Annotated in this window: 48 protein-coding genes and 1 tRNA gene; 41 read left to right on the top strand and 8 right to left on the bottom strand. The window is 70.3% G+C overall.

Annotation, left to right across the window (positions count from 1 at the left end; genetic code table 11):
* The first annotated feature begins 78 nt into the window (after nt 1-78).
* From A33M_RS14915 to hypB, 3 genes are all read left to right on the top strand, one after another.
* Nucleotides 79-984 carry a TorF family putative porin gene (locus A33M_RS14915; RefSeq protein WP_008388631.1) on the top strand — a complete coding sequence of 302 codons (906 nt, stop codon included), beginning with the start codon at nt 79-81 and terminating at the stop codon, nt 982-984.
* A 340-nt stretch (nt 985-1,324) separates the two neighbouring features.
* Nucleotides 1,325-1,990, top strand: a complete 666-nt coding sequence (locus A33M_RS14910; protein WP_157223497.1) for a Crp/Fnr family transcriptional regulator — start codon at nt 1,325-1,327, stop codon at nt 1,988-1,990.
* Nucleotides 1,991-2,023: 33 nt separating this feature from the next.
* Complete coding sequence (hypB, locus tag A33M_RS14905) at nt 2,024-2,776, top strand: hydrogenase nickel incorporation protein HypB (protein ID WP_008388628.1); 753 nt, start codon at nt 2,024-2,026, stop codon at nt 2,774-2,776.
* An 84-nt stretch (nt 2,777-2,860) separates the two neighbouring features.
* Here the strand turns inward: hypB and hypA are convergent, their stop codons facing one another.
* Nucleotides 2,861-3,295, bottom strand: coding sequence for a hydrogenase maturation nickel metallochaperone HypA (hypA, locus tag A33M_RS14900; RefSeq protein WP_008388626.1), 435 nt, complete (start codon nt 3,293-3,295; stop codon nt 2,861-2,863).
* 287 nt (nt 3,296-3,582) lie between these two features.
* Here hypA and A33M_RS14895 point away from each other — a divergent pair, with 287 nt between their 5' ends.
* From A33M_RS14895 to moaA, 18 genes are all read left to right on the top strand, one after another.
* Nucleotides 3,583-7,383, top strand: coding sequence for a proton-conducting transporter transmembrane domain-containing protein (locus A33M_RS14895; protein WP_008388624.1), 3,801 nt, complete (start codon nt 3,583-3,585; stop codon nt 7,381-7,383).
* Entirely contained in the window at nt 7,383-8,339 is a 957-nt protein-coding gene (locus A33M_RS14890) for a respiratory chain complex I subunit 1 family protein (protein WP_157223496.1), read from the top strand. The genes A33M_RS14895 and A33M_RS14890 overlap by 1 nt, the downstream gene beginning before the upstream one ends.
* 11 nt (nt 8,340-8,350) lie before the next feature.
* Entirely contained in the window at nt 8,351-8,788 is a 438-nt protein-coding gene (locus tag A33M_RS14885) for an NADH-quinone oxidoreductase subunit B family protein (protein WP_008388618.1), read from the top strand.
* Nucleotides 8,789-8,798: 10 nt separating this feature from the next.
* Nucleotides 8,799-9,302, top strand: a complete 504-nt coding sequence (locus A33M_RS14880) for a 4Fe-4S dicluster domain-containing protein (RefSeq protein WP_008388616.1) — start codon at nt 8,799-8,801, stop codon at nt 9,300-9,302.
* Entirely contained in the window at nt 9,299-9,946 is a 648-nt protein-coding gene (locus tag A33M_RS23080) for an NADH-quinone oxidoreductase subunit C (protein ID WP_008388615.1), read from the top strand. The genes A33M_RS14880 and A33M_RS23080 overlap by 4 nt, the downstream gene beginning before the upstream one ends.
* Nucleotides 9,943-11,040 carry a hydrogenase large subunit gene (locus A33M_RS14870; RefSeq protein WP_040620777.1) on the top strand — a complete coding sequence of 366 codons (1,098 nt, stop codon included), beginning with the start codon at nt 9,943-9,945 and terminating at the stop codon, nt 11,038-11,040. The genes A33M_RS23080 and A33M_RS14870 overlap by 4 nt, the downstream gene beginning before the upstream one ends.
* Nucleotides 11,041-11,108: 68 nt before the next feature.
* Nucleotides 11,109-11,306, top strand: a complete 198-nt coding sequence (locus tag A33M_RS14865; protein ID WP_008388611.1) for a 4Fe-4S binding protein — start codon at nt 11,109-11,111, stop codon at nt 11,304-11,306.
* Between the two features lie 87 nt (nt 11,307-11,393).
* Nucleotides 11,394-12,263, top strand: a complete 870-nt coding sequence (locus tag A33M_RS14860; protein WP_008388609.1) for an XdhC family protein — start codon at nt 11,394-11,396, stop codon at nt 12,261-12,263.
* Nucleotides 12,264-12,331: 68 nt separating this feature from the next.
* Nucleotides 12,332-15,094 (top strand): molybdopterin-dependent aldehyde oxidoreductase, encoded by a 2,763-nt coding sequence (locus tag A33M_RS14855; RefSeq protein WP_040620775.1) that lies wholly within the window; start codon nt 12,332-12,334, stop codon nt 15,092-15,094.
* A gap of 151 nt (nt 15,095-15,245) precedes the next feature.
* On the top strand, nt 15,246-17,597 hold the full coding sequence (locus tag A33M_RS14850; RefSeq protein ID WP_008388605.1) for a pyridine nucleotide-disulfide oxidoreductase/dicluster-binding protein: 2,352 nt from the start codon (nt 15,246-15,248) through the stop codon (nt 17,595-17,597).
* Nucleotides 17,594-17,794: a DVU_1557 family redox protein gene (locus A33M_RS14845; protein WP_008388601.1), complete on the top strand. Its 201-nt coding sequence runs from the start codon at nt 17,594-17,596 to the stop codon at nt 17,792-17,794. Before A33M_RS14850 ends, A33M_RS14845 begins: the two co-directional genes overlap by 4 nt.
* Nucleotides 17,794-18,534: a DVU_1556 family methyltransferase gene (trsM, locus tag A33M_RS22485; protein ID WP_008388599.1), complete on the top strand. Its 741-nt coding sequence runs from the start codon at nt 17,794-17,796 to the stop codon at nt 18,532-18,534. The genes A33M_RS14845 and trsM overlap by 1 nt, the downstream gene beginning before the upstream one ends.
* A 2-nt stretch (nt 18,535-18,536) precedes the next feature.
* The gene (locus A33M_RS24065; RefSeq protein ID WP_008388597.1) at nt 18,537-19,025 is read left to right on the top strand and encodes a DVU_1555 family C-GCAxxG-C-C protein; all 489 of its coding nucleotides are present in this window, start codon (nt 18,537-18,539) and stop codon (nt 19,023-19,025) included.
* Between the two features lie 10 nt (nt 19,026-19,035).
* Entirely contained in the window at nt 19,036-20,232 is a 1,197-nt protein-coding gene (locus A33M_RS14830; protein ID WP_052027073.1) for a DVU_1551 family NTP transferase, read from the top strand.
* Nucleotides 20,229-21,662: a radical SAM (seleno)protein TrsS gene (gene trsS, locus A33M_RS14825; RefSeq protein ID WP_008388593.1), complete on the top strand. Its 1,434-nt coding sequence runs from the start codon at nt 20,229-20,231 to the stop codon at nt 21,660-21,662. Before A33M_RS14830 ends, trsS begins: the two co-directional genes overlap by 4 nt.
* Before the next feature lie 2 nt (nt 21,663-21,664).
* Entirely contained in the window at nt 21,665-22,993 is a 1,329-nt protein-coding gene (locus A33M_RS14820; protein WP_008388591.1) for a DVU_1553 family AMP-dependent CoA ligase, read from the top strand.
* A complete protein-coding gene (locus A33M_RS14815) occupies nt 22,990-23,733 on the top strand; it encodes a histidine phosphatase family protein (RefSeq protein ID WP_008388589.1) in 744 nt (247 codons plus the stop codon). Before A33M_RS14820 ends, A33M_RS14815 begins: the two co-directional genes overlap by 4 nt.
* Nucleotides 23,685-24,686, top strand: coding sequence for a GTP 3',8-cyclase MoaA (gene moaA / locus A33M_RS14810; protein WP_008388587.1), 1,002 nt, complete (start codon nt 23,685-23,687; stop codon nt 24,684-24,686). Before A33M_RS14815 ends, moaA begins: the two co-directional genes overlap by 49 nt.
* A gap of 55 nt (nt 24,687-24,741) precedes the next feature.
* On the opposite strand, the gene A33M_RS14805 is transcribed toward moaA, so the two are convergent.
* Both A33M_RS14805 and cpdR read right to left on the bottom strand, forming a co-directional pair.
* Nucleotides 24,742-24,816 (bottom strand) — tRNA-Val (locus A33M_RS14805).
* 242 nt (nt 24,817-25,058) lie between these two features.
* Nucleotides 25,059-25,418, bottom strand: coding sequence for a cell cycle two-component system response regulator CpdR (gene cpdR / locus A33M_RS14800; protein WP_008388584.1), 360 nt, complete (start codon nt 25,416-25,418; stop codon nt 25,059-25,061).
* A gap of 231 nt (nt 25,419-25,649) precedes the next feature.
* Between cpdR and A33M_RS14795 the strand changes: the two genes are divergently transcribed.
* Together A33M_RS14795 and hisN are read left to right on the top strand one after the other, a co-directional pair.
* Nucleotides 25,650-26,573 carry an N-formylglutamate amidohydrolase gene (locus A33M_RS14795; RefSeq protein WP_008388581.1) on the top strand — a complete coding sequence of 308 codons (924 nt, stop codon included), beginning with the start codon at nt 25,650-25,652 and terminating at the stop codon, nt 26,571-26,573.
* Between the two features lie 924 nt (nt 26,574-27,497).
* On the top strand, nt 27,498-28,283 hold the full coding sequence (gene hisN, locus A33M_RS14790; RefSeq protein WP_008388579.1) for a histidinol-phosphatase: 786 nt from the start codon (nt 27,498-27,500) through the stop codon (nt 28,281-28,283).
* Between the two features lie 62 nt (nt 28,284-28,345).
* Here the strand turns inward: hisN and A33M_RS14785 are convergent, their stop codons facing one another.
* Nucleotides 28,346-29,293 carry an alpha/beta hydrolase gene (locus A33M_RS14785; RefSeq protein ID WP_008388577.1) on the bottom strand — a complete coding sequence of 316 codons (948 nt, stop codon included), beginning with the start codon at nt 29,291-29,293 and terminating at the stop codon, nt 28,346-28,348.
* 295 nt (nt 29,294-29,588) lie between these two features.
* Between A33M_RS14785 and A33M_RS14780 the strand changes: the two genes are divergently transcribed.
* From A33M_RS14780 to A33M_RS14770, 3 genes are all read left to right on the top strand, one after another.
* Nucleotides 29,589-30,074 (top strand): Hsp20 family protein, encoded by a 486-nt coding sequence (locus A33M_RS14780; RefSeq protein WP_008388575.1) that lies wholly within the window; start codon nt 29,589-29,591, stop codon nt 30,072-30,074.
* 617 nt (nt 30,075-30,691) lie between these two features.
* Nucleotides 30,692-35,413 carry a glutamate synthase large subunit gene (gene gltB, locus A33M_RS14775; protein ID WP_008388571.1) on the top strand — a complete coding sequence of 1,574 codons (4,722 nt, stop codon included), beginning with the start codon at nt 30,692-30,694 and terminating at the stop codon, nt 35,411-35,413.
* 164 nt (nt 35,414-35,577) lie between these two features.
* A complete protein-coding gene (locus A33M_RS14770) occupies nt 35,578-36,993 on the top strand; it encodes a glutamate synthase subunit beta (protein ID WP_040620772.1) in 1,416 nt (471 codons plus the stop codon).
* A 133-nt stretch (nt 36,994-37,126) separates the two neighbouring features.
* Here the strand turns inward: A33M_RS14770 and apaG are convergent, their stop codons facing one another.
* Nucleotides 37,127-37,516: a Co2+/Mg2+ efflux protein ApaG gene (apaG, locus tag A33M_RS14765; protein ID WP_008388566.1), complete on the bottom strand. Its 390-nt coding sequence runs from the start codon at nt 37,514-37,516 to the stop codon at nt 37,127-37,129.
* 265 nt (nt 37,517-37,781) lie between these two features.
* On the opposite strand from apaG, the gene A33M_RS14760 reads away from it, so the two are divergent.
* The 5 genes from A33M_RS14760 (at nt 37,782) to A33M_RS14740 (ending at nt 41,612) form a co-directional block, all read left to right on the top strand.
* Nucleotides 37,782-38,942, top strand: coding sequence for an OpgC domain-containing protein (locus tag A33M_RS14760; protein ID WP_202801903.1), 1,161 nt, complete (start codon nt 37,782-37,784; stop codon nt 38,940-38,942).
* On the top strand, nt 38,939-39,787 hold the full coding sequence (locus A33M_RS14755; RefSeq protein ID WP_008388561.1) for an SGNH/GDSL hydrolase family protein: 849 nt from the start codon (nt 38,939-38,941) through the stop codon (nt 39,785-39,787). Before A33M_RS14760 ends, A33M_RS14755 begins: the two co-directional genes overlap by 4 nt.
* The gene (locus A33M_RS14750) at nt 39,784-40,611 is read left to right on the top strand and encodes an SGNH/GDSL hydrolase family protein (protein ID WP_008388559.1); all 828 of its coding nucleotides are present in this window, start codon (nt 39,784-39,786) and stop codon (nt 40,609-40,611) included. Before A33M_RS14755 ends, A33M_RS14750 begins: the two co-directional genes overlap by 4 nt.
* 173 nt (nt 40,612-40,784) lie before the next feature.
* Complete coding sequence (locus A33M_RS14745) at nt 40,785-40,964, top strand: hypothetical protein (protein WP_008388556.1); 180 nt, start codon at nt 40,785-40,787, stop codon at nt 40,962-40,964.
* 48 nt (nt 40,965-41,012) lie between these two features.
* Nucleotides 41,013-41,612 carry an SCO family protein gene (locus A33M_RS14740; protein WP_008388554.1) on the top strand — a complete coding sequence of 200 codons (600 nt, stop codon included), beginning with the start codon at nt 41,013-41,015 and terminating at the stop codon, nt 41,610-41,612.
* A gap of 178 nt (nt 41,613-41,790) precedes the next feature.
* On the opposite strand, the gene A33M_RS14735 is transcribed toward A33M_RS14740, so the two are convergent.
* Together A33M_RS14735 and A33M_RS14730 are read right to left on the bottom strand one after the other, a co-directional pair.
* The gene (locus A33M_RS14735) at nt 41,791-43,299 is read right to left on the bottom strand and encodes an NAD(P)/FAD-dependent oxidoreductase (RefSeq protein WP_008388553.1); all 1,509 of its coding nucleotides are present in this window, start codon (nt 43,297-43,299) and stop codon (nt 41,791-41,793) included.
* Entirely contained in the window at nt 43,296-43,847 is a 552-nt protein-coding gene (locus A33M_RS14730; RefSeq protein WP_008388551.1) for a GtrA family protein, read from the bottom strand. The genes A33M_RS14735 and A33M_RS14730 overlap by 4 nt, the downstream gene beginning before the upstream one ends.
* A gap of 179 nt (nt 43,848-44,026) precedes the next feature.
* Between A33M_RS14730 and A33M_RS24060 the strand changes: the two genes are divergently transcribed.
* From A33M_RS24060 to A33M_RS14680, 10 genes are all read left to right on the top strand, one after another.
* Nucleotides 44,027-45,937 carry a hypothetical protein gene (locus A33M_RS24060; protein ID WP_008388549.1) on the top strand — a complete coding sequence of 637 codons (1,911 nt, stop codon included), beginning with the start codon at nt 44,027-44,029 and terminating at the stop codon, nt 45,935-45,937.
* Nucleotides 45,938-46,056: 119 nt separating this feature from the next.
* On the top strand, nt 46,057-47,295 hold the full coding sequence (locus A33M_RS24055; RefSeq protein WP_052027071.1) for a glycosyltransferase family 87 protein: 1,239 nt from the start codon (nt 46,057-46,059) through the stop codon (nt 47,293-47,295).
* Nucleotides 47,296-47,455: 160 nt separating this feature from the next.
* Complete coding sequence (gene dnaK, locus A33M_RS14715; protein WP_008388541.1) at nt 47,456-49,375, top strand: molecular chaperone DnaK; 1,920 nt, start codon at nt 47,456-47,458, stop codon at nt 49,373-49,375.
* Between the two features lie 206 nt (nt 49,376-49,581).
* Nucleotides 49,582-50,712 (top strand): molecular chaperone DnaJ, encoded by a 1,131-nt coding sequence (dnaJ, locus tag A33M_RS14710; RefSeq protein WP_008388539.1) that lies wholly within the window; start codon nt 49,582-49,584, stop codon nt 50,710-50,712.
* A 225-nt stretch (nt 50,713-50,937) separates the two neighbouring features.
* The gene (locus tag A33M_RS14705) at nt 50,938-51,483 is read left to right on the top strand and encodes a class I SAM-dependent methyltransferase (RefSeq protein WP_202801902.1); all 546 of its coding nucleotides are present in this window, start codon (nt 50,938-50,940) and stop codon (nt 51,481-51,483) included.
* Between the two features lie 184 nt (nt 51,484-51,667).
* The gene (locus A33M_RS14700; protein WP_008388536.1) at nt 51,668-52,249 is read left to right on the top strand and encodes an NADPH-dependent FMN reductase; all 582 of its coding nucleotides are present in this window, start codon (nt 51,668-51,670) and stop codon (nt 52,247-52,249) included.
* A 282-nt stretch (nt 52,250-52,531) separates the two neighbouring features.
* Complete coding sequence (pyrF, locus tag A33M_RS14695; RefSeq protein WP_008388534.1) at nt 52,532-53,239, top strand: orotidine-5'-phosphate decarboxylase; 708 nt, start codon at nt 52,532-52,534, stop codon at nt 53,237-53,239.
* A 17-nt stretch (nt 53,240-53,256) separates the two neighbouring features.
* A complete protein-coding gene (locus A33M_RS14690; RefSeq protein ID WP_008388532.1) occupies nt 53,257-53,559 on the top strand; it encodes a DUF1330 domain-containing protein in 303 nt (100 codons plus the stop codon).
* Nucleotides 53,560-53,664: 105 nt separating this feature from the next.
* Nucleotides 53,665-53,925: a hypothetical protein gene (locus A33M_RS14685; protein ID WP_008388531.1), complete on the top strand. Its 261-nt coding sequence runs from the start codon at nt 53,665-53,667 to the stop codon at nt 53,923-53,925.
* A 662-nt stretch (nt 53,926-54,587) separates the two neighbouring features.
* On the top strand, nt 54,588-55,718 hold the full coding sequence (locus A33M_RS14680; protein ID WP_008388529.1) for a type III PLP-dependent enzyme: 1,131 nt from the start codon (nt 54,588-54,590) through the stop codon (nt 55,716-55,718).
* Nucleotides 55,719-55,838: 120 nt separating this feature from the next.
* On the opposite strand, the gene A33M_RS14675 is transcribed toward A33M_RS14680, so the two are convergent.
* Nucleotides 55,839-57,233 (bottom strand): nucleobase:cation symporter-2 family protein, encoded by a 1,395-nt coding sequence (locus A33M_RS14675; protein WP_008388528.1) that lies wholly within the window; start codon nt 57,231-57,233, stop codon nt 55,839-55,841.
* Nucleotides 57,234-57,671 lie beyond the last annotated feature (438 nt).

Genomic DNA, 57,671 nt, shown 5'->3' with positions numbered 1-57,671 from the left:
GGAGTGGGCGGCACTCTCCGCGTGGGGGCTCGGCCGGCGCCGTCGCGGCGCCCCGGGTCGGGGACTGGGGAGAGAAGAATGAAGATCGTCACGCTCGTCACGGCGGCGGCCGCAAGCCTCGCCACATCGGCCTACGGCGCCGACCTCGCATACAAGGCGCCGCCGCTGGCGCCGCCCGTGCAGGTGAGCCCGTGGGACGTCGCGTTCGGCGCCGGCATCGCAACCGACTATCTGTTCCGCGGTCTCACGCAGACCTCGCACGATCCGTCGGCCTCGGCGTTCGTCTCGCCGACCTACACCGTGAGCCCGAACCTGCAGCTCTATGCCGGCGTCAGCGCCGAGAGCATCAAGCTGCCCAACGACGCCGCCGCCGAGGTGGATTTCTGGGGCGGCATCCGGCCGAGCATCGGCCCGCTCGCGTTCGATTTCGGCGTCTGGTACTACGCCTATCCGGGCGGCGACGGCTGGTACGTCGCGAGCTGGAAGTCGCCCTATCCGGGCATCGTCGCGACCAACAAGGATCTCGGCTTCTACGAGGTCTACGGCAAGGTGACCTGGACCGTCGCGCCGCTGCTGGCGGTCGGCGCCAACGTGAACTACAGCCCGGACTTCCTCCACACCAGTGCCGACGGCACCTATTATTCCGGCGTCGTCAAGATCACCGCGCCGGCCGAGATCTTGCCGAGCGGCATCGGCGCGTACCTCTCGGGCGAGGTCGGTCATCAGGTGCTCGGCACGATGGACAACGGCTTCGACCTGCCGGACTGGACCACCTGGAACGTCGGCGTCGGCTTCACCTGGAAGGCGTTCACGCTCGATCTGCGCTACACCGACACCGACCTCTCCGATACCGACTGCTTCACCCTGACGGGCGATCCCGGCGCGACGCTGCTCGCGAGCGGCGCGATCGAATCGAACTGGTGCGGCGCGACCTTCACCGCCAAGCTCTCGGCGGCGACCACCGTGTTCTCGATGATGAAGTGAGAGAGCGCGAAAAGACGCTCCGAGCCCTCCTTCGCCTCGGCGGCGCGCTCTCTCGGGCCGCCGCCGCATTTTTCTGCGAGCCATCGTGCGACGCCCCTCCCGCTGTCGCAGCCTGCCGCACCTGTCGCAATTCGCGACAGTCGCCACCGCCGAAAAATCCCGTCGCACGCGGCCGCTACGTACTCGAGGATATGTCTCGGTCCGGCGCGGTTCTTATAATTCCTCTCGACAGCGGCGAAGACTTGTCCGGAGCGACGCGATGATCCCGTTCTGCGATGCGCGAAGATCCTTCGAAAGCGCCGCCCCGAGCGAACGCGCGCACGGCACGGCGAGCCGAGCCATGCCGCCGGAGCGCCGGCTCGGTGGAATCGTCGAGCGCATGCTGCAGGGGCCGATGGCCCGTCATCTCGTCGTCCGTCACCTCGCCGCCGGTCAGCTGATCGACGGCGCGACCGAGGAGGAGGAAGCCGGCGAGGGCAGCCTGCTGGTGCTGCGGCGCGGCCGTCTGCGCCACTTCGTCTCCTTCGAGGGCAAGGAGCTGACGCTGTTCATGCTGGAGCCGGGCGATGCCGTCTATCTGCACGCCGGCTCCACGCTCGAGGTGAAGAAGGACGCCGAGGCGATCGTCGTCGTCTCCGCGACGCTGCACACGCTCGCCCGCACCGATCCGGAGCTCGCGCTCGCGGTGGCGCCGCTGATCGACCGCCTGTTGCAGAAGTCGATCCGCATGATCGAGGACATGGCGTTCCACGGCGTCAAGCACCGGCTGATCCGCGTGCTGTGCGAGGCGGCCGACCGCGACGGGCGCCCGCTCGCGCACGGCGTCGTGCTCGACGCCGCGCCGCGTGCGGAAGACTTTGGCATGCAGATCGGCGCGACCCGCCAATCCGTCTCCACGGTGATCGCCGAGCTCGGCCGCAGCGGGCTTCTCCACCGCCTCGGCGCCGGCTCGCTGGTGATCTCCGATCTCGGGCGGCTGCGGGAGCAACTCGCCACCGAGCGGTGACGCCGGCGGCACGAAACGAGAAGGACGACCCCGATGTGCGAGGCCTGCGGCTGCGGAACGCGGCACGACCGTTCCCACGACCATTCCCCCGTTCGTGCCGATCACGACGCCACCGTCGTCGCCGTCCACGAGAACCTGCTGTCCGAAAACGATCACGTCGCGGCGCACGTGCGCGAGCACCTCGAGGCGCACGGCATTCTCGCCGTCAATCTGATGTCGTCGCCCGGCGCCGGCAAGACGAGCCTGCTCGAGGCGACCATCGCGGCGCTGCCGAAGGAGGTGCGGATCGCGGTGATCGAGGGCGACCTCGAGACCGAGAACGACGCCGAGCGCATTCGCCGTCACGGCGTGCCGGCGGTGCAGATCTCGACCGGGGTCGTCTGTCATCTCGACGCGGCGATGGTGCACGATGCGCTCGGCGGCCTGTCGCTGCGCGACGTCGACATCCTGTTCATCGAGAATGTCGGCAATCTGGTCTGCCCCGCCGATTTTGCGGTCGGTCAGCATCGCGACGTGGTGCTGCTGTCGGTCACCGAGGGCGACGACAAGCCGGACAAGTATCCGGTCGCCTTCCGCCATGCCGACCTCGTGCTGGTGACCAAGACCGATCTGATGCCGCACCTCGACGACTTCGACATCGCGCGCGCGGAATCGGCGGTCGAGCGGGTGCGCGGCCCCGGTGCGACCGCCGCGCTGTCGGCGCGTACCGGCGACGGTCTTGCCGCCTGGACGGCGTGGCTCGAGGCCGAGCTCACCGCGCATCGCGCTGCGCTGCGCGCGGCTTGACACGGCGCTTCGTCGTCGGCGCCCCCGCCGGACGACGAGGGGGCGGCTCGGCCCGACGGTCTCGGGCCGGGCCGCGACCGCTTTTCAGCGCCGCTCGGCAGCGCCTCGGGACGCCGAATGCGCGGCGTGCGCAGCCGTGCCGGCGGCCACCGTATCACGCGCGGGGGCGCGCGCGCCCTGCCGCCCCTCGAACGACTCCACGTGCAGCTCGCGTCCGGCGGTCACGTCGGCATCGCTGCCGCCGCACGATGGGCACGCGAAGCGGAAGCGCGGAACCACATAATCGGCGCCGCAGCCGCGACAGCGCGCCCGCGTCTCGATGTCGACGATCTCGAGCGCGGCGCCCTCCGCGACGGTGCCTTCCGAAAAGATCTCGAAGCAGCCGCGGATCTGACGCAGGTCGAGGCCGCGCAAGCGCCCGATCACGACCTTCACCGCCACGATCGAGGTGATCTCGCTCGCCGCGGCGCGAGCGATCAGAATGCGAATCAAGCCGTCGACGACGGTCGCCTCGTGCATCGTCAGCCTCCGGGCCGTCTGCGTCCCATGGACGACGTGATCAGGATCATACGCCGGTTCGCTGCCAGCGGCGAGATGCGCATTCTGCGTCGATGCACGCCCGCTCGTCGCTTCATTGTCGCGTTCTGCACGAGCCCGCTGTCGCAATCTGCGACGCCCCGTCGGCCGACGGCGGAGATCCGAGCAAATCGTCTGCGAGCAAATGCTTACCTGTCGCCGAGGCGACAGACACCCGCGCATTCCGAGGCCTAGCGTCGCGACCGGTGAAGCTCTCGAGGAGTGGCGGAATGCTCTCTCTCACGACGATCGATCCGCTGGCGGTTGCTTGGATCGGCGCGATCTTCCTGTTCTTCGGCGAGGTGGGTGCGCTGCTCAGCCTGCCGCGGCTCACGCGCACGATCCTGGTGTCGACCGTCGCCGAGATCGGCTACGTGCTGATCGGCTTCGGCCTCGGCGGTCCGGCCGGCGAGGCGGGTGCCTGGATGCACATCGGCAATCAGCTGGTGATGCGCGGCCTGGTCGTCGTGGTCGGCTGGTATCTGATCCGGCGCACGCGCTCGTCGAGTCTCGATGATCTGCGCGGCTCCGGCTACCGCATGCCGGCGATGGCGACGCTGTTCGCCTTCGGCATCTTCTCGGTGATGGGCCTGTCGCCGTTCAAGGGCTCGTTCTCGAAGTTCCTGATTCTCTACGCTGCGATCGAGCAGGGCCACTGGATGCTGGCGGCGGTCGGCACCCTCGCCACCATGGTAGCCGCCACCTATTACATGCTGGTGGTGCAACGCGTCTGCCTGGAGCGCCCGCTTCGTCAGGTGGTGCTCGCCGATCCGCCGCGCATCGCGGTGCCGCTCGCGGTCGTGCTCGCCGCGATTACCGTCGTGATCAGCCTGTGGCCGGCGCCGTTCCTGGAGGCTGCCGAGGCGCTCGCTCGTGTCGGCGAGGGCGTCGCCGTGCCGTCGTTCGAGAGCCCGTGGTCGACGCTCGTTCTGGTGCCCTATATCGGCGGCTTCGTGGTGTGGGGCATCGGCCGGTTTTCGACACGAGCGCGTGACGTCGCGGCGGTCGCGATCGCCGCGGCGACGGTCGTGCTGGCGGCGATCGACGGCGATCTCGATCCGGCCTCGCGCCTGTTCGCCCTTCTGTTCGCCGGCATTGCGCTGATGATGCTGATCTACTCGGTCGGCTACATGGCGCGCGCCGAGTGGAGCAACCGTTACTACTTCTTCGCCCTCCTGATGACCGGCTCGCTGCTCGGCGTCGCCACCTCGCACGAGCTCGGCAACTTTTATCTGTTCTGGGAGCTGATGACCTGGACGTCCTACTTCCTGGTCGTCCACGAGCAGACGCCGAAGGCGCTGCGCGCCGGCTTCGTCTATTTTCTCATGTGCGCATCCGGCGCCTATGTGATGCATTTCGGTTTGCTGCTGGTGCATGCGCAGATCGGCTCGTTCGCCTTCGCCGATCTCGCCGCGCGGGCGGGCACGATGGCGCCGGCGGCGGGGTTTGCGGCGGCCGCCTGCTTCTTCGTCGCCTTCGCGGTCAAGGCCGGCCTCGTTCCGCTGCATGCGTGGCTGCCGCTCGCGCACCCGCAAGCGCCTTCGTCGATCTCCGGGCCGCTGTCGGGCCTTCTCACCAAGGCCGGCCTGTTCGGCATGCTGAAGGTGCTGTGGCTGGTGTTCGGCGCGGCAGCGCTGTCGCGCGTGAGCACCGTCGGCCTCGACGTCGTGCTGATGGTGCTCGGCTGCGTCACGCTCGCTTATGGCGAGATCAGGGCGCTGTTCGAGACCGAGCTGAAGCGCATGCTCGCCTACTCGACCCTCGCTCAGGTCGGCGAGATCGCCGCGGTGCTCGGCATCGGCACGGCGCTGTCGACCGACGCGGCGCTCCTCCACGTCACCAACCACGCGGTGATGAAGACGCTGCTGTTCTATGCCGCCGGCGCCTTCCTGCTGCGCACGGGGCTGCGCCGCATCTCCGATCTCGCCGGGCTCGGCCGCAAATTGCCGTTCACCGCCGGTGCCTATGCGCTCGCCTCGTTCGCGATCATCGGCCTGCCGCCGTTCTCCGGCTTCACCTCGAAGTTTCTGATGATCTACGCCGCGGTGAGCGCCGGCCGGACCGAGATCGCCGTCCTGATGCTGCTCGGCGGCATCGCCGGTCTCGTCTATTATCTGCGGGTCGTTCGCGTGCTGTTCTTCGAGCCCTATACCGGCGACGCGACGGTGCGCGAGGCGCCGCTCTCGATGCTGGTGGCGATCGGCGTGCTCGCGCTCGCCATCGTGCTCGGCGGCCTCGTGCCCGGGCTCCAGCTCTCGCTGGTCGGCGCGGTCGGCGCCGAGTTCGCGGCGCGCAACGGCTTGGCGCCGGCGGTGCTGCCCGACCTCGTGATCGCCTGGCCGGTGGCCGCGGTGATCGCGGTGGTCGGCGCCGGCGCCGTCTGGCTGGTCGGCCGTCGCTCGGTCGCGTGGGCCGGCGGTCTCGCGGTGGCGGTGCTGGTCGCGGCGCTGGTCGGCGTGATGATCGAGCCGGGACGTTACGACCTGCTGTCGTTCTGCTTCGCCATCCTGATCACTGCGGTCGGCGCGCTCAACATGCTGCACGCCACCGCCTATCTCGCGCACGGTCATGCCCAGGCGCGGTTCTATGCCGCGATGCTGGTGATGATCGGCGGTTTGCTCGGCATGACGGCGGCGAGCGACGCCTACGGCTTCTTCGGCTTCTGGGAGCTGATGAGCAGCTGGGCCCTGTGGGCGGCGATCGTCCACGAGGAGACGCCCGAGGCGCGCCACGAAGGCTTCAAGTACGTGCTGTTCAACACGGTCGGCGCGAGCTTCATGTTCCTCGGCTTCGCGCTGATCACGTCGCGCACCGGCACGTTCGATCTCGCCGCGCTCGGCCGCGCGCTGGTCGACCTTCCGGCGTCGGCCTTCGGCCCGGCGGTGGCGCTGATCCTGCTCGGCATGGTGATGAAGGCGGCGCAGCTTCCGCTTCGCATCGACTGGCAGATGCATCCGGCGCTCGCGCCGACCCCGGTCAGCGGCTACATCTCCGCCGTGCTGCTCAAGAGCGGCCCGTGGGGCGTTCTCAAGCTCACGGCGCTGTTCGGCGGCGCGGCGATGCTCGGCCGGATCGGCGGCGTGATCGGCGGCGAGCCGGTGGTGATGCAGGCGATCGCGATCGTCGCCACGATCACCATCGTCTATGCCGGCGCCATGACGATGGTGCAGAACGGCATCAAGCTCCTCCTGATCTATTCCACCGTCTGTCAGCTCGGCTATGTGCTGCTCGGCATCTCGCTCGGCACACCGCTCGGCGTCGCCGGCGGACTGATGCATTTCGTCAATCACATGCTGCTCAAGGACACGCTGTTTCTCGCCGCCGGCGCGGTGATGGTGGCGAGCCACGCGACCATGCTCGACGAGCTCGGCGGGCTCGGCCGTCGCATGCCGCTCACCTTCGCGATGTTCCTGATCGCTGGGCTGTCGCTGTCCGGCATTCCGCCGCTCGCCGGCTTCTCGTCGAAGTGGGTGATCTTCCAGGCGTGCTTCGAGTCGGGGCACTGGCTGCTCGGCGCCGCCGCGATGGTGTCGAGCCTGTTCACGCTCGCCGCGGTGCTGAAGTTCGCGCACGCCGCCTTCATGGGCGCGCCGACCGCAAAGGCGCTGCAGGCGCACGAGGCGCCCGCCGCGATGCTGATCCCGATGGCCGTCCTCACCGGCGCGAGCCTGGTGGTCGGCATCGTTCCCGGCCTCTTGCTGGTGCCGATCGCAGCCATCGAATCCTCGCTCGGCATCGCGCCGATCGCCGCGAGTCTCACGGGTCCGCTGCCGGGTGCCGAGGCGTGGAGCCCGAGCCTCGTCTCGGTCCTGGTGCTCGTCCTCGCCGCGGTGCTGGTGCCGTGGCTGCGGCTCGGCCACCGGGCCGGCGTGGTGCACACCGAGATTCACGAATGCGGCGTCGGCGACCTTCTGCCGGAGGCGACGCGAGTGGGCGCCGCCAGCCTGTTCGAGACGCCGGATGCGGCGGTGCGGGCGCTGTTCGCGCCGCGCCGAGCGCATGGCGACGACCGCGCGCGAGGAGCCGAATGATGCCGACCGACCTTCTGATCCTCGTCTCCGTCCTGATCTTTCCCGGTGGCCTGTTCGCCTTCTCGCTCGGGCTGATGCTGAAGGGCGTCGACCGCCGGGTGGCGGCGCGGCTGCAGGGCCGGGTCGGGCCGCCGCTGCTGCAGCCGGCGTTCGATCTGATAAAGCTCGGCTTCAAGCGCACGATGGTGCCGGACAGCGCCGCGCCGGGCGTCTTCCTGGCGGCGCCGCTGATCGGGACGGTGGCGATGCTGCTCGCGGTCGCGCTGGTGCCGATCGCCGGCGTCTACACGCCCGATCCGCGGCTCGGCAACCTGCTGGTGCTGCTCTATCTGTTGTCGGTGCCGGGGGTCGCGCTGATGCTCGCCGGCTCCGCCTCGGGCTCGCCGTTCGGCGCGGTCGGCTTCTCGCGCGAGATGGCGCTGATGCTCGCCTACGAGGCGACCATCGTCCTGGTGGTGGCAGCGGTCGGCCTGCGCACCGGGCTCGCCGAGGGCGGGGTCGTCACCTTCTCGCTCGCCGAGATCGTGCGCCATCAGCAGGAGCACGGCGCTTATCTGCTCGATCCGCTGATGTGGCCGGCGCTCGGCGCCTTCCTGTTCTTCTATCCGGCCAATCTCGGCATCGTGCCGTTCGACATCCCGGAGGCCGAGACCGAGATTCTCGAAGGCCCGCTGCTCGAATATTCCGGGCCGGCGCTGGCGCTGTTCAAGGTGATGTCGGCACTCAAGACGGTGGTGGTGCTGTCGCTCGGCATCGCGCTGTTCTGCCCGATCGCGCCGCACGGGATCGCCGGCCTCGCGGTGTGGCTCGCCTCGATGGTCGTCCTGCTCGCGGTCGGCATCAGCGCGGTGCGCGTCTCGATCGGCCGCATGCGGATCGACCAAGCCTTCTCCTTCTTTCTGAAATGGCCGCTGCTGCTCGCCGCCGCGAGCCTCACGGTCGTCGTGGTGGTGTGAGGAGGACGGAGATGCTGCTCGCCCGAAACCTCAAGCAGATCGCCGCGCGATCACCGTGGCTCTACCGGATCAACAGCGGCTCGTGCAACGGCTGCGACGTCGAGCTCGCCACCACCGCCTGCATCCCCCGTTACGACGTCGAGCGGCTCGGCTGCCAGTACTGCGGCTCGCCGCGGCACGCGGACATCGTGCTGATCACCGGGCCGCTGAACCGCCGGGTGAAGAACGCCGTGCTGCGGCTGTGGGAGGAGATCCCGGACCCCAAGGTCACGGTCGCGGTTGGCGTCTGCCCGATCTCGGGCGGCATCTTCCGCGAGAGCTACGCCGTCTGCGCGCCGGTCGATCAGTATCTGCCGATCGACGTCAACGTGCCGGGCTGCCCGCCGCGGCCGCAGGCGATCATCGAAGGGGTCGCCCAGGCGATCGAGATCTGGCGCACGCGGCTGTGAGGAGAAAGTCATGAACGTCCTGTCGCTGCTCGGCCGCAACCTGCGCCACGGACCCTACACGGAGCCGTTCCCGTTCGGTCCGGCGCCGACCGCCGAGCGATTTCGCGGGCGCGTCGTCTTCGATGCGACGACCTGCGAGGGCTGCAAGATCTGCGAGCGCGTGTGCCCGGCCGGCGCCATCAAGTTCAGCAAGACGAAAGACGGGCTCGCCTTCGCGCTGTGGCACAACAGCTGCGTGTTCTGCGGCAATTGCGAGTTCCACTGCCCGACCGGCTCGGTCCATCAGACCACCGACTGGCACTTGGCGCACGCGCAGGCACGCAAATACGCGCTGGTCGAGCTGGGGCTCCTACCAAATCAGATCTGCAGCGCGTGCGGCGCCACCGCGCTCGCCACCGCCCCGTCGCTGCGCGGCGTCACGCCGCCGCTCTCTCCGGAAGAAACCGTGACGCTGAAGTCGATGTGCCCCAAATGCCGCGCCAAGTTCCTCAAGGCCCGGAGGGCGAAGCCGTGACCGACATTCCGCAGACCCGCATTCCGGCCGCGATCGAGAGGCTGCTTCGCGAGGCGGCGCCGCGCGGCATCGACTACAGCGCGAGCACGGATGCGCACGGTGTCACCGTCGCCTGGGCGAAGCTCGCCGACCGCGAGGAGCTGCTGTCGGTCGCGCAGCTCCTGCACGGGCTCGGCGCGCGGCTTTCGATGATCTCCGCCTCGCAGCCGCCGGCACCGGAGGACGAGGAGGAGGACGACGACGAGGAGGAAGCGGAGGAGGGCGCCGAGACCGCGGCCGAGAAGGAGCCGGCGCCGGTGCCGGAATCGTTCGGCGGCACGCCGCTCGACGGCACATCCTACGAGCTCGCTTATCACTTCGATCTCGGCGGCGACACGCTGACGGTGATCGCCTTCCTGCCGGCCGGCGGCTCGGTCGCCTCGCTGACGCCGCTGTTTCGCACCGCCGACTGGAACGAGCGCGAGCTGATGGAGTGCTACGCCATCACCGTGCGCAACCATCCCGATCCGCGCCGCCTGTTTCTCGATCCCGCGACCGATCCCGCCGTGCTCGAGCGGCTGATCCCGTTCTCGACCCTGGTCAACGCTGCCTCCACCAAGGGGCTGTGGGAGAAGATCATGAGCGCCAATACGGGGGCCGCATGACCACCGCCGTCACCGAGACCTACACCATCCCCGTCGGCCCGCTGCACGTCGCGCTCGAGGAGCCGATGTATTTCCGTATCGACGTGCACGGCGAGACGGTGGCTCGGGTCGACATCAATGCCGGGCACGTGCATCGCGGCATCGAGTATCTCACCACCAAGCGGACGATGCTGCAGAACGTTGTGCTGACGGAGCGCATCTGCTCGCTGTGCTCGAACAGCCACCCGGAAACCTTCGCGATGGCGGCCGAGCGGATCGCCGGCATCGAGATCCCGGAGCGCGCCGCGCTCCTGCGGGTGGTCGCCGCCGAGGTGAAGCGGATCGCCTCCAATCTGTTCAACGTCGCACTGCTCGCCCATCTGGTCGGCTACGAGACGCTGTTCATGCACGTGATGCAGGTGCGCGAGATCGCCCAGGACATCAAGGAGACGGTGTTCGGCAATCGGATGGATCTCGGCGCCATCTGCATCGGCGGCGTGCGCTACGATCTCGACGAGAAGACCACCGGCTTCCTGGTCGGCTCGCTCGACCGGCTGGTGCCCGAGATCGAGGCGATCGTCCAGACCTACCGCACCAACGGGTCGATCCTCGGCCGCACCCGCGACGTCGGCGTGCTGACGCGCGAGCAGGCGATCGCCTGCGGCGTGGTCGGCCCGGTCGCTCGCGCCTCCGGCGTCGCCTACGACGTGCGGGCGGTCGCGCCCTACGCCGCCTACGACCGGCTGCCGCTCGAGGTGCACGTGCTGACCGACGGCGACGTCTGGTCGCGCGCGATGATCCGGCTCGCCGAGGCGCTGACCGCGATCGATCTCGTCCGCGCCTGCCTGCGCGATCTGCCCGACGGGCCGACCCGTCTGGCGGAGACGCCGGACATCCCGCCCGGCCAGGCGATCGCCAAGAGCGAGGCGCCGCGCGGCGAGCTGATCTACTACCTGAAAACCAATGACGAGCCGCGGCCCGAGCGGGTCAAGTGGCGCGTGCCGACCTTCATGAACTGGGACGCGCTGCGCTTCATGCTGGCCGGCGCCAAGCTCGCCGACATCGCCATCATCGTGAACAGCATCGATCCCTGCGTGTCCTGCACGGAGCGCTGACGATCCCGTCGCCGCCGCATGCCAGGTCGGGCGGCGCCGGAGCAAAGACAGAAAGAAGGAGACCGGACATGGCTCACATGATCATCACCGACACCTGCACCGCCTGCGGCTCGTGCGAGGACGTCTGCCCCAACAAGGCGATCGGCCACAAGGGCAAGGTGTTCTCGATCAATCCGAAGAAGTGCAAGGACTGCGTCGGCTCGTTCGACGAGCCGCAATGCGTCGACGTCTGCCCGTCCGGCTCCTGCGTCCCGGTCGCCGCCTGACCGGTCGTGCCGTCGCGCCCTCGCGGGGCGCGCGACCCGCGGCCGGGCGGCATCCGGTGCGATCTTCTCATACCAGGAGAGCAGACGGTGGACATCTACGAGGAGCTGATCCGCGAGCGTGAGGACGGCCGGCCGTGCGCGATCGCCACGATCGTCAACGTGGTCGGCTCGATCCCGTCCTACGCCTCCGCCAAGATGCTGGTCCGCGAGAACGGCACGATCGTCGGCACGGTCGGCGGCGGTCCGGCCGAGGCGGAGGTGATCCGCGAGGCGGCCGAGGTGATCGCCACCGGGCATCCGAAGATGCTGTCGTTCGGGCTGCACGACAACCCGGAGATGGACAGCGGCATGGTGTGCGGCGGCAGCCTCGACGTGTTCGTCGAGGCGATCCGTCCGGCGCCGGTCCTCTATCTGTTCGGCGCCGGCCATGTCGGCGTCGTCACCGCGCGGGCGGCGCGGCTCGCCGGCCTCGAGGTGGTGGTGATCGACGACCGCGCCGAGTTCGCCTGCGCCGAGCGGTTCCCCAACGTGCAGGCGATCCATGTCGGCGAGTTCGAGGCGGTGATGGAGCGGCTCTCGCCGAACCGGCGGGCGCTGATCTTCATCGCCACCCGCTGTCACGAGATCGACGGGCGGGTGCTGCGCTGGGCGGTCGGCACGCCGGCCGGCTACGTCGGCATGATCGGCTCCAAGCGCAAGGTGGTGACGGTGTTCGAGCGGCTGGTCGCCGAGGGGCTGCCGCCCGAGGCGTTCGCGCGGGTGCACGCCCCGGTCGGGCTCGATATCGGCGCCGACACCCCCGAGGAGATCGCCATCTCGGTCGCCGCCGAGATGGTCGCGCACGTTCGCGGTGCGGCTGCCGTCCGCCCGCTGGTGCGCACCATGACCGCGTTCGTCGACCGGATCGCCCGCAAGGCGCCGGCGGCCGAGCCGGCCGAAGACCGCACGGCCGCCTGAGGGGGCCCCGTGCACACCATCGTCCCAGGAAAGGCAGAGATGCTGCCGATCTCGATAGGAGTGGAGACGTGAAGAGACGAACGCTGAACGTGAACGGCGTCGAACGCTGGCTCGTCGTCGACGACGACGCCACGCTGGCCGACGTCTTGCGCGAGAAGATGCTTCTCACCGGCTGCAAGGTGTGCTGCGAGGACGGGCAGTGCGGCGCCTGCACGGTCGTGATCGACGGCAAGCCGATCCGCGCCTGCATGACGCCGATGCACAAGGTCGCGCCGACCGCCAGGATCACCACGATCGAGGGCATCGGCACGCCCGGCGCCCTGCATCCGTTGCAGGTCGCCTGGATGGCGCACGGCGGCGCCCAGTGCGGCGTCTGCACGCCGGGCTTCATCATGTCGGCCAAGGTTCTGCTCGACACCAACACGAGCCCGACCCGCGAGCAGGTGCGCGCCTGGTTCAACCGCAATCGCAACGTCTGCCGCTGCACCGGCTACAAGCCGCTGATCGACGCGGTGATGGACGCCGCCGCGATCATGCGCGGCGAGAAGCGCCCGGAGGACCTGCTCGACGGGCCCAAGCCGGACGGCTCGATCCTCGGCACCAAATACGTCCGCCCGTCGGCGGTCGCCAAGGTCACCGGCACCTGGGACTTCGGCGCCGACCTCGCGCTGCGCATGCCGGAGGGCACGCTGCGCCTCGCGCTCGTGCAGGCCAAGGTGTCGCACGCGCTGATCAAGGGCATCGACACCGCCGAGGCGGAAGCCATGCCGGGCGTCGAGAAGGTGATCACCTGGAAAGACGTGTCCGGCAAGAACGCGATCACCGGCCTGATCACCTTCCCGACCAACAAGGGCGACGGCTGGGACCGCCCGATCCTGTGCAAGGAGAAGGTCTTCCAGTTCGGTGACGCGATCGCCATCGTCGCCGCCGACACGGTCGAGCACGCCCGTGCGGCGGCCGACAAGGTGAAGGTCGATCTCGAGGTGCTGCCGGCCTACATGTCGGGCTTCGCGGCGCTCGAGCCGGACGCGCTGGAGATCCACCCCGGCGTGCCCAACGCCTATTACGAGCAGGGCGTCGTCAAGGGGCTGGACACCAAGCCGTTCTTCGAGAGCGCGGCGGCCACCGTCGACATCACCACCTATTGCAGCCGCCAGCCGCACCTGCATCTCGAGCCCGACTGCGGCGAGGCGTTCGTCGACGACGACGGCGTGCTCACCATCCTGTCGAAGTCGATCGGCGTGCATCTGCATCACGCGATGATCTGCCCCGGCCTCGGCATCCCGCCCGAGAAGCTGCGGCTGATCCAGAACCCGACCGGCGGCACCTTCGGCTACAAGTTCTCGCCGACCATGGAGGCGCTGCTCGGCGTCGCCGCGCTCGCCACCGGCAAGCCGGTCTCGCTGGTGTACGATCAGTTCCAGAACATCACCTACACCGGCAAGCGCTCGCCGGCCAACATCAACATCCGGCTCGCCTGCGACGGCAACGGCAAGCTCACCGCGATGGAGACCGACTGGTGGCTCGACCACGGTCCTTATTCGGAGTTCGGTGATCTCGTCACGCTGCGGCAGGGCCAGTTCACCGGCGCCGGCTATCATCTCGAGAACATCCGCGGCCACGGCCGCACGGTCGCCACCAATCATGCCTGGGGCTCGGCGTTCCGCGCCTACGGCTCGCCGCAGGCCTTTCTCGCCTCCGAGATCGCCATCGACATGCTGGCGGAGAAGATGGGCGAGGATCCGTTCGAGTTCCGCTACAAGAACCTCTACGACGAGACCTCGACCACCCCGACCGGGCAGAAACCCGAGGTGCTGGTGCTGCCCCAGCTGTTCGACATGCTGCGGCCGAAATACCGGGAGGCGAAGGCCCGCTGCGCCGCCTTCAACGCCGAGAGCACCGAGGCGAAGCGGGGCGTCGGCATCGCGCTCGGCATCTATGGCTGCGGCCTCGACGGGCCGGACAGCTCGGAGGCGCGGGTGGAGATGACGCCGCGCGGCTTCGTCGTCCATTCCGGCTGGGAGGACCACGGGCAGGGCGCCGATCTCGCCGCCCAGACGATCGCCCACGAGGTTCTCCGCGCCGCCGGCGTGACGCCCGGCGAGATCACGCTGGTGATGGCCGACACCTTCGGCCCGAACTCGGGGCCGGCCGGCGGCAGCCGCTCCAACGTCTTCTGCGGCAACGCCATCCGGGTCGCCGCCGAGATGATGCTGAACGCCCTGAAGAAGCCGGACGGCACCTACCGGACCTACCAGGAGATGGTCGCCGACAACGTCCCGCTCTCCTACGACGGCAAGTGGGTGGCGGCGGCCTGCACCGACTGCAGCCCGGACACCGCGCAGGGCAATCCGTTCCCGATCTACATGTACTCGGTGTTCATGCCGGAGGTCGAGGTCGACCTCGAGAGCGGCCAGGCCAAGGTGGTGAAGTTCACCGTCGCCACCGACGTCGGCACGATCATCAACAAGGCGACCGTCGACGGCCAGATGTATGGCGGCCTCGCCCAGGGCATCGGCCTCGCGCTGACCGAGGACTTCGAGGATCTGGAGCTGCACACCACGCTGCGCGACTGCGGCATCCCGTATCCGAAGGACGTCCCCGACGACATGGAGGTGCTCTATCTCGAGACGCCGCGCGGCGACGGTCCGTTCGGGGCCGCCGGCGTCGGCGAGGCGCCGCTCACGGCGCCCCATCCGGCGATCCTCAACGCCGTCTACGACGCGTGCGGCGTGCGGATCTTCCGCGTGCCGGCGTTGCCCGAGGCGATCAAGGCCGGCCTCGATGCGCTGGCCGGCGGCGCCGCGAGCAAGAGCTTGGAGCCGGCCTGACGTCGCCCGGCTCCACGGCGTCCCTCGCCCGCCCGCTCGCGGGCGGGGGACGCGGTTCCGGGGGATCGGAGATCGCCCTCCGCTGCCGATCCCCCGCTTCTTCTCCGCACGCCATCGGGTCCGCCCGCCGCGGACCGCCGGGACAGCCGCCATGGACGCCGCGCAGGTCAAGGCCTGGGAAGCCCGCTGCACCGAGGAGCAACCACCCGCCTGCCGGGCCGCCTGTCCGCTGCGGGTCGACGCCCGCGCGATGGCCGAGGCGACGGCGGCCGGCGACCTCGCCGGAGCCTTTGCGATCTACACCACCGTCGTGCCGTTTCCGGCGATCCTGAGCCGGGTGTGCGACCACCCCTGCGAGACGGCGTGCCGGCGCGCCGAGGCGGGCGGCGCGGTCCGCATCCGCGCGCTCGAGCGAGCCTGCGTCGAGGAAGCCTACGGCACGCGGCGCCGCACCGTCCGCAAGGCCTACAAGGCGAAGCGGATCGCGATCGTCGGCGCCGGGCTCGCCGGCCTCACCGCCGCCTCCGATCTCGCGACGAAGGGGCACACGGTCACCGTTCACGAGGCGGACGCGCAAGCACTCGAGACGCTGCGCCACGACCACGACGAGGCGACCCTGCCGCACGCGGTGCTCGACGCCGAGATCGCCGGCCTCCTCGCGCTCGGCGTGACGTTGCGGTGCCGCTCGCGGATCGCCGCGGGCGACGGGCCGCTCGGGCTCGAGACGCTGATCGCCGAGAACGATGCGGTGCTGCTGTCGATCGGGCCCGGCCCGGCGAAGGCGTTCGCCGGCGCGCTCGCGCTCGGCCCCTCCGGCCGCCTCGTCGTCGATGCCGAGACCCGCGCCACCGGCCGGCCAAAGGTGTTCGCCTCCGGCCTGCACGACGGCGGCGAGGAGAACCGCTCGGCGATCGCGGCGACGAGCGACGGCCGGCGCGCCGCCGCCTCGATCGAGCGCTTTCTGCAGGGCGCCTCGCTGACCGCCGCGCGCGACGACACGGCCGGCACCTGCCTCTATGTGAACGTCGCCGCACAGGCGCCGCGGCCGCCGGTCGTGGCGAGTTTTCCGGACGGCGTCTACAGCCGGGCCGAGGCGGTGGCGGAGGCCGCGCGCTGCTTCCCGTGCCGCTGCCTCGAATGCGTGAAGGCGTGCGCCTATCTCGCCCGCTACGGCGGCTATCCGAAGCGCTACGTGCGGGAGATCTACAACAACGACTCGATCGTGATGGGCAACCGCAAGGCCAACCGAATGATCGACTCGTGCACGCTGTGCGGCCTGTGCGAGACGCTGTGCCCGAACGACCTCGCGATGGGCGACGTCTGCCTCGAGGCGCGCCGCAGCATGGTGCGGCGGGGCAAGATGCCGCCTTCGCACCACGACTTCGCGCTGCGCGACATGGCGTTCGCGCGCTCGGCGGAGGTGACGCTGGCGCGCCACCAGCCGGGGCACGCGGAAAGCGCGGTGGCGTTCTTCCCCGGCTGCCAGCTCGCCGGGTCGTCGCCCGATCACGTCGCCCGCGTCTATTCCCATCTGTGCGACCGTTTGCCGGGCGGCGTCGGCCTGATGCTCGACTGCTGCGGCGCGCCGGCCCATTGGGCGGGGCGCGAGACGCTCGATGCCGAGGTGCGCGACGGCTTGGTCGCGACCTGGGAGCGGCTCGGCCGCCCGGAGCTGATCACCGCCTGCGCGACCTGCCTGGTGCGGCTTCGCGAGGTGCATCCCGAGATGCGGGTGCGCTCGCTGTGGCCGCTGCTCGCCGAGCTCGGCTGGCCCGAGGGACCGCGCGTCGCGTCCGGCCGGCCGCTCGCGATCCACGATCCCTGCCCGGCGCGCCACGACGTCGTGGCGCAGCGCGCGGTGCGCGACCTCGCCGCCCGCCTCGGCCTCGCGGTGCACGAGCTGGGCGGCGCCGAGCACACCACCTGCTGCGGCTTCGGCGGGCTCGTCACCTTCGCCAATCGCGAGGTCGCCGACGCCATCGTCGATCGCCGGATCGGCGAGAGCGACGACGACTATCTGGTGTGGTGCGCGATGTGCCGCGACAGCTTCGCCCGCCGCGGCAAGCGCGCCGTCCATCTGCTCGACCTCGCCTTCCCACCGCCCGACGCCGGCGGCGACGCCGATCCGGCGGCGCGACCCGACCCCGGCTTCTCCGGACGGCGCGACAACCGGCGCCGGCTGCGCATCCGGCTGGCGCGCGAGCTTTGGGGGGAGGAGCCCGCCGCGACGACCGACGATCCGGCACCGGCATGCACGCTGATCATCGAGCCCGCGGTGCGCGCCGACATGGAGCGCAAGCTGATCCTCGAGGAGGACGTCGCCCGTGTTGTCGCGCAGGCGGAGGCGAGCGGGGCGAAGCTGAAGGACCGCACGACCGGCCGCACCGTCGCCTCGGCGCGGCTCGGCAGCCTCACCTGCTGGGTCGAGTACGACGTGGTGCCGGCCGGCGTCGTGGTCCACCGCGCCTACGGGCACCGCATGACCGTGGAGGCGAAATCGTGAGCGCGCCCGCCCTCGGCGATCTCGTCTGCGTCGCCTGCGACCGGCCGCTCGAGGTCGGGCGGGTGGTCGGCTCCTATCTCGGCCAGCGCTTCGAGGTCGACCTGCCGCGCTGTCCGGGCTGCGGCTTCGTCTACGTCTCCGAGGAGCTCGCCTCCGGCAAGATGCTGAAGGTCGAGCAGGCGCTGGAGGACAAGTGATGCCCGAGACGGCGCTCTGTCGCGGCCTGTTCGGCAGCGGTCTCGTCCACGACAGCGACGGCACGCCGCTGCGGCCGGGCGGCGTCGCGCTCACCGAGCTTTTGATCGCGCGGGGCCGCTTCGGCCCCGGCGACGTGGTGCTCGACATCGGCTGCGGGCAGGGCGCCGGCACCGGCCGGCTGCTGTCGCGCGGGGTGCGGGCGATCGGCCTCGACACCTCGGCCGCCGCGCTGTGGGTCGCCCGCGAGCGCGCCCCGGACGCCCGCTTCGTCGCCGGCTCCGGCGCGCTGCTGCCGCTGCGGGCGAGCAGCGTCGACGGCGTGATCGCCGAGTGCAGCCTGTCGGTGGTCGGCGAGCGGTGCCGCGCGCTCGCCGAATGGAGCCGGGTGCTGAAGCCGGGCGGCCGCCTCGCGGTGAGCGACGTCTATCGCCGCACGGCTCCCGGCGAGCCGGGCGAGGAGCGCGGCGACGGCGTCGCCTGCTGGCGCACGATCGACCGCGAGGTCTGCGCCGCCGGTTTCACGGTGCTGCAGTTCGAGGATCGCTCGGAGGTCCTCAAGGAGTGGGTCGCGCGCTTCATCTTCGCCTACGGCTCGCTCGACCCGCTGTGGGGCGAGGCGTGCGGGCGCGGCCGCTTCACCGGCCGGCGCGCCGCCCTCGGCTACTACCTGATGCTGGCCGGCAAGCCGGTCGCCGGCAAGCCGGTCGCCGGCGAGCCGGTCCGCCGCAAGAGGAGTTGACGATGGACACCGACGTGTCGTTCCGCGTCGCCGAGCTGCTGCTCGCCGGCTTCAAGTGCAGCCATGTCCTGGCGATGCTGGCGCTCGAGGCGCAGGGCCGCGACGACCCCGATCTGGTGCGGGCGATGTCCGGCCTCGCGGTCGGCATGGGGCAGGGCTTCAATTGCGGCGCGCTCGCCGCCGGCTGCTGCGTGATCGGCCTCCATGCCGGCCGCGGGCCGGGCGACGCCGCCGAGGATCCGCGCTTCGCCGACGCGCTCGACGCGTTCTCGGGCTGGTTCCAGGCGATGGCGAAGGAACGCTACGGCGGCATCGACTGCGCCGACATCATGAAGTTCGACCCCGTCTTGAAGGCGGAGCGCTGCCCCGGCCTGATCCTCGACACCTGGGCCCGGGTCGCCGCGATCCTGACCGAGCACGGCTTCGATCTCGCCGCGCCGCGTCCCGCGGCGGGCGATCCCGTCGATCCGTCTGCCGATCCGGCGCACTGAGGGCACGGGCATGGCATTCCGCTCGCGAGAGAAATCGGGCCGCCCCGAGATCGCCGCCGTGGTGCTCGCCGCCGGCCGCTCGACCCGCATGGGGGCGTTCAAGCCGCTGCTGCCGTTCGGCGCCGCCACCGTGCTCGACCACGTGGTCGGCCGTCTGCGGATCGCCGGCATCACGCAGATCCGCGTGGTGGTCGGCCACAATGCCGAGGACATGCGGGCGGCGGTGGCGCGGCTCGGCGTTGCCGCCGTGCTCAACCCGGACCTCGACCGCGGCATGTTCTCGAGCGTTCAGGTCGGCATCGCCGCGCTGCCGCACGAGGTCGCCGGCTGCCTGATGCTGCCGGTCGACGTTCCGCTTCTGCGCGCCGCGACGCTCGGCCGGGTGCTCGACGCGGCGGCCGCCACCGGCGCGGCGATCGTCCATCCGACCTTTCGCGGCGTGCGCGGCCATCCGCCGTTTCTCTGCGCGAGCCTGTTCGAGACGATCGGCCGCTGTGATCCGTGCGGCAGCCTGCGCGATCTCCTGGAGGCGCACGAGGCGGCGCGCCCGGCGGCGGTGCGCGAGGTCGCGGTGTTCGACCGCGGCTGCCTGCGCGACATGGACTACCCGGCCGATTATCGCCGCCTCGTCGCCGCGCTCGCCCGCCACCGCGCGCCCGACCCGGAGGAGTGCGACGCGATGCTCGACGCGGCCGCCGCCGGCGACACCGTGCGGGCGCACGGCCGGGCGGTCGCGGCGCTCGCGGAAACCCTCGCCGAGCGGCTCGCCGCGGCCGGCGTGCGGATCGACGTCGATCTGGTGCGGGCGGGCGCGCTCCTCCACGACATCGCCAAGGGCCGCCGCCGCCACGCCGAGGTGGGCGCCGCGATGGTGCGCGCGTTCGGTTTTCCCGAGGTGGCGCGGGTGGTCGCCCGGCACATGGAGATCGCCTTCGACGGCGAGACGCTGGACGAGGCGGCGGTGGTCCATCTCGCCGACAAGCTGGTCACCGGCGAGCGGCGGGTCGGCCTCGCCGAGCGGTTCGCGCCGGCGCTCGCCCGCTTCCGCGACGACCCCGAGGCGCTCGCCGCCGCCCGCCGGCGGCTCGCCACCGCCGAGGCGATTCTCGATGCCGTCGTGCTGCGGCTCGGCGGCGGGCGTCGCGGTTTTCCCGCGAGCGCGCCGGTCTCGTTCGTCCACCGGCCGAGCCACGGGAGCGCGCGATGACCTGCTCGTGTCCCGGGTTTCCCGACGAGCCGACCGAGAGCGTTTGCCCGGTCTGCCTCGCCACCATTCCGGCGGTCCGCCGCGCGATCGGCGACGCCGTTCACCTCGTCAAGACCTGCCCGACGCACGGCACCTTCTCGGTGCCGGTGTGGCGGGGGCTGGCGAGCCGGGTGCGCTGGGGCGCCGGGGCGCGCACTTTTGCGCAGCCGCCGGTGTGCGCCACGCCGGTGTCGAAGGGGTGTCCGCACGATTGCGGTCTCTGCCCCGATCACCGCCAGCAGAGCTGCTGCGTGCTGCTCGAGGTGACCTCGCGCTGCGACCTCGCCTGCCCGGTCTGCTTCGCCTCGGCGGGACGGCACGGGCGCGACGCGAGCCTCGCCGAGATCGACCGCTCGCTCGACACGCTGCTTGAAGCGACCGGCGGCCGCGTCCATGTGCAGCTCTCGGGCGGCGAGCCGACCGTGCGCGACGATCTCCCCGAGATCGTGCGGCGCGTGCACGCGCGCGGCTTCGAGTTCGTCCAGCTCAACACCAACGGCATCCGGCTCGCCCGCGACCCGGCCTATGTCGAGGCCTTGGCCGCGGCCGGTCTCGACTGCGTGTTTCTCCAGTTCGACGGCGTGACCGACGCCGTGCACCGCGCGCTGCGCGGGGCGCGCCTCGCCGCGCTGAAGGAGCATGCGGTGGCGAGCTGCGGCAATGCCGGGATCGGCGTCGTGCTGGTGCCGACCGTGGTGCCCGGCGTCAACGACGGCGAGATCGGCGCGATCGTCGACTTCGCGGTGGCGCATCTGCCGGAGGTGCGGGCGGTGCATTTCCAGCCGATCGCCTATTTCGGCCGCTGTCCGGAGCCGTCGGCGGACGCCCGCATCACGCTGCCCGAGATCGTCGAGCGGCTGGTGGCGTACGGCGCCGGCACCATCCGGTTCGACGACTTCCGGCCCGGCTCGGTCGAGAACCCGTACTGCTCGTTCTCCGGCCGCTTCCGGGTCGACGCGTCGGGCCGCCTGCGCGCCGAGCGCGACGCGCCCGCCGCCTGCTGCGGGGTCTCCGTGGAGCCGGTGGCGAAGGCGGCAAAGAGTGCCTGCTGCGGCTCCTCGACGCCGAGCCCCGACGTCGCCCGCGCGCGCCGCTACGTCGCCGGCCAATGGCGGGCGGCACCGTCGCCGTCCGTCGACACGCCGGCCGCCGGGCTCGACGCGTTCGACGCGATCCTGGCCGCGCGGTCGCACACGCTGAGCCTGTCCGGCATGGCGTTCCAGGACGCCTGGACGCTCGACCTCGACCGCGTCCGCCAGTGCCACATCCACGTGGTCGCGCCCGACACCCGGCTCGTGCCGTTCTGCGCCTTCAATCTCACCGCGATCGACGGCCGCTCGCTCTATCGGGATCAGGCCGCCGCGCCGGCCCCGGCTCCGGCGGAGGCGTGACGATGGCCGCGACGCTCGATGCGCCCCTCGATGCGACGCTCGATGGCTGGGTCGCCCGGCGGATGGGCCTCGCTCTGCCGCTCTCCCGGCCGGCGGTCGACGCCTGGCAGCGCGCGCGCCTTGCCGAGCGGGTCGCCGAGGCGCGGCGCACGAGCCCGTTCTACCGCACCCGGCCGGGCTGGCCGGACGGGCCGATCGACACCTTCGACGATCTCGCGCGGCTGCCCTTCACCCGGCCGGCCGATCTCGTGCGCAACGATCCGCCGCTGGTCGCCCTGTCTCAGAGCGCGGTCGCCCGCGTCGTCACCCTGCAGACGTCCGGCACCAGCGGGCCGCCCAAGCGGCTGCACTTTTCCGCCGACGAGCTGGAGGCGACGCTCGACTTCTTCCACCACGGCATGGGCACGTTCACCCGCCCCGGCGACCGGGTGGCGATCCTGTTTCCCGGCGAGCGGCCGGGCAGCGTCGGCGATGCGCTGGTCGGCGCGCTCGGCCGGCTCGGGGCGGTGTCGTTGCTGGTGCCGGCCGATGCGACCGCCGCCGAGGCCGCCGAGCATCTCCGGCTCGCCCGGCCGGCGGTGGTCGTCGGCCCGCCGGTGCGGCTTCTGGCGGTCGCCCGCGAGCAGGCCGCCGACGGCGGCGTGCCGATCCGGCTGCGGGCGGCGCTCGCCAGCTCCGAGCGCCTGTCGCCGGCCGTCGCGCGGGCGCTGGCAAGCATCTGGGGCTGCGCGGTGCACGACCACTGGGGCATGACCGAGACCGGCTATGGCGGCGCGGTCGACTGTGCGGCGCATGCCGGTTGCCACCTGCGCGAGGCCGATCTCCTGGTCGAGATCGTCGACCCGGCGAATGGGGCACGGCTGCCGCCCGGCGCGTGCGGCGAGGTGGTGGTCACCACGCTGCAGCCGCGCGCAGTGCCGCTGCTGCGCTACCGCACCGGCGACCTCGCCCGGCTCGACGACACCCCGTGCGCCTGCGGCTCGGTGCTGCGGCGGCTGACCGGCTTTGCCGGCCGCATCGGTGCGGCGGTGCCGCTGCCGGGCGGCGGCGAGATCTCGCTCGAAACGCTCGACGACGCGCTGTTCGCGCTGCCGTCGGTGGCGGACTTCTCCGCGACCCTGGTCGGCGGCGATCCGGCGGTGCTCGAGCTTCTCGTCGCCACCCCGGCCGGCGGGCGGACCGCCGCGACGCGCGCCGCGGTGTGGGCCGCAGCCGACGAGATCCCGGCGGTGCGGGCGGCCGCCGCCCGCGGCCGGCTCGGCCTGCGCGTCGCGCTGGTCGATGCGGTCCGCCACGACGGCAAGCGGCGATTGTTGCGGAGGGCGGCATGACCGAGCGCGTCCTGCTGATCCGCCACGGCGAGGTGGAGGGCGACGCCGGCAGCCGCTTTCTCGGCCGCACCGACGTGGCGATGAGCGCGGCCGGCGAGGCGCGGCTCGCGCGGCTCGCGCAAATGCTGGCCGTCTGGCCACTCGAGGCCGTGTGGTGCAGCCCGCTCCGCCGCTCGCGGCGCACCGCGGCGCTGATCGCCGCCGGCCGCGGCGTCCCGGTGCGGGTCGCCCCGGCGCTCGCCGAGATCGACATGGGTGATTGGGAAAATCTGTCCCGCCGCGAGGTCGCCCGGTCGCAGCCGGCCGTTTTCGCCGCGCGCGGAAAGGCGATCGACACCTTTCGCCCGCCGGGCGGCGAGAGCTTCGCCGACCTCGCGGCGCGCGTCCTGCCGTGCTGGCGCGCCATCCTGGCCTCGCCCGAGAAGACGGTCGCGGTCGCCGGCCATGCCGGGGTCGACCGGGTGATCCTGTGCGACCTGCTCGGCATGCCGCTCGCCAACCTGTTTCGCCTCGCCCAGCCGCCGGGCTGCGTCGACCTGATCGAGATCGGCCGGGCCGGGCCGGTGGTGGCGATGCTCGGTGCCACGGCTCCCGCCCTTTTGCCCGCCCTTTTGCCGGCCGGCCCGCCGGCCTCCCCGCCCGGGTCGCCGGCCACCGGGCGGAGCCCTCACGACCTTCCGGAGACACCCCGATGCTGGACGCCTGCGGCCGCGACATCACCTATCTGCGGGTCTCGGTGACCGATCGCTGCGACTTCCGCTGCCGCTACTGCATGGCCGAGCACATGCGCTTCGCGCCGCGGGCCGAGGTGCTCGGGCTCGAGGAGCTCGACCGACTGTGCGCGGTGTTCGTGCGGCTCGGCGTGCGCAAGCTGCGGCTCACCGGCGGCGAGCCGCTGGTCCGCCGCGGCGTCGGCGACTTGATTCGCTCGCTCGGCGGCCACCTCGCGAGCGGTGCGCTCGACGAGCTGACCCTCACCACCAACGGCGCCAACCTCGCCCGTCACGCCGCCGCGCTCGCCGCGTGCGGCGTCCGCCGGGTCAATGTCTCGCTCGACACGCTGCGACCCGAGGTGTTTCGCAGCGTCACCCGGCGCGGCGAGCTGTCCGACGTGCTGGCCGGCATCGCCGCCGCCCGGCGCGCCGGGCTCACGGTGAAGATCAACACGGTGGTGCTCGCCGGCATCAACGAGGACGAGATCGCCGATCTCCTCGGCTGGGCACACGGGCAGGGGATGGACCTCGTGCTGATCGAGGTGATGCCGCTCGGCGAGGTCGACCCGTGGGGCGGCGACCGGTTGGTGCCGCTCTCGCTGGTGCGGGCACGGCTCGCAGCGCGCTTCGGCCTGACCGACATCCCCTACACCACCGGCGGGCCGGCGCGCTGGGTGCGGGTCGCCGAGACCGGCGGCCGGCTCGGCTTCATCGCGCCGCGCTCGCACGATTTCTGCAGAACCTGCAATCGCGTGCGGCTGACCTGCACGGGCCGGCTCTATCTGTGCCTCGGGCGGGAGAGCGCGGTCGAGCTGGCGCCGCTGCTGCGCGGCTCCGAGAGTGACGAGGCGCTGTGCGGGGCGATTCGCGCGGCGGTGCTGCGCAAGCCGACCGGCCACGATTTCGCGCTGGGCACTGCGGGCGCGGGGTCTGCCGGTCATCCGGCGCTCGCCCGCCACATGAGCGTCACCGGCGGCTGACCGGCCCGGCCGATCCGCTCCGTAAAACTCACGTATTTTCGAAGACTTGCCGGGATGGTGGGCGCGACAGGGATCGAACCTGTGACCCCTACCATGTCAAGGTAGTGCTCTTCCGCTGAGCTACGCGCCCGTCCGTCTCGTGCCGGCTCGCTTGCGCGACGACACGACGGTGACGGTTCCTATATCGGGTCGCTCGGGCCGGGGCAAGCGGGTGCGAGCGGGTAATTTCCGGATGATGTCCAAGCCGTGTTCGAGCCGTGTCCGAGCCGGGTCCGGCCCGTGCTCCGGCGGCCGCACGAGTGCCGTCCGCGGGCGGACGGCCGCAGGGAAAACGAGACGACGCAAGGAGATGCGAGGACGTTGCCGATCCGCTCAGGCGGCCAGCATCTTCTGCACCTCGCTCACCAGCTCGCGCAGGTGGAACGGCTTCGACAGGACCTTGGCGTGCTTGGGCGCCTGCGAATCGGGATTGAGGGCGACCGCGGCGAACCCCGTGATGAACATGATCTTGATGTCGGGATCGAGCTCGGAGGCCCGGCGGGCCAGCTCGATGCCGTCCATCTCCGGCATCACGATGTCGGTCAGCAGGAGCTGGAACGGCTCCTCCCGCAGACGGTGATAGGCCGACAGGCCGTTGTCGTAGGAGATGACGTCGTAGCCCGCCGTCTGCAGCGCCTTCACCAGAAAGCGCCGCATGTCGTTGTCGTCTTCTGCCAAGAGGATTCTGAACATAGCCGCCCACCCGGGCCATCGCCCGTTTCGGAATCGTCCCGTGCCACATGCTCACGGGTCAGGATTCCATAAGCCGGAGTCTTGGTAAACACGAAGTGAAGCCGCCGACGATCTTGGCAGACGGCCGGACATGTCCGACTATGACGACGGACCGACGCTCGCGGGCGCGGCCGACCCCCTCGCGGCGTGCCGCGCCGCCACCGCTCGCCGCCGGCGAGAGCCTGGAGTCCCATGTCCGATCCGCTGTCCGACACGCCGTTCGACCCGCTGCCCGCGCCGCGCGACGAGTTCGACCCGCCGTTCGACGTCCTGGAGCCGCCGGTGCTGCGTGCGCCGGTGCTGTTCAGCTCGCCGCACAGCGGCGCCGTCTATCCCAAAACCTTCCTCGACGCGACCCGGCTCGACCTCGCCACCCTGCGGCGCTCGGAGGATGCGTTCGTCGACGAGCTGTTCGCCGGCGTGGTCGAGCGCGGCCATCCGTTGGTCCGGGCGCATTTTCCGCGCTGCTACGTCGACGTCAACCGCGAGCCCTACGAGCTCGACCCGCGGATGTTCGAGGGGCGGCTACCGTCGTTCGCCAATACCCGCTCGATGCGGGTCGCCGGCGGGCTCGGCACCATCGCCCGGGTGGTCGGCGACGCGCAGGAGATCTACGAGCACCGCATCCCGGTCGACGAGGCGATGACCCGGATCGAGACGCTCTACAAGCCCTATCACCGGGCGCTGCGCCGCCTGCTCGCCGGCCTGCACTCCGATTACGGTCATGCGGTGCTGGTCGACTGCCACTCGATGCCGTCGAGCGCCGGCCCACGCGACGACCGGCCGCGCGCCGACGCGGTGCTGGGCGACCGCTACGGCACCAGCTGCTTCCCGGTCGTCACCGAGGTGGTGGAGCAGACCCTGCGCGGGCTCGGCTGGAGCGTCACCCGCAACAAGCCCTATGCCGGCGGCTTCATCACCGAGCACTACGGCAATCCGGCGAACGGCCTGCACGCCCTTCAGCTCGAGCTCAACCGCGCCCTCTACATGGACGAGCGGCGCCAGGTGCGCGGACCGAATTTCCAGAGGGTGGCGGCCGACCTCGGCGTGTTGGCCGATCGGCTGGCGGCGATCCCCGACGAAGATTTGCGTCCCTATCGCATGGCGGCGGAATGAGCCGGAGTCGGGGGAAATTCTGGTCAAGAATGCGGCAGTCTAGGTCGATGCCACGTCTTCGGGCAGGCAGGACCACCGTCGTATATGATGCCAGGGCCCGGTATATTTATGACTTGGGGCTCATCTAATAATTGCCACTCGTGATGGATGTGGTAGAACTTGATCAATCATAACGCTCTTTGCTCGTCCATCCGAAAATACCGCTTCGGCCCCCGCCCCCGAGACCCAAGCAATCGGCACGATCGAGGAAAGACCAGGCACAAAAAAAGAGGCCGCCAGCGGATGCTAGCGGCCCAAGTCTAGGGAGGAAACGCCCAAGGAGGGCGGCGGTAACACGCGACAACGCGTTACCGCACTGCCGAAATATGTCATCGCAGCGCACCGAATGCAAGCCGGGTGGAAACATGGCTGGCCTGCTGCCGGCGGTTTCCGCAGCCGGCGTTGCTTCCCGGACATAGACGTTCGTAGGGGGTGCGCTTGGCCAGCGGGACGGGTTCTGCCGCGTAGCGCCTGCCGATTGTTCAGCGAAAACCACGCTGTATGCAGACTTTTGCGGGCGTTGCGAGAGTCGGCTGTGCGACTTTGCACAATTTGCGGTCTGCGACAGAACGCCGCTCCCTCGATGGGCATTTCGTTCCTGGACAGCCGCGTGCGGTGCCGCACGGCCTACCGCAGGCACGCCGAATCGAGCGCACCGACCCGTCGCGACCCGGCGGCGCATCCCTCCGCATCGCCGGCCGCCTTGCCCGGCCGCCCGCCGTCTCATATGCCAGGGGGCCGGCACCGGCGGCGGGTCGCCGTCCCGGCCGGCGGCGCACCGGCGCGCCGGTGCGCGACCCGCCGACGACACCGTTCATGTTCGACCACGAAGCCCATTTCATGCCGGCGGCCGGAACGCCCCGGTCCCGTGCAGGATCCTCAATCATGACTGCGATCGATTTCGCGGCCTTCATCGACCGGCTGGCGACCGTGTCGGGGGACGCCATTCTGCCGTTCTTCCGCACCGCGCTGTCGGTCGACGACAAGGGCGGCAGCGGCGGCTTCGACCCGGTGACGGCGGCCGACCGCGCCGCCGAGCTGGCCATGCGCGCGCTGATCCGCGACACCTTTCCCGGCCACGGCATCGTCGGCGAGGAGTTCGGCTCCGACCGTCCCGATGCCGAGTACGTCTGGGTGCTCGATCCGATCGACGGCACGAAGTCGTTCATCGCCGGCATGCCGGCCTGGGGCACGTTGATCGCGCTCACCCGCGGCGGCCGGCCGGTGTTCGGGCTGATGCATCAGCCGTTCTTCGCCGAGCGCTTCTCCGGCGACGGCAAGGCGGCGCGCTACCGCGGCCCGCGCGGCGACCGGGCGATGATGGTGCGGCCGTGCCCCTCGCTCGACCGGGCGGTGATGTTCACCACCAATCCGCGGCTGATGAACGAGGCCGACCGGGCGGCGTTCGGCCGGGTCGAGGAGAAGGTCAAGCTGTCGCGCTACGGCGGCGACTGCTACGCCTACTGCATGCTGGCCTCGGGCCACATCGATCTGGTCGTCGAGACCGAGCTGAAGCCCTACGACATCTCGGCGCTGGTGCCGATCGTCACCGGGGCCGGCGGCATCGTCACCACCTGGGAGGGCGAGAGCCCGGAGAAGGGCGGCCGCATCGTCGCCGCCGGCGACCGCCGCGTCCACGCCGCCGCCCGCGAGATGCTTTTGGCGGGCTGACGGGCTCGCCCGCCGCCGACCAGTCGGCGCGACCGACTCGTCGGCCCGTCCGGGCCAAAAACTCACTTGTAGAGCGGCGTGCCCGGCACGAAGGCGTCGAAGGCGGCGAGAAACAGCTCGCGAAAACGGTCCTGCTCCATCGGCAGGTCGTGGCGGGCCCCCGGCACGATCAGATGCGAGCCGGCCCGCAGGCCGATGCCGAAGGTTTCGATCGCCGCGGTCGAGGCGATCGTGTCGGCGCCGGCGGCGATCAACAGCATCGGCTGGCGCAGCCGCGCGGCGTAGGAGGGCGCGCGCATCGCCGCCATCGTGCGAAACGCGCTGTCGGCCCAGGCCACCGTCGGCGCGCCGACCCCGAGCGCCGGCTCCTCCGCCAGCACCGCGGCGGTGCGGGCGAACCGCACCGCGTCCGAGGTCAGCGGGTTGTCGGCGAACGGCGCGGCGGCGAGCGGTTCTCCGCCACCGCCCGGCACGTAACGCCCGCCGAGCCCGGCGAGCCGCATCGCCCGCAGGATCGTGCCGCCGGCGCCGCGCAGCGGCCGGTGGGCGAGGTCGATCAGCGGCGCCGTCGCCACCACCCGGTCGAACCAGCGATGGCCGCGCGCGGCCGACTCGATCAGCACCGTGCCGCCCATGCCGAGGCCGAGCGCGAAATAGGGCGGCGGGCAGTCCGGCAGCAGAACCTCCTTCACGAAGGTTTCCAGGTCGGTCAGGTAGTCCGAGAAGCGCCGCACATGGCCCTTGCGCGGGTCGCGCAGGCGCCGCTGCGACAGCCCCTGGCCGCGAAAATCGATGGTGGCGACGGCGAAGCCGCGGCGGCGCAGGTCGGCCACCAGCTCGAAATGTTTTTCGATGAAGTCGCCGCGGTCCTGGAACAGGCACACCGTGCCCTTGCGGCCGGGCGGCGGCGCCCAGCGCGCCACGCGCAGCGTCACCCCGTCGGGCGTCTTCAGCGCGCCGCACGACGCCTCGGGAGGCGCCGGATTGGCGGGAATCGACACGAGCTTCATCGGAGGGCCTTCGCGCCGCGGGAGGATGGCGGCTTATAGCAGCCCGGCCGCCCCGCTCAACCGGATCGATCGGTTCTCGGGCGATTCCGAGGGTTTGGCGGGGCGTCGCGCGACCGTCTCGAAAGGCTCTCGAAACGCCCCCGGAGAGGACCCCGAGAGGGTCTTGAAGTGGCGCGCGCCCCTCCCATATCGAACGGTGCGCCGGCCAGTCGGCGGCGCACGAACGGTCCGGCCCGAGGCGGGCGGATCGGCTTCGGAACACAGCTCAGTCGCTCATCGCTTTACGGAGGATGTCATGCGCACCACGTTCGATCTCACCCCCCTCTATCGCTCCACCGTCGGCTTCGACCGGCTCTTTTCGATGCTCGACCAGGTCGGCGGCTTCGACGGCGCCCAGGGCTCGTCCTACCCGCCCTACAATATCGAGCGGACCGGCGAGAACGCCTACCGCATCACCCTGGCCGTCGCGGGCTTCGCGGCCGACGATCTGTCGATCGAGGCCAAGGAGAACACGCTGACCGTGCGGGGCGACAAGCAGGCGCCCAAGGCCGAGGACGAGAAGCGGGGCGAGGTGCTCTATCAGGGCATCGCCGCGCGCGCCTTCGAGCGCGTCTTCCAGCTCGCCGACTTCGTCGAGGTGCGGGGCGCCAGCCTGGAGAACGGCCTGCTCCACATCGATCTCGTGCGCGAAATCCCCGAGAAGATGAAGCCGCGCCAGATCGCCATCAACGGCGTGGGCGGCGCGGCCGGCCCGAAGGTGTTGGACACCAAGGCGGCGTGACGCCGCCCCGCGGGATGCGGCGCGCCACCGGGCGCGCCGACCCGGCGACCGAACCACGAGGCCGGGTCCCGGACCACCGGGACCACGCGACCGGCAGAGAAACCGGCAGGAGACGACGATACGGAAGCGCCCCACGGGGCGCTTTCTTCGTGTCGAGAGGCGGTCGTCCGCACCGAGCTCCGTCGATCGGACAGGGCAGGGGTGCGGCCGGCGCCGGCGCCGGGACCGCACCGAGGCGCCGCGACACGGAAAACCGAGCCGGTTCCTCGGCCCGGCGCACCCTCCCGGGGTCGCGCACAACTGGCAATTTGCGAGGATTTCGGGCAAACTCGGCGAATCCGAGTGCCGGTGCCTTGAATGGATGGCAAGAGTTTGGCATTCTAAATTTAGGACAGCAATACTGTCCCAGTTTGCAGAATTGGTTCTGACGTCATCGGCCGAGATCGTGGCCGGCGCGCCGGAGGCCCAGGGGGGTCCCGGAGCCGGCGGGAAAAGCTCCACACGACCCGGCACGGCGCCTGGCCGGCGATAACGAGCCCGTTCGTGCCGTAGCCTTTTTCCGGGGCTGCGAGCGCAACGGGCACGCCCGCGTCTGCGGGCAGACGAAAGGTTTGCACATGAGCGCGAACGGATCCGGCTTCAGCCACGATCACCTTCGGGCCGCCCGGCCGGCCACGGCCGAGGTCGCGACCCCGGTGACGACGGATGCGGCGGCGCGTGCGCGTGGGCTCTACGATCCCGCGCTGGAGAAAGATTCCTGCGGCGTCGGCTTCATCGCCGACATCAAGGGGCGCAAGTCGCACAAGATCGTCGAGGACGCGCTGGCGATCCTGTGCAACCTCGAGCACCGCGGCGCGGTCGGCGCCGATCCGCGCGCCGGCGACGGCGCCGGCATTCTGGTGCAGATGCCGCACGCGTTCTTCGCCAAGAAGACGGAGGAGCTCGGCTTCCGCCTGCCGGCGCCCGGCCGCTACGCCGTCGCCCAGGTCTTCCTGCCGCACGACGAGGAGCGGCGTGCGGAGATCATGGAGCTGTTCCGCGCCAACGCCGCGCGCGAAAGCATGGTGGTGCTCGGCTTCCGCGACGTGCCGACCGACGACGCGAGCCTCGGCGAGTCGGTCAAGCCGACCGAGCCGTTCCATCGCCAGATCTTCATCGGCCAAGGCGAGCGGCACTATTCCGAGGACGAGTTCGAGCGCCGGCTCTACATCCTGCGCAAGACCATTTCGCGCGCATTGTACGAGCGGCGCGGCCGCGACACCGCGATGTACTATCCGGTGTCGTTCTCCTGCCGCACGGTGATCTACAAGGGCATGTTCCTCGCCGACCAGCTCGGCAAGTACTATCCCGACCTGTCGGATCCCGACTTCGAGAGCGCCCTCGCGCTGGTCCACCAACGCTTCTCGACCAACACCTTCCCGACCTGGTCGCTGGCGCACCCGTACCGCTACGTCGCCCACAACGGCGAGATCAACACGCTGCGCGGCAACGTCAACTGGATGGCCGCCCGCCAGCACTCGGCGCGCTCGCCCAAGTACGGCGACGACATCGAGCGGCTGTGGCCGATCTCCTACGAGGGCCAGTCCGACACCGCCTGCTTCGACAATGCGCTCGAGTTCCTGGTGCAGGGCGGCTACTCGCTCGCCCACGCCGTGATGATGATGATTCCCGAGGCGTGGGCCGGCAACCCGCTGATGGACGCGCATCGCCGCGCCTTCTACGAGTACCACGCAGCCCTGATGGAGCCGTGGGACGGCCCGGCGGCGATCGCCTTCACCGACGGCCGCCAGATCGGCGCGACGCTCGACCGCAACGGCCTGCGGCCGGCGCGCTATCTCGTCACCCGTGACGACCGCATCCTGATGGCCTCCGAGATGGGCGTGTTGAACATCCCGGAGAAGGACATCGTCTGCAAGTGGCGCCTGCAGCCCGGCAAGATGCTGCTGGTCGACCTCGCCCAGGGCCGCCTGATCCCGGACGACGAGATCAAGGCGACGCTCGCCCAGAAGCACCCCTATCACGAGTGGCTGTCGCGCACCCAGCTGGTGCTCGAGGATCTGCCGCCGGCCAAGAGCTGCCCGGTGTTTCCGGCCTCGGGGCTGCTCGATCGCCAGCAGGCGTTCGGCTACAGCCAGGAGGATCTGCGCATCCTGATGGCGCCGATGGGCGCCACCGGCGAGGAGGCGATCGGCTCGATGGGCAACGACACGCCGATCTCGGCGCTGTCGCGGCGGCCCAAGCTCCTGTTCACCTACTTCAAGCAGAACTTCGCGCAGGTGACGAACCCGCCGATCGATCCGATCCGCGAGGACATCGTCATGAGCCTCGTCTCGATCATCGGGCCGCGGCCGAACCTGTTCGACCTCGAGGGGCTGTCCAAGACCATGCGCCTCGAGGCGCGCCAGCCGATCCTCTCCAACCAGGACCTCGAGAAGATCCGCTCGATCGCCGACATGGACGGCTCGCAGTTCCGCTCGATCACGCTCGACGTCACCTGGCCGGCGGCGGACGGCGCCGACGGGCTGCGCCCGGCGATCCGCGAGCTGTGCGCCAAGGCCGAGCAGGCGGTGCTGGACGGCTTCAACATCGTCATCCTGTCGGATCGCGCGGTGTCGGCCGATCGCATCCCGATCCCGTCGCTGCTCGCCTGCGCGGCGGTGCATCACCACCTGATCCGCGAGGGCCTGCGCACCTCGGTCGGTCTCGTCGTCGAGTCCGGCGAGCCGCGCGAGGTGCACCACTTCGCCTGCCTCGCCGGCTACGGCGCCGAGGCGATCAACCCCTATCTCGCCTTCGAGACGCTGCTGTCGATCCGCGGCGAGCTGCCCTCGAAGCCGGACGAGAAGGAGGTGGTGAAGCGCTACGTCAAGTCGGTCGGCAAGGGGATCAAGAAGGTGATGTCCAAGATGGGCATCTCCACCTACCAGTCCTATTGCGGCGCCCAGATCTTCGACGCGGTCGGCCTCTCCTCCGAGTTCGTCCACGACTACTTCACCGGCACCGCGACCCGCATCGAGGGCGCCGGCCTCGACGAGATCGCCGAGGAGACGGTGGCTCGCCATCGCGACGCCTTCGGCGACGCGCCGATCTATCGCAACGCCCTCGACGTCGGCGGCGAGTACGCTTGGCGCCAGCGCGGCGAGGAGCACGTCTGGACCTCGGCGACGGTCGCCACGCTGCAGCACGCCGTGCGTGGCAACTCCTACGACCGCTACCGCGCCTTCGCGGCGATGGTGAACGAGCAGTCCGAGAAGCTGCTCACCATCCGCGGCCTGTTCCGCATCAAGTCGGCCGAGCAGGCCGGGCGCACCAAGGTGCCGCTCGACGAGGTGGAGCCGGCGGCCGCGATCGTCCGGCGCTTCGCCACCGGCGCGATGTCGTACGGCTCGATCTCGCGCGAGGCGCACACCACGCTCGCGATCGCCATGAACCGGATCGGCGGCAAGTCGAACACCGGCGAGGGCGGCGAGGAGCCCGATCGCTTCAAGCCGCTGCCGAACGGCGACTCGATGCGCTCCGCCATCAAGCAGGTGGCGTCCGGCCGCTTCGGGGTGACGACCGAGTATCTCGTCAACTCCGACATGATGCAGATCAAGATGGCGCAGGGCGCCAAGCCCGGCGAGGGCGGCCAGCTGCCCGGCCACAAGGTCGACAAGGTGATCGCCCGGGTGCGCCACTCGACGCCCGGTGTCGGCCTGATCTCGCCGCCGCCGCATCACGACATCTACTCGATCGAGGACTTGGCCCAGCTGATCTTCGATCTGAAGAACGTGAACCCGAACGGTGACGTCTCGGTGAAGCTGGTCTCCGAGGTCGGCGTCGGCACGGTCGCGGCCGGCGTCTCCAAGGCGCGCGCCGATCACGTGACGATCTCCGGCTACGAGGGCGGCACCGGCGCCTCGCCGCTCACCTCGATCAAGCACGCGGGCTCGCCTTGGGAGATCGGCCTGGCCGAGACCCACCAGACGCTGGTCGCCAACCGCCTGCGCGGCCGCATCGCCGTGCAGGTCGACGGTGGCTTGCGCACCGGGCGCGACGTCGTGATCGGCGCGCTGCTCGGTGCCGACGAGTTCGGCTTCGCCACCGCGCCGCTGATCGCCGCCGGCTGCATCATGATGCGCAAGTGCCATCTCAACACCTGCCCGGTCGGCGTCGCCACCCAGGACCCGGTGTTGCGGGCCCGCTTCAAGGGCGCCCCCGAGCACGTCATCAACTACTTCTTCTTCGTCGCCGAGGAAGTCCGCGAGCTGATGGCCGAGATGGGCTTCCGCCGCTTCGACGAGATGATCGGCCAGATGCAGATGCTCGACCAGCGCCGCATGATCGAGCACTGGAAGGCCAAGGGCCTCGACTTCTCGCGCCTGTTCATGAAGCCGGAGGCGCCGGCCGGGGTGCACATCTTCAAGTCCGAGGTGCAGGACCACAAGCTCGACCTGGTGCTCGACCGCAAGCTGATCGCCGAGGCACAGCCGGCGCTCGACCGCGGCGCCCCGGTGCGGATCGTCTCCGAGGTGCACAACACCGACCGCACGGTCGGCGCCATGCTGTCGGGCGAGGTCGCCCGCCGCTACGGCCATGCCGGCCTGCCGGACGACACCGTGCACATCCGCCTCTCCGGCACCGCCGGCCAGAGCTTCGGCGCCTGGCTCGCGCACGGCGTCACCCTCGAGCTCGAGGGCGACGGCAACGACTATGTCGGCAAGGGCTTGTCGGGCGGCCGCATCGTCGTCAAGCCGCAGAGCAATTCCGGCATCGTGCCGGAGGAGTCGATCATCGTCGGCAACACCGTGCTGTACGGCGCGATCTCCGGCGAGTGCTACTTCCGCGGCGTCGCCGGCGAGCGCTTCGCGGTGCGCAACTCGGGCGCCACCGCGGTGGTCGAGGGTGCCGGCGATCACTGCTGCGAGTACATGACGGGCGGCGTGGTGGTGGTGCTCGGCCCGACCGGGCGCAACTTCGCGGCCGGCATGTCGGGCGGCATCGCCTATGTGCTGGACGAGGACGGCAGCTTCCCGAGCCGCTGCAACATGGCGATGGTCGAGCTCGAGCCCTTGCCGGCGGAGGAGGCGGTCAACGCCGCCGCCTATCACCACGTTCGCGACCTCGAGAGCGCCGGCCGGGTGGAGGTCCGCCAGGACATGACCCGGTACGACTGCGAGCGCCTGCATCTCCTGATCTCGCGCCACGCCCGCTTCGCGGGCTCGCGCCGGGCCCAGCAGATCCTCGACGACTGGTCGAGCTATCTGCCGAAGTTCCGCAAGGTCATGCCGGTCGAGTACAAGCGCGCGCTCGCCGAGCTCGCGAAGGAAAAGCAGGCCGCCATGCAGGCGGCGGAGTGACGCGCGCCGGGTGATCGTTCCTGCGCCGGTCCGTGATGCCGCCTCGCCAGGCGGCCGGACCGGCGACGGACAGTCGGACGGACGGGAGACAAGAAGCCCCGGACATGCGACGGGGGCGCGACCGGCCGCGAGGACCTGGTCGGCGGCAAGGGCTGAGAACGACGATGGGTAAGGTCACAGGGTTCCTGGAATTCGAGCGCACCGACCGCAAGTACGCGCCGGTCGAAGAGCGCCTCCGCGATTATCACGAGTTCATGATCCCGCTGCCGGAGGACATTCTCCGCCAGCAGGCCGCGCGCTGCATGAATTGCGGGATTCCGTATTGTCACACCGGCTGTCCGGTGAACAACCAGATCCCCGACTGGAACGACCTCGTCTATCTCGACGACTGGAAGACGGCGGCGCAGAACCTGCACTCGACCAACAACTTTCCGGAGTTCACCGGAAGGGTTTGTCCGGCGCCGTGCGAGGAAGCCTGCACCCTCAATCTCGAGGACACGCCGGTCACCATCAAGACGATCGAGTGCGCGATCGCCGACCGCGCCTTCGCCGAAGGCTGGCTGAAGCCCGAGCCGCCGGCGCGGAAGACCGGCCGCAAGGTCGCGGTGGTCGGCTCCGGCCCCGCCGGCCTCGCCTGCGCCCAGCAGCTCGCCCGCGCCGGCCACGAGGTCCATCTGTTCGAGAAGAACGCCAAGGCCGGCGGCCTGCTGCGCTACGGCATTCCCGACTTCAAGATGGAGAAGCATCTGATCGACCGCCGGGTCGCGCAGATGGAGGGCGAGGGCGTCACCTTCCATTACGGCGCCCATGTCGGCGTGACGATCGACGCCAAGGCGCTGCTCGACGGCCACGACGCGGTGGTGCTGGCCGGCGGCTCGGAGAAGCCGCGCGACCTGCCGATCCCCGGCCGCGAGCTCGACGGCATCCATTTCGCGATGGATTTTCTGCCGCAGCAGAACCGCCGCAACAGCCAGGAGTCGTTCCAGGCCGAGCCGATTCTCGCCACCGGCAAGCACGTGGTGGTGATCGGCGGCGGCGACACCGGCTCCGACTGCATCGGCACCTCGGCCCGCCAGGGCGCCGCCTCGATCGTCCAGCTCGAGATTCTGCCGCGGCCGCCGGAAAAGGCCGACAAGCTGACCACGTGGCCGAACTGGCCGCTCAAGCTGCGCACCTCCTCCTCGCACCTCGAGGGCGCCACCCGCGAGTTCTCGGTGCTGACGGAAAAGTTCACCGGCGAGAACGGCAAGGTGACGACGCTGCATTGCGTGCGGGTCGACGACAAGATGAAGCCGGTCCCAGGCTCCGGCTTCGAGCTGAAGGCCGAGCTGGTGCTGCTGGCGATGGGCTTCGTCCATCCGGTGCACGAGGGCATGCTCGCCGCGCTCGGCGTGACGCTCGACCCGCGCGGCAACGTCAAGGCCGGCGTCGACGACTACAAGACCTCGATCGACAAGGTTTTCGCCGCCGGCGACATGCGCCGCGGCCAGTCGCTCGTGGTGTGGGCGATCCGCGAGGGCCGGCAGGCGGCCCGCGCCGTCGACGAGTTCTTGATGGGCGAATCGGCGCTGCCGCGCTGATTTTCGTCACCTCGCTCCGTGTTGTACGGCCGGCTTCGGAGATCATCCGGGGCCGGCCGTTTTCTCTTTTACGACGGCGACGGTGGTCGGTCGCCTCCCGAACGACGGGGGGCGCCCCCCGCGCCGGTCGCTGTCAATTCACCGTGCGCTCGTGCGGCAGGTCGAGCGCGAAGGCGGGGATGTCGATCTCGAACCGCTCGCCGGTCTGCGACAGCATCCCGTAGGTGCCCACCATGAAGCCGGACGGCGTCGGCAGCGGCACTCCGCTGGTGTATTCGTAGGTGCCGCCCGGCGGCAGCACCGGCTGCTCGCCGACCACGCCGGCCCCGCTCACCTCCTGCCGCCGGCCGAGCGCGTCGGTGATCCGCCAGTGGCGGGTCTCCAGCCGGACGGTCTCCTCGCCGTGATTGGTGATCCGGATCGTGTAGGTCCAGAACCAGGTGCGCTCGTCGGTCGAGGAGCGCTCGGGCAGGAAGCGGGGAGCCACCTCCACCTCGATCTCGCGGGTCCGTGCAACGAACATGAAGGGCAACCTCGTCGGGGGCGGACGCCACCCCGGCGGGGCGGCGCGAAGGGAGATGCAGAGCGCGCCGGCTTGCGCCGGCTCGGTGCCAATTTCGCCGCGATCGTGACGAGGATGCGGCGCGCCACCACGAAGCAACGACCGTGCCGGGCACGCCTGCTGGCTCTCTTGCAGGGCGCCGATGCCGCCACGGGCTCCGTCCGGCGTGGCGCCGGCGCCGGAGCCGAAAAAATGGCCGGCGGCGGAGCCGGGGAAAAGGAAAACCATGCCGCTCGCTGCGGGGGAACGGGATCTGCGCCTCGACCTGTTTCGGGGGCTGGCGCTGTGGCTGATCTTCCTCGACCACATTCCCTCGAACGTGGTGAGCTGGCTCACCATCCGCAATTTCGGCTTCAGCGACGCCACCGAGATCTTCGTCTTCATCTCCGGCTACACCGCCGCCTATGTCTATGGCCGCACCATGCGCGAGCGTGGCTTCGTGGTGGCCGGCGCACGCATCCTGCGTCGCGCCTGGCAGGTCTACGTCGCCCACATCTTCCTGTTCTGCATCTACATGGCGGAGATCGCCTACGTCTCCCGCTCGTTCGAGAACCCGCTCTATGCCGAGGAGATGGGCGTGTTCGACTTCCTGCGGCAGCCGGACGTCACGCTGATCCAGGCGCTTCTTCTGAAGTTCAAGCCGGCCAACATGGACGTGCTGCCGCTCTACATCACGCTGCTCGCGGCGTTTCCGCCGTTCGTCTGGCTCCTGCTGCGCCGGCCGACGCTGGCGCTCGTCGGCACCGTCGGCCTCTATGCCGCGGCGCTCGAGCTCGACATCAACCTGCCCTCCTATCCGTCCGGCCACTGGGCGTTCAATCCGTTCGCCTGGCAGCTCCTGTTCGGCTTCGGCGCGTGGTGCGCGCTCGGCGGCGCCGAGCGGATCGGGCCGTTCGTGCGCTCGCGCACCGCGGTCGTGCTGGCCGTCCTCTATCTCCTCGCCGCCTTCCTGGTGGTGCTCACCTGGTACGTCCCGGCCTGGACGCCGATCGTTCCGACCAAAATCGCCGAATGGATGTACCCGATCGACAAGACCAATCTCGACGGGCTGCGGGTCGCCCACTTCTTCGCGCTGGCGGTGCTGACGGTGCGCTTCGTGCCGGCCGACTGGCCGGGCCTGCGCTCGCCCTGGCTGCGGCCCGCCGTCATTTGCGGGCAGCATTCGCTCGAGATCTTCTGCCTCGGCGTGTTTCTCGCGTTCGCCGCCCATTTCGTCATGGTCGAAGTCTCGGATGGTATTCCGATTCAGATCGTTGTCAGCGTCATGGGCATTGTGCTTATGATTGCGGCCGCTGCGCTTATGGCTTGGTACAAGGCGATCGAGGGGCGCAGCCGCGGGTCGCGTTCCGCCCCGCCGCGCACCGATCCGGCCGGGAGTCCGCCATGATGCGTGCCGTGCCGTTCGCGACGAGCCTGATGCTCGCGCTCGCGATGTTGCTGGCGTCGTCGCCGGTGGGCACGGCCGTCGCCGCCGACGATCTGCCCTGCGAGGTGCCGGACGGGGTGGTGCAGGCCGCCTTCCCGATGCCGCACGTCGCCGCCGCGATCGCCGCCAAAAAACTCGACGTCGCCGTGCTCGGCAGCGCCTCCTCGGCGCTGGTCGGGCCGACCGGCATGGCGCGCGGCTATCCCGGACGGTTCGAGGCGGCGCTGTCGGCGCAGCGGCCGGGCGTCGCGGTCCGTGTCGTTCCGTACGCCAAATCCCGGCAGAGCGCGGCCGAGATGGAGGCTAGGATCGGCGAGGTGCTGGCCGGTGCGAAGCCCACGCTGGTCGTGTGGCAGACCGGCACGGTCGACGCCATCCGCGGCATCGACCCGGAGGAGTTCGGCACGGCGCTCGACCGCGGCGTCGAGAGGCTGCAGGCCGCGGGTGTGGACGTCGTCTTGATGAATATGCAGTTCAGCCCGCGCACCGAGTCGATGATCGCGCTCGACGGCTATCTCGATCGCATGCGGTTCGTCGCCCTGCAGCGCTCGGTGAACTCGTTCGACCGTTTCGCGGTGATGAAGGGCTGGCACGAATCCGGCGTGTTCGACCTCTCCGCCGCCACCAACAAGATCGACATGGCGGCGAGCGTGCACGCCTGCATCGGGCGGCTGCTCGCCCGCCTGGTGATCGAAGGCGCCGACCTCGCGACCGCCGCCGCGGCCGAGGGAGCCGGCAAGCCGCCGGACGGCGCCCGCCCGTCGGATCTGGCGCGCAGCGGCGGACAGTCGGGAGTGCGGAAGTGAGTTTTCGTCTGCGTCTTCGTGGTGCCGTGCGCTTCGCGTTCCCGTTGTCCATTCTGGCGCTCGCCGCCGTGCTCCCACCGATCGGCTCCGGACCGGCGGCCGCCGCCGAGCCCGCCTGCCGCGCGCAGCCGGCCCTCACCCGCCTGTCGGATCGGCTGCCGCGCGTCGCCGCCCGCCTCGCCCGGCACGAGCCGGTGACGATCGTCGCGCTCGGCTCCTCCTCGACCGCCGGTGCCGGCGCCAGCTCGCCCGCTGCCGCCTATCCGCAACGGTTCGCCGCCCGGCTCGCCGAAACCCTGCCCGGTGAGACCGTGCGGGTGGTCAATCAGGGCGTCAACGGCGAGACCGTGGTCGACATGCTGGCCCGCTTCGACGCGAGCGTCGCGGCGGAGAAGCCCGATCTCGTGCTGTGGCAGACCGGCACCAACGCGCTGCTGCGCGGCAACTCGCTCGCCTCCGTGCGGGCGCTGGTCGCCGGCGGCATCGCCCGCATGCGCGCGCTCGGCGCCGACGTGATCCTGATCGACCCGCAATACGCGCCGGCGGTGCTGGAGAAGCCCGCGGCGCACGCGATGATCGCGCTGCTCGCCAAGATGGCCAAGGAGGGTCACGCCGACCTCTTCCCGCGCTTCGCGGTGATGCAGGGCTGGCACGAGCAGGACGGGCTGCCGTTTTCGGCGTTCACCGTGCCCGACGGGCTCCACATGAACGATTGGGGCTATGGCTGCTTCGGTCGGCTGCTCGCCGACGCCGTGACCGAGGCGGCGACCCGCCGCGCGACGCTCGCCGCCGCCCCCGAGGCGACCGACCTTCGGGTGCCCTGACCGGGCTCTCTCCCGTCCTCGATTCGTCGCGTGGTCGGTGCCGGCGGCGATCGGCCGCCGCCCGGCGTCCCTGGCCGGGGTTGCCGGGCCGCTCTCGCGGGCCTATCTCCGAAAGAGGCGGCCGGTGTCCCCTGCAGGCTTCGGCCGCGCCCGAGCGAGCCGCCGAAACCGGGATGTCACACGTGTCGAGGTCCGACGTCACCAGCCGCGCCCTCGTCGTCCAGCGCACGATCGTCGCGGTGGCGCTCGGCTGCGCCGTGCTGCTGGTCGGGCTCGCGGTCGCCCTGTGGGCCCATTACGGCACGGCCGTGTTCTTCGAGGCGATCTCGGCCGGCATCGCCGGCTGCTTCTGACCGCGCCCCGGCGTCCGTGCCGTTCGCCACCCGACGAGGATGATGCCGATGTCCGCGCGCCGCTCCCGCTTCGCCCTGATGGCCGCCGTCTTCGCCCTCGGCCTCGTCGTCTGTCTCGGCCTGGTGGTGCTGCTGACCCGCGGGCTCGGCGGGCCGGAGGGGACGGCGGGCGCGGCGGTCGGCGGGTCGTACCGGCTGACCGATCAGAACGGCGCGCCGTTCTCCGACGACCAGCTGCGCGGCCGGCCGTATTTGATGTTCTTCGGCTTCACGCACTGCCCAGACGTGTGCCCGACCTCGCTGTGGGAGGCCTCCGAGGTGTTGCGCGCCCTCGGGCCCGACGCCGACCGCACCGCGGTGATCTTCGTCTCGGTCGATCCCGAGCGCGACACGCCCGAGCTTCTGAAGACCTATCTCGCGAGCTTCGACCCGCACATCCGCGGCCTCACCGGCACGCCGGAGGAGATCGCCGCGGTCGCGAAGAAATTCCGCGTCTACTACAAGAAGATCCCGCTCGAGGACGGCGACTACACGATGGACCACACGGCCATCGTCTATCTGATGGACAAGCAGGGCCGGTTCGTCGCGCCGTTCAACATCAAGCGGCCGCCCGAGCAGGCGGCCGCCGATCTGCGCAAGTATTTTTGAGGCGGCGCGCCGCGCAGCCCGACGGCAGGATCCGGCGGGGCCTCGAAGGGGCCGGCCAAGTCGGTGCCCTCGTCCTTCGAGACGCGGGCGTCCCGCCCGCCCTCAGGACGAGGTCGAACTCTGTCGCTGCGGGTACGAGGCGGCGCGCCGCGCGCGTGAAGGGCGGCAGCCGAGGCTGTTACGCCGCGTCGGACACCTTTTTCGGCACCTGACGCTCGCTGCCGAGCGCGGCGCGGAGGCCCGCGCGGCCGGCCTCGTGATATTCCGCGTCCTCGTTGACCATCCACACGTCGTAGAGGTCCTCGCCGGCCAGGATGTTCTCCACCGTCAGGAGCGCGGTCATCATCGCGTGGTCCTGGTTGTTGTACTTGTGCATGCCGTTGCGGCCGACGAGATGCAGGTTCGGATAGCCGAGCGCGAGGTCGCGCCGCACTGTCGCGACGTGCTCGCGGTAATCCTCGTCGTACACCGGATAGGCCTTGGGCTGGCGCACCACGCAGCCGCCGGAGACGTCGGCGGCGGTGACGAGCCCGATCTTCTCCACCTCGGCGGTGGCGAGCGCGATCAGCGCCTCGTCCGAGGTGGCCCACAGGCCGTCGCCCTCGAAGCAGAAATATTCGAGCCCGAGGCAGCTCTTGCCGGGCGGCGCCATCTCCGGCGACCAGGAGGTGAAGTTCTGCACCCGGCCGACCTTCACCGACGGGTCGTGGATGTAGATCCAGTTGTCCGGGAACGGCGTCGGCTTGTCGATCGTCAGTGCCACCGTGAGGAAATCGCGGTAGCGCAGCGAGCGGGCGTGAAACAGCGAGATCGGCCGCGGGCGGATCTTGTTGACGAGCTCGGCGAGCGGGGCGGACGAGATCACGTGCCAGCTGGTGTAGCGCTCGATCTCGCCGGAGGCGGTCGCGACCTCGATGTTCCACAGCTCGAGGTTCTCGTCGTAGGTGAGCGAGCGGAGGTCGCGGCCCAGAAGCACCTGCGCGCCTCGTGCGCGGATTTTTTCCGCCGCCGCCTCCCACATCATGCCGGGACCCTTGCGCGGATAGCGGAAGGTCTCGATCAAGGTCTTCACCACCGGCTCGCCGGCTTTTGCCTTCGGCTTGATGCCGAGCGAGCGGGCGAGCGCATCGGTGACCGCGACGCGCAGGTCGAGCCCCTTGATGCGCTGGGCCGCCCAGTCGGCGGAGATCTCGTCGCACGACATGCCCCACACCTTCTCGGTGTAGGTCTTGAAGAAGATCGAGAACAGTCGCTCGCCGAACTGGTTGCGCACCCAGTCATGGAAGGTCGCGGGCTCGGCGATCGGCTTCGCCCGCGCTTCGAGGTACGACAGCACGCAGGCGACGCTCTCCTTGATGCCGAGATTGCGCAAGGCCTCCATCGCGTTGAGCGGATAGGAGTAGAACTTGCCGTCGTAAAAAATGCGGGAGAGGCGCGGCCGCTCGATGAAGTCGTCCGGCAGAATCTCGTTCCACAGGTCGACCACCTCCTTCGACTTCGAGAAGAAGCGGTGGCCGCCGATGTCGAACAGATAGTCGCCGTGCCGCACCGTGCGGCTGATGCCGCCGACCCGCACCGGATCCTTCTCGATCACGACGACGGCGGGGGTGTGCTTGCTGAGAGCGTAGGCGGCGGTCAGCCCGGCAGGCCCGGCGCCGATCACGAACACGTCGGTGTGGATGCTCATTCGACAACTCCGGTCTTGCGGGAGGGCGGATCGGCCGCCGGCGGCCCGGCGGAAGGCGGTTCGGTCTCGGGCGGAACGATAGGCGCAAAGGCGTAGAGCCGGTGGCCGTTGTAGGAGACCAGCGCGCCGATCGCGGCGCCGATCACGGTCGCGCCCTGCGGGAAGACGCCGAGCACGGTGAGCACGAGGGCGGCGAACACCGCGTAGCTGGTGCCCTGGGCGACCGCGGTGACCACCGCGTAGCGCACCGCCTCGGCGTGCTGCCGGCGGCCCGACCGCTCGAAGGTGACGGCGCGGTTGAGCCGCCAGGTGACCAGCGTCGCCACCGCGATCGACAGCAGCCGCACCGCGAGCGGATGGTGAAGGTGCCACGGGATCACGGTGAACACCGCGAGATCGACCGCGAGGCCGACCAGCCCGACCGCAATGAAGCGCATCGGACGCGGCAGCCGGGCCATCAGGCGGCCGACGAGGCCGCGGCGGCGGCCATCCGCTCCCGACCCGGAGAAATCGTCCGCCGCCATCACCACGTCCCCGAACCCCTGCACGACGGCACAGTCCCCACTGCTTCGCCGATGGTTTCCGAGCGAGTGTCGCGGCCGAGCGTTAACGGCACGCTTCGCATGCGGCAAAGCCACCGGCTCCCTCGCGCGCAGGCTTAATGGAACGTCAATGCGCGCACGCGATGGTGCCGTCCTCCGGCAATCGACGGGACGAGGGGGCACCGATGTCGTGCACGACGCCGCCGAGCACGCTTTTTTCGCGCCCGTCCGGGGCGAACTCCGCATCGGGCTCGCCCGCTTCGGAGACGACCGCCGGGCCGCACTGGGCGACGTTCGCGCTGCTGCTGATCGGTGCGTGGCTGGTCGTGGTCGCCCAGCTCGCGGTCGCCGACTGGGCGGTGACGGCAAAAACGCTCGGCGACACCGACGACGCGATGCGGCTCGTCGAGGTGCGGGCGTTTCTCGCCGGCCAAAACTGGTTCGATCTGCACGAGCCGCGGCTCGCCCCGCCCGGCGGCTACGACACCCACTGGTCGCGGCTGATCGATGCCGGGCTCGCCGGCCTTTTTCTCCTGTTCGAGCCGCTCGCCGGCCCGGCGCTCGCCGAGCGGCTGATGCGGGCGGTATGGCCGGCGCTGTGGCTGCTGCCCTCGATCGCCGCGGTGGCGCTGCTCGCCCGCCGGATCGCCGGCCGCGAGGCGGCGCTGATCGCGCTCCTGATGGTGGTGCTCGGCCTGCCGGCGTTCCAGCAGTTCCGGCTCGGCCGGATCGACCACCACAACGTCCAGATCGCGCTGGCGCTCGGCGCGCTCGCCGCGGCCGCCTGGAGCGACCGGGTGCGATGGGCGGCGGCGCTCGCCGGCGCGCTCACCGGGCTCGCGCTCGCGGTCGGCATGGAGAATTTGCTTTTCCTGCTGCTCGCCGCCGCGGTGCCGATCCTGCGCTTCTGCCTGACGGGGCAGGGGGCGGCCGCCCTGCGCAGTTGGGGCTTTGCGCTCGCCACCGCCACCGCCGCCGGCTTTTTCGCCGAGGTGCCGCCCGACCGCTGGGGCACCGCCGCTTGCGACGGCATGGCGGTGAACTGGGTGGTGCCGGTGGCTCTGGCGGGCCTTTTGTCGGCGCTCGCCACTGTTCTCGCGGCGCGCGGACCGGTGGTCCGGCTCGCCGCCTTCGCCGGCATCACGCTGCTCGCTGGCGGCCTGTTCGTCGGGCTCGAGCCACGCTGCCTCGGCGGCCCCTACGCGATGATGGACCCGGCGCTGAAGACCATCTGGATGGGCAAGGTCAGCGAGATGCAGTCGATCGCCGCGACCATGGCGCATTCGCCTTCGATCGCCGCGATGATCTTGCCGTTTCCGCTCGCCGCCCTTCTCGCCGGCGCGATGCTCGCGCGGTCGCGCGAGGTGCGGTGCAATCCGGGCTTCCTGGTGGCTGTCGCGGCGCTCGGCGTGTCGGTCCTGATCGGCTGCGTGGCGATAAAGGGGTTCGGCTACGCCCTGTGGCTCGGCATCCCGCCGATGGCGGTCGCCGCGATGCGCCTCGCCGACCGGCTGAGGCTCGCCTCGCCGGCGGCCCGCGTGTGTCTCGCCATGCCGCTCGCCCCGGCGGTGCTTTCGGCGCTGACGCTGCTCGCGGTGGAGGCGCTCGGCGCCGCGCCGCCGAAGGACAATCCGCGGGTCGCGCGCGGCTGCTTCGCCACGGCGAGCTATGCCCGCCTCGCCGCGCTGCCGCCGGGGCTGGTCGCCGGCGACGTCGATTACGGCGCGTTCGTGCTCGCGAACACGCCGCATGCGGCGCTGGCGGCGCCCTATCACCGCATCGGCGACGCCATCCTCGCCATCCACGATCTCCTCGCGGCCTCGCCCGACCGGGCGCACGAGATGGTCGTGGCGCGGAAGATGAGCTACTTCGTGACCTGCCCGGGCTCGCCCGCCCCACCGACCGCCGCACCGAGCGCCGCTTCGGCCGGCTCGCCGGGCGCTGCGCCCCCCGCCGCAGCCGACGGCCTCGGCGCCCGCCTCGCCGCCGGCGAGGTGCCGGACTGGCTGGTCCCGCTCTCCGCGCCGGACGAGGTGCTGCAGATTTTTCAGGTCGTCGGGGAGCCGGCGGTCGCCGAGCGCGCTGGCAAGCCATGACGGAACGCCCCGATCCCGGGTCGGCGACTCCTGCCTCCGTTGCCGTAACCGGGAAGGTGCGGACGTCGGGGTCTCCCGAAAGCCGCCGTGCCGCCGCCTTCGCTTGTCTCGGGCTCGCGGTGTCGCTGCCGATTCTCGTCTGGATCTACTTGCCGGCGGGAAATGGGCTGGACATTCGGGGGCACGCGATCGGCCGAGACTTCATCAATGTGTGGGCCGGCACTCGGCTTGCGTTCTCCGGCGAGGTCGCCACCCTGTTCGACCTCCCCGGCTCTGTGGATGCGATCGGCCGGCTGTTCGGCGTGCCGTTGCCGTTCCATTCCTGGAGCTATCCGCCGAGCGCGTTCGCCCTGTTTCTGCCCTTCGCGGTGCCCCCCTATTTCGTCGCGCTCGCCGTGTGGACGGCGGTCTCGTTCGCGGCGTTCGCGTGGGTGACGCTGTCGCCGCTCGCTCGGGAACGCCGGCCGCTCGCCCTGCTGCTTCTCGTCCTCGCTCCCGCCAGCCTGATCAATATGGTGGGCGGCCAGAACGGCTTCTTCTCGGCGGCGCTGCTTCTCGGCAGTCTGCTGTGGCTCGACCGCCAGCCGATCGCGGCAGGCGTGCTGATCGGGATCCTCACCGTGAAGCCGCAACTCGGCGTCGTCCTGCCACTCGCTCTGGTGGCTCTCGGGGCATGGCGCACCATCGCGGCCGCCGCGGTGACGGCGCTCCTGTTGGTCGGGCTGTCGATCGCCGTGTTCGGGATCGAGCCTTGGCAGCGTTGGCTCGACGTCACGCTGCCGTTCCATCTGTTCACGCTGCAGAGGTTCGACGGCTTCTACACCACAATGATGGTCTCGGTGCTGGCCGGCGCCCGCACCGTCGGCATCCCTTACGGCGAGGCGTTCGGCCTCCAGATCGCGGTGGCGCTGCCGGTCGTCGCCGTCGCCGCCTGGGCGGTGCGGCGCACCGGCGATCCGTGCCGGCGGGCGTTCGTGCTGGCGAGCGCGGCGCCGCTCGCGACCCCCTACGCCTTCTCCTACGACCTCACGGCTCTCGCCGTCCCGCTCGTCTGGGTGCTGGCCGGCCGGCTGCCGTGGCGGTCGCGATGGCGGGCCGTGCTCCTGCTCGCCTGGGTGATTCCGACCGGCACCATGGTGGCCACCATGCTTGGGCTCGGCCTCGCGCCGCTCGTCTCGATCGCGGTCTTCGCCGTGGCCGTCGCGGAGGCGGTGAACGGCCCCCGCCGGTGCTCCGGCGCCGGCGGCGCCGGGCGGCGCGAAAACGCCCCCGGAACGGGTTCCCGGCGGTGGGTACGGCCCCACCGGGACCGCCCGTCCCGCAGTGGTTTTCCCGAAACTCCGCCTTGCGGGGCATGACGGCCCTCCTATATGACCTTTCGAAACCCGCCGGAGGGCGGTTGCCGTTACGTTCCATAAAGGGGCCGGACCCAAGGCATCCACCAGGCGCGACGCCTGCGGACGCTTCCGGGTGCTGTTCAGGCTCGGCCGGCCTGCTGTGAAGAGAAGGACAAGGACAATGGGCAAGGTCATCGGGATCGACCTCGGCACGACCAATTCGTGCGTCTCCGTGATGGAAGGCAAGACGCCGAAGGTCATCGAGAACTCCGAAGGCAAGAACACCACCCCGTCGATCGTCGCGTTCACGGACGACGGCGAGCGGCTGGTCGGCCAGCCGGCGAAACGCCAGGCGGTCACCAACCCCGAGCGCACCTTCTTCGCCGTCAAGCGGCTGATCGGCCGCCGCTACGACGACCCGATGGTGGAGAAGGACAAGAAGCTCGTCCCCTACAAGATCGTGCGCGCCAGTAACGGCGACGCCTGGGTCGAGGCGGACGGCAAGACCTACTCGCCCTCGCAGATCTCCGCCTTCACGCTCCAGAAGATGAAGGAGACGGCGGAATCGTATCTCGGGCAGAAGGTCACCCAGGCCGTCATCACCGTGCCGGCCTACTTCAACGACGCCCAGCGCCAGGCCACCAAGGACGCCGGCCGAATCGCCGGCCTCGAGGTGTTGCGCATCATCAACGAGCCGACCGCGGCGGCGCTCGCCTACGGCCTCGACAAGCAGAAGCAGGGCACCATCGCGGTCTACGACCTCGGCGGCGGCACCTTCGACATCTCGATCCTCGAGATCGGCGACGGCGTGTTCGAGGTGAAGTCGACCAACGGCGACACCTTCCTCGGCGGCGAGGACTTCGACATGCGGCTCGTCAGCTACCTGGCCGACGAGTTCCAGAAGGAGCAGGGCATCGACCTGCGCAAGGACAAGCTGGCGCTGCAGCGCCTGAAGGAGGCGGCCGAGACCGCCAAGATCGAGCTGTCCTCGACCTCGCAGACCGAGATCAACCTGCCCTACATCACGGCCGACGCCACCGGCCCGAAGCATCTGACGCTGAAGCTGACCCGGGCGAAGTTCGAGGCGCTGGTCGACGACCTGATCCAGCGCACCGTCGAGCCGTGCCGCCTCGCGCTCAAGGACGCCGGCCTGTCGGCGGGCGAGATCAACGAGGTGGTGCTGGTCGGCGGCATGACCCGCATGCCGAAGGTCCAGGAGATGGTCCGCCAGTTCTTCGGCCGGGAGCCCCACAAGGGCGTCAACCCGGACGAGGTGGTGGCGATCGGCGCGTCGATCCAGGCGGGCGTGCTGCAGGGCGACGTCAAGGACGTGCTGCTGCTCGACGTGACCCCGCTGTCGCTCGGCATCGAGACGCTGGGCGGCGTGTTCACCCGCATCATCGACCGCAACACGACGATCCCGACCAAGAAGAGCCAGACCTTCTCCACCGCCGAGGACAACCAGAACGCGGTGACGATCCGGGTCTTCCAGGGCGAGCGCGAGATGGCGGCCGACAACAAGCTGCTCGGCCAGTTCGACCTGATGGGCATCCCGCCGGCGCCGCGCGGCGTGCCGCAGATCGAGGTGTCGTTCGACATCGACGCCAACGGCATCGTCAACGTGTCGGCCAAGGACAAGGCGACCGGCAAGGAGCAGCAGATCCGCATCCAGGCGTCGGGCGGCCTGTCGCAGTCCGACATCGAGCGGATGGTCAAGGACGCCGAGAGCCATTCCGAGGACGACAAGAAGCGCCGCGCCGCGGTCGACGCCAAGAACCACGCCGAGGCGCTCCTGCACTCGACCGAGAAGGCGCTCGCCGAGCACGGCTCCAAGGTCGGCGACAACGAGCGCCGGATGATCGAGGACGCGATGAGCGACCTGCGCGAGGCGCTGAAGGGTGACGACGCCGAGGCGATCACCACCAAGACCAACACGCTGGCGCAGGCCTCGATGAAGCTCGGCGAGGCGATGTACAAGCAGAGCGAGGACGGCGCGCCCGGCGGTGCGGCGGGTGGTCAGGCGTCCGGCAAGGACGAGGACGTGGTCGACGCGGAGTTCACCGAGGTCGACGACGACAAGAAGAACAAGAAGAGCGCGTGAGGCCCGAACCCTCTCCCGTCGCCGGGAGAGGGAGCCGTCCGGGCGGCTGCCGTCCGGACGGTGGGCGAGGGGGCTTTACCGCCGTCGAACGTGCCGTCTTTTCATCGATGTCGAGCGCCCCCTCCAGCCCGCCTCGCGCCCAAACGTTCGCTCGGCACCCTCTTCCGGACGGGAAGAGGGTTTTTCGTGCGTGGGGGACCGGCTGAATGGCCAAGCGCGATTATTACGAGGTGCTCGGAGTCCAGCGCACCGCCAGCGAGGCCGAGCTGAAGACGGCCTATCGCAAGCTCGCGATGAAGTTCCACCCGGACCGTAATCCGGGCGACAGCGAGTGCGAGATCCACTTCAAGGAGGTCAACGAGGCCTACGAGGTCCTCAAGGACGGCGACAAGCGCGCCGCCTACGACCGCTTCGGCCACGCCGCCTTCGAGCAGGGCGGGGCGGGCGGTCCGGGCTTCGGCGCCGACTTCGCCACCACCTTCGCCGACATCTTCGACGACTTCTTCGGCATGGGCCGTGGGCGCGGCCGCGGCACCGGCCGCGAGCGCGGCGCCGATCTCCGCTACAACATGGAGATCACCCTCGAGGATGCCTATCACGGCAAGGTCGCGCCGGTGCACATCCCGACGTCCGTCACCTGCGAGGTGTGCTCCGGCACCGGCGCCAAGGCCGGCACCAAGCCGAAGACCTGCACCACCTGCGGCGGACACGGAAAGATCCGCCACGCGCAGGGCTTCTTCACGCTCGAGCGGACCTGCCCGGCCTGCCACGGCCGCGGCCAGGTGATCGACGATCCGTGCCCGGCCTGCGCCGGGGCGGGGCGCGTCACCCGCGAGCGCACGCTGTCGGTCAACATTCCGCCGGGCGTCGAGGACGGCACCCGCATCCGGCTCGCCGGCGAGGGCGAGGCGGGCGTGCGCGGGGGGCCTGCGGGCGACCTCTACATCTTCCTGTCGATCGGGCCGAACGCCTTCTTTCAGCGCGACGGCGCCGACCTCCACTGCCGGGTGCCGATCTCGATGGTCACCGCCGCGCTCGGCGGCGACTTCGAGGTGCCGACCATCGACGGCGGCAAGACCAAGGTGAAGGTGCCGGACGGCACCCAGTCGGGCCGCCGGTTCCGGCTCACCTCCAAGGGCATGCCGGTGCTGCGCTCCAAGCAGATGGGCGACATGTACGTCCAGGTGGTGGTCGAGACGCCGCAGAATCTCACCAAGCGGCAGCGCGAGCTGCTGGCCGAGTTCGACAAGCTGTCGTCCACCCAGACGCACCCCGAGTCGAGCGGATTCTTCGGCAAGGTCAAGGAGTTCTTCGGCAACAAGGCGGGCTCTCCGTGACCCGCCGGGCGGCCGTCGCAGCCACTGGTTCCCATGCCGGAACACCACACGAGTATTGACCCGGAGGGGTCTGACCTGTAGGCGTGACGGTTTGGTGACAGAGCATTTCGCCGCGTCGCAGCCACGCCGAAAGACATGCCGTTTCAGTCCGCTGTGGGCACCCCCAGAAAGAGCCTCCGCATCGACGACGATGTGAGGTTCATCCGTTCGTGGATCGAGAAGCCGTTGGCCATCGGGGCCGTCATGCCGTCGAGCAAGCCGCTCGCGCGCGTCATGGCGAGCTACGTGGACCCGGCCTCCGACGGTCCCGTCGTCGAGCTCGGTCCCGGGACCGGAGCCATCACCGAGGCGCTGGTCGAGCACGGCATCGCCGAGTCCCGGCTGGTGCTGGTCGAGTACGACCGCACCTTCTGCCGCCTCCTGCGCGCCCGCTATCCGGCGGCGACGGTGGTGCAGGGCGATGCCTATCGCCTGCGCCGCTCGCTCGGTGACGTGCTGCAGGAGAAGGCCGCCGCGGTGGTCTCCGGCCTGCCGCTGCTGACCAAGCCGTTGTGGACGCGCCTGCGCCTCCTCAACGAGGTTTTTGGCCTGCTGCGCTCCGGCTGCCCGTTCGTGCAGTTCACCTACTCGGTGGCACCGCCGATCCCGCGCCAGCTCGCCCGCATCCGGGTCGAGGCCTCCGAGCGGATCTGGCTCAACCTGCCGCCCGCCCGCGTGTGGGTCTATCGCCGGCGCGAGGTCGAGCCGGCGGTCGGTCGCTGCCTCGCCTGACGGGCAGACTTTTCCGCGGACTCGTCCGCCGGACGAGTTCGGCGCGGACTTGTCGGGCGCGAACTCGACCGACGTGAACTCGTGCAGGTGATTCCCGCCGGCGCCGGGCGCGCCCGTCCGGCTTGTGGTTTCGCCTCGCCTGCCGCACGCTCCGTCCAAAGGCGAGGCGACGGAGAGGCGTGACATGACCGAACCCAAAATCCTGGTGCTTGCCGGGTCGATCCGCACCGGCTCGTACAATGCAAAGCTCGCGGCGCTGGCGGTGAAGGAGCTGGCGCTGGCCGACGTGCACGTCACCCACGTGTCGCTCGCCGACTATCCGATGCCGCTCTACGACGGCGACCTGGAGGCTGCCTCCGGCCCGCCGGAGACGGCCAAAAAACTCGCGCGGATGATCGGGCTGCACCAGGGCGTCTTCATCGCGAGCCCCGAATACAACGCCTCCGTCACGCCGCTCCTGAAGAACACCGTCGACTGGGTGTCGCGGGTGCGCGAGGAGGGGGCGCCGCCGCTCGCCGCCTACAAGGGCCGCGTTTTTGCGCTCGGCGCCGCTTCGCCCGGCACGCTCGGCGGCTATCGCTCGCTGATGGCGCTGCGGCAGGTGCTGGAGCTCGGCTGCGGCGCAACGGTGCTGCCGGAGCAGGTGGCGGTGCGCGAGGCCGCGACCGCCTTCGACGACGCCGGCGGCCTCGCCGACGCCCGCACGGCGGCGACCCTGCGCACCGTGCTGGCCCGCCTCGTCGAGGCGGCGCACGCGTTTGCGTGATTGGCTGCCCCCGATCGACGCCGCGGGCTCTTCCCCTCCCTCCGGACAGTCGCCAAAATGGCCGAACACGGCTAAGAGCCGTTCGGATGCCGAGACGTCGTTCATGTCGCCGTGGCTGCGCGCTGTCTTCCTCCTCATGCCAAGGAGCGGCCGGAGGCCGCGTCTCGAACCATGAGGCCGCCCGCCCTTCGAGACGCCGCCTTGGGCGGCTCCTCCGGGGGAGGGCGGGGAGATGTCGAGCCCGGTGGCGCAGGAACGAGAGAGTACCGAAGGGGACGCACCTTGGAACAGCCGCGCGACCGTCTGATCGTCGCTCTCGATCTGCCCTCCGTCGACGCCGCCGAGCAGGTGGTGGAGGCGCTCGGCGACAGCGTGACCTTCTACAAGATCGGCTATCAGCTCGCCTTCCGCGGCGGGCTGGCGCTCGCGGAGAAGCTGATCTTCAAGGGCCGGCGCGTGTTCGTCGACCTCAAGCTGCACGACATCGGCAACACGGTGGAGAAGGGCGTCGAGAGCGTCGCAAAACTCGGCGCGACCTTCCTCACCGTGCACGCCTATCCGCAGACCATGAAGGCGGCGGTCGCCGGGCGCGGCGATTCGAACCTGCGCATCCTCGCGGTCACCGTGCTCACCTCCTACGACGACGCGGACCTCGCCGCCGCCGGCTACGACTTCACCGTGCCCGAGCTGGTGGCCGAGCGCGCCGCGCAGGCGCAGGACATCGGCGTCGACGGGCTGGTCTGCTCGGCCGAGGAGGCGGCGATGCTGCGGCCGAAGCTCGCCCACGGCATGGTCCTGGTGACGCCCGGCATCCGCCCGGCGGGCGCCGAGGTCGGCGACCAGAAGCGGGTCAAGACGCCGCGCGACGCGATTCTCGCCGGCGCCGACTATCTGGTGGTCGGCCGGCCGATCGTCGCGGCAACGAATCCTCGGGTGGCGGCGGACGGCATCGTCGCCGAGATCGCGGCGGCCGCCGACGCGTCGGCGTGACGACGAGGGGCACACCGATGGCGAAGGGGTACTGGATCGGCCGCGTCGAGGTGCACGACGCCGAAGGCTATGCGGCCTATGTCGCGGCCAATGCCGCCGCGTTCCGCAAATACGGCGGGCGGTTCCTGGTGCGGGCGGGGCAATACGAGACGCCGGAGGGCGAGAGCCGCTCGCGCAACGTGGTGATCGAGTTTCCCGACTATGCGAGCGCGCTCGCCTGCTGGCATTCGCCGGAATACCAGGCGGCGCGCGCCCACCGGCTCGGCCGGGCCGACACCGATCTCGTCGTCGTCGAGGGCTATGACGGCCCGCAGCCCTGAGGCGCCGACGGCGAGGTCACGGCATCGCGCAAGGCCGCGAATCGGCGCCGGCTTGACCGGCCGCGCGTTTCGTGGACAGTGCCGCCGACGAAAGGAATTGTTGCCGTGCCCGACACCGTCACCCGCCCCGTCTCCCGCCGCATCGTCTGGAAGAACGTCGTGACCGTGCTGTCCGCCGCCGTGCTGATCGGCGCGGAGGTGTTCGGCGCCGCCTTCGCCGGCGGTTGGGCGCTCGCCAATTTGTTCGGTATCGGCGGCATCGGCGTGTGGGGCCTGCAGGGCTTCTTCATGCTGCTCGGCATCGTCGTGATGGTGCAGTTCGTGCGCTCCGGCATGAAGGTCGAGCCCTTCACCGCCCGCGGCTGACGGCCGCTCGCGGCCGTCCTCGGCGCCTCGCGAAGCCCTCGGAGTGCGGCGGTATCGGCCGACGAGTCGGCCGCGCTCCGGTGCCCCGCGGAAACGGTGAACGACCCGTTAAAATCCCTCGCGTTTTCCCGGCAAAATTTGTCCCCGAAAATCGGCTCCGCGGGCACTTGCGGGGTTGCATCGGCGGGACGGATCGCTTAAGTCACCACTTGCCCAATTTCGCACGTGCCTGTGGCCGTGTGTCGATCGGTGGGCATCCGGACAAGAGGCCGGACAGCCGCCCGGAGCGAGACCCGAGGTTTTGCGAACCGACTGGTTCACGAGCCCCCTGGTCGCAAATGCTCCGAACCACTTGATCGGCAGCCGGAGGCGAAACCGGCGCACCTCGTTCTCCACGAGGGACGCGGCTTAAAGCAACGACGACACGGGCTTTTTTGGTCTCTGCCGGCCTTCCACCGCCGGCTCGGGTCACCGAAGAGGCTTGTTCATCATTGCCGGGCGTGCGGAAGGGGACTCCCTTTCCAATCCAAGGCAGCACACGGACGGGTGAAGAACCCTTCGCGGCTGGCGCGTCCCCATCGCGTGTCGCCTGTGGAGCTTTTCACCCGCACTCACTCGGGGTGGCCGGCCGCCGCCCCCCTTGGCCTGTCGGGGAGAGCGCCATGACCGCGCGCATCCGTGAGTTTCTGCGCCGTCGTCGCGAGGACGGACCGTGCCTCGTCGTCGATCTCGACGTCGTCCGCGACAACTATCTCGCCTTCGCCCATGCGCTTCCGGACACCCGGGTATTTTACGCCGTGAAGGCGAACCCGGCGCCGGAGGTGCTGTCGCTGCTCGCCGGCCTCGGCTCGTGCTTCGACGCGGCCTCGGTGCCCGAGATCGAGATGGTCCTGGCGGCCGGCGCGTCGGCGGACCGCATCTCGTTCGGCAACACCATCAAGAAGGAGCGCGACGTCGCCCGTGCTTTCGAGCTCGGCGTGCGGATGTTCGCGGTCGACTCGCTCGCCGAGGTCGAGAAGATTTCGCGCGCAGCGCCCGGGGCGCGGGTGTTCTGCCGGTTCCTGTACGACTGCGCCGGCGCCGAGTGGCCGCTCTCGCGAAAGTTCGGGTGCGACGCCGAGATGGCGGTCGACGTGCTCGAGCACGCCCGGCGGCTCGGCCTCGAGCCCTACGGCGTGTCGTTCCATGTCGGCTCGCAGCAGCGCAACGTCCGCTCGTGGGACCGCGCGCTGAAGTCGGCCGGCCAGATCTTCCGCGAGTGCGCGGAGCGCGGCATCCAGCTGCAGATGGTCAATCTCGGCGGTGGCTTCCCGACCGAGTACCTGAAGCGCGTGCCGGCGGTGGAGAATTACGGCCGCTCGATCTTCCGGGCGCTGCGCAAGCATTTCGGCAACGCGATCCCGGAGACGATCATCGAGCCGGGCCGCGGCATGGTGGGCAATGCCGGGATCATCGAAACCGAGGTGGTGCTGGTCTCGACCAAGAGCCGCGAGGACGAGCTGCGCTGGGTCTATCTCGACATCGGCAAGTTCGGCGGGCTCGCCGAGACGATGGACGAGGCGATCCGCTACCCGATCCGCACGCCGCGCGACGGCGACCGCACGACCGGCTGCGTGCTCGCCGGCCCGACCTGCGATTCGGCCGACGTGATGTACGAGAAGAACCCGTACCCGCTGCCGGTGAGCCTCGAGATCGGCGACAAGCTCTTGATCGAGGGGACCGGCGCCTACACCTCGACCTACTCGGCGGTGGCCTTCAACGGTTTTGCGCCCTTGAAGACGTACCACATCTGATCACGGGGACGGCCGGCGCAGCGCCGGCCGTCGTCCCCGGTCGAGGCGAGAAAAAAAGAGCCGATCCCGGTGTCCCGGGATCGGCTTTTTCATTGGTCCGTGTGCGCCGTCGAAAGCGGATCAGCCGACCTCGGCGACGCCGGCCGTCTCGGCCGCTTCGAGCGCCTTCGACGAGCCGCCGCCGAGCCCGTTGAAGAAGGCGTTGAGCGCCACCGACGAGATCGCCGCCAGGAGAATGCCGGAGTCGAGCAGGGGGTGCAGCGCGTGCGGCAGCGCCTTGAAGAAGCCCGGCGCCACCAGCGGGATCATCCCGAAGCCGACCGACAGCGCCACCACGAACAGGTTGAAGCGGTTGGTCTTGAAGTCGACTGCGGTGAGGATGCGCGCGCCGGTCGCCGCCACCATGCCGAACATCACGAGCCCGGCGCCGCCCAGCACCACCTGCGGCACCGCCTCGACCAGCGCCGACATCTTCGGCACCAGGCCGAGCACCAGCATGATCACGCCGCCCGCCGCCGTCACCCAGCGCGAGCGCACGCCGGTGACGCCGACCAGCCCGACGTTCTGGGAGAACGAGGTGTAAGGGAAGGTGTTGAAGATGCCGCCGAGCAGCGTGCCGACGCCGTCGGCGCGCAGGCCGCGGGCGAGCGCCTTCTGGTCGACCGTGCGGCCGGTCATCTCGCCGAGCGCCAAGAACATGCCGAGCGATTCGATCATCACCACGATCATCACGATGCACATCGTGACGATCGGCACGAGGTGGAACTGCGGCATGCCGAAATGGAACGGCAGCACGACGTCGACCCAGTGCGCCGAGGCGACCTTCTCGAAATGCATCACGCCGAGGGCGGCGGCCAGCACCGCGCCGGCGACGATGCCGAGAAGCACCGCGATGTTGGCGAGGAAGCCCTTGCCCCAGCGGATCAGCGCGAGGATCACCAGGAGCACGAACAGCGCGATGCCGAGCCCCTGGACCTGGCCGTAGGCGGGGTTGGGGAAGGCGCCGGGCACGCCGTCGACCACCTTCGTCAGGGTCGGCAGGCCGCCGCCCGCCCAGTTGATGCCGACCCGCATCAGCGAGATGCCGATCACCAGGATGATCGTGCCGGTGACGACCGGTGGAAACAGCGGCAACAGCCGGCTGACGAACGGGGCGATGACGATGCCGAACAGGCCGGCGGCGATCACCGAGCCGTAGATGCCGAGCAGGCCGATCTCCGGCGCGCCGACCATCGACAGCATCGGCCCGACGGAGGCGAAGGTGACGCCCATCATCACCGGCAGGCGGATGCCGACGCCGGGAAACCCGATCGACTGTACCAGCGTCGCGAGACCGCAGGCGAAAAGGTCGGCGGAGATCAGGAAGGCGACCTCCTCGGGCGAGAGTTTCAGCGCGCGGCCGATGATCAGCGGCACGGCGACGGCGCCGGCATACATCACCAGGACGTGCTGGAGGCCGAGCGTGGCGAGCCGGGGGACCGGCAAAAGCTCGTCGACGGGATCGGTGGCGCGCAAGGAAACCCCCTCTGGGTTCGTCGGTGTGATCACCGGAGGGGAAGCGCCATACAAATCGTGTGCCGGGTCGTCTCGTCTCGGCCGCCGGCGCGAACGCGGGCAGGGGGTGGCCGCGACGGGAGGCGGCGGGGCAGGACGCGACGCGGCGCCGGCATCCGGTCACCGGACGCAGCGTCCGGCGGCGCCACTCACCACGAATTTCCGCGTCTCGCGTCCGAGGATTTACGGAGGATCGCGCTGTCTCACCGCTTTCGGAGAATTATGACGCCCCTGCGCGGTGCGGCGGCCACGTGTCCCCACGCCCAGTTCCGGCGCCTGCACACCGGTCGTCGGCACGCCGGCCCGGCGGCCTGCGCCTCCGGACCGATGCGGACCCCGCGGGCCGGGAGGCTCAGAGCCCGTTTGGAAACTCGGACGCGGGCTGCGTTGCGGCGCGAA

The sequence above is a fragment of the Rhodovulum sp. PH10 genome (assembly GCF_000293785.1).
Lineage (GTDB): Bacteria > Pseudomonadota > Alphaproteobacteria > Rhizobiales > Xanthobacteraceae > Rhodoplanes.
This window is presented reverse-complemented; position numbering and strand designations above follow the sequence as displayed.

Coding starts and splice junctions, on each gene's coding strand:
- A33M_RS14815 (WP_008388589.1), top strand. CDS start 22,990: ATGACCGAGCGCGTCCTGCTGATCCGCCACGGCGAGGTGGAGGGCGAC.
- A33M_RS14895 (WP_008388624.1), top strand. CDS start 3,583: ATGCTCTCTCTCACGACGATCGATCCGCTGGCGGTTGCTTGGATCGGC.
- A33M_RS14885 (WP_008388618.1), top strand. CDS start 8,351: ATGCTGCTCGCCCGAAACCTCAAGCAGATCGCCGCGCGATCACCGTGG.
- moaA (WP_008388587.1), top strand. CDS start 23,685: ATGCTGGACGCCTGCGGCCGCGACATCACCTATCTGCGGGTCTCGGTG.
- A33M_RS14870 (WP_040620777.1), top strand. CDS start 9,943: ATGACCACCGCCGTCACCGAGACCTACACCATCCCCGTCGGCCCGCTG.
- A33M_RS14890 (WP_157223496.1), top strand. CDS start 7,383: ATGCCGACCGACCTTCTGATCCTCGTCTCCGTCCTGATCTTTCCCGGT.
- hypA (WP_008388626.1), bottom strand. CDS start 3,295: ATGCACGAGGCGACCGTCGTCGACGGCTTGATTCGCATTCTGATCGCT.
- A33M_RS14830 (WP_052027073.1), top strand. CDS start 19,036: ATGGCATTCCGCTCGCGAGAGAAATCGGGCCGCCCCGAGATCGCCGCC.
- A33M_RS14770 (WP_040620772.1), top strand. CDS start 35,578: ATGGGTAAGGTCACAGGGTTCCTGGAATTCGAGCGCACCGACCGCAAG.
- hisN (WP_008388579.1), top strand. CDS start 27,498: ATGACTGCGATCGATTTCGCGGCCTTCATCGACCGGCTGGCGACCGTG.
- A33M_RS14850 (WP_008388605.1), top strand. CDS start 15,246: ATGGACGCCGCGCAGGTCAAGGCCTGGGAAGCCCGCTGCACCGAGGAG.
- gltB (WP_008388571.1), top strand. CDS start 30,692: ATGAGCGCGAACGGATCCGGCTTCAGCCACGATCACCTTCGGGCCGCC.
- A33M_RS14820 (WP_008388591.1), top strand. CDS start 21,665: ATGGCCGCGACGCTCGATGCGCCCCTCGATGCGACGCTCGATGGCTGG.
- A33M_RS14690 (WP_008388532.1), top strand. CDS start 53,257: ATGGCGAAGGGGTACTGGATCGGCCGCGTCGAGGTGCACGACGCCGAA.
- cpdR (WP_008388584.1), bottom strand. CDS start 25,418: ATGTTCAGAATCCTCTTGGCAGAAGACGACAACGACATGCGGCGCTTT.
- A33M_RS14700 (WP_008388536.1), top strand. CDS start 51,668: ATGACCGAACCCAAAATCCTGGTGCTTGCCGGGTCGATCCGCACCGGC.
- A33M_RS14880 (WP_008388616.1), top strand. CDS start 8,799: ATGAACGTCCTGTCGCTGCTCGGCCGCAACCTGCGCCACGGACCCTAC.
- A33M_RS14755 (WP_008388561.1), top strand. CDS start 38,939: ATGATGCGTGCCGTGCCGTTCGCGACGAGCCTGATGCTCGCGCTCGCG.
- dnaJ (WP_008388539.1), top strand. CDS start 49,582: ATGGCCAAGCGCGATTATTACGAGGTGCTCGGAGTCCAGCGCACCGCC.
- A33M_RS14780 (WP_008388575.1), top strand. CDS start 29,589: ATGCGCACCACGTTCGATCTCACCCCCCTCTATCGCTCCACCGTCGGC.
- A33M_RS14865 (WP_008388611.1), top strand. CDS start 11,109: ATGGCTCACATGATCATCACCGACACCTGCACCGCCTGCGGCTCGTGC.
- hypB (WP_008388628.1), top strand. CDS start 2,024: ATGTGCGAGGCCTGCGGCTGCGGAACGCGGCACGACCGTTCCCACGAC.
- dnaK (WP_008388541.1), top strand. CDS start 47,456: ATGGGCAAGGTCATCGGGATCGACCTCGGCACGACCAATTCGTGCGTC.
- A33M_RS14785 (WP_008388577.1), bottom strand. CDS start 29,293: ATGAAGCTCGTGTCGATTCCCGCCAATCCGGCGCCTCCCGAGGCGTCG.
- A33M_RS14910 (WP_157223497.1), top strand. CDS start 1,325: ATGCCGCCGGAGCGCCGGCTCGGTGGAATCGTCGAGCGCATGCTGCAG.
- trsM (WP_008388599.1), top strand. CDS start 17,794: ATGCCCGAGACGGCGCTCTGTCGCGGCCTGTTCGGCAGCGGTCTCGTC.
- trsS (WP_008388593.1), top strand. CDS start 20,229: ATGACCTGCTCGTGTCCCGGGTTTCCCGACGAGCCGACCGAGAGCGTT.
- A33M_RS14740 (WP_008388554.1), top strand. CDS start 41,013: ATGTCCGCGCGCCGCTCCCGCTTCGCCCTGATGGCCGCCGTCTTCGCC.
- A33M_RS24060 (WP_008388549.1), top strand. CDS start 44,027: ATGTCGTGCACGACGCCGCCGAGCACGCTTTTTTCGCGCCCGTCCGGG.
- A33M_RS24065 (WP_008388597.1), top strand. CDS start 18,537: ATGGACACCGACGTGTCGTTCCGCGTCGCCGAGCTGCTGCTCGCCGGC.
- A33M_RS14760 (WP_202801903.1), top strand. CDS start 37,782: ATGCCGCTCGCTGCGGGGGAACGGGATCTGCGCCTCGACCTGTTTCGG.
- A33M_RS14735 (WP_008388553.1), bottom strand. CDS start 43,299: ATGAGCATCCACACCGACGTGTTCGTGATCGGCGCCGGGCCTGCCGGG.
- apaG (WP_008388566.1), bottom strand. CDS start 37,516: ATGTTCGTTGCACGGACCCGCGAGATCGAGGTGGAGGTGGCTCCCCGC.
- A33M_RS14680 (WP_008388529.1), top strand. CDS start 54,588: ATGACCGCGCGCATCCGTGAGTTTCTGCGCCGTCGTCGCGAGGACGGA.
- A33M_RS14745 (WP_008388556.1), top strand. CDS start 40,785: ATGTCACACGTGTCGAGGTCCGACGTCACCAGCCGCGCCCTCGTCGTC.
- A33M_RS14795 (WP_008388581.1), top strand. CDS start 25,650: ATGTCCGATCCGCTGTCCGACACGCCGTTCGACCCGCTGCCCGCGCCG.
- A33M_RS14915 (WP_008388631.1), top strand. CDS start 79: ATGAAGATCGTCACGCTCGTCACGGCGGCGGCCGCAAGCCTCGCCACA.